This window comes from Aeromonas sp. R10-2, assembly GCF_040908445.1.
Taxonomy (GTDB): domain Bacteria; phylum Pseudomonadota; class Gammaproteobacteria; order Enterobacterales; family Aeromonadaceae; genus Aeromonas; species Aeromonas veronii.
Genome location: NZ_JBFODS010000012.1, coordinates 1 through 57,671, shown reverse-complemented (window position 1 = coordinate 57,671; position 57,671 = coordinate 1). Strand labels below are relative to the sequence as shown.

General features: G+C 60.6%; 43 protein-coding genes, 10 tRNA genes and 1 pseudogene (1 of these 54 running past the window's edge). 17 read left to right on the top strand and 37 right to left on the bottom strand.

All coding sequences use genetic code 11. The features are described 5' to 3' along the window. Together AB5Y97_RS01815 and pbpG are read left to right on the top strand one after the other, a co-directional pair. A protein-coding gene (locus tag AB5Y97_RS01815) for a DedA family protein (protein ID WP_151287123.1) crosses the window boundary here: on the top strand, positions 1-127 show its 3' portion. 539 nt of this gene lie to the left of the window's left edge; only the last 127 of its 666 coding nucleotides appear in the window; its start codon lies beyond the left edge, outside the window; its stop codon occupies positions 125-127. A gap of 159 nt (positions 128-286) precedes the next feature. After that, positions 287-1,114, top strand: a complete 828-nt coding sequence (gene pbpG / locus AB5Y97_RS01810) for a D-alanyl-D-alanine endopeptidase (protein ID WP_005348750.1) — start codon at positions 287-289, stop codon at positions 1,112-1,114. Positions 1,115-1,454: 340 nt separating this feature from the next. Here pbpG and AB5Y97_RS01805 read toward each other — a convergent pair. The 12 genes from AB5Y97_RS01805 to pncC form a co-directional block, all read right to left on the bottom strand. Next, positions 1,455-1,531, bottom strand: a tRNA-Arg gene (locus AB5Y97_RS01805). A gap of 28 nt (positions 1,532-1,559) precedes the next feature. Further along, a tRNA-Arg gene (locus AB5Y97_RS01800) sits at positions 1,560-1,636 on the bottom strand. A 27-nt stretch (positions 1,637-1,663) separates the two neighbouring features. Next, a tRNA-Arg gene (locus AB5Y97_RS01795) sits at positions 1,664-1,740 on the bottom strand. A gap of 25 nt (positions 1,741-1,765) precedes the next feature. After that, a tRNA-Arg gene (locus tag AB5Y97_RS01790) sits at positions 1,766-1,842 on the bottom strand. Positions 1,843-1,942: 100 nt separating this feature from the next. Continuing rightward, positions 1,943-2,019 (bottom strand) — tRNA-Arg (locus tag AB5Y97_RS01785). A 3-nt stretch (positions 2,020-2,022) separates the two neighbouring features. Continuing rightward, positions 2,023-2,115, bottom strand: a tRNA-Ser gene (locus AB5Y97_RS01780). Between the two features lie 213 nt (positions 2,116-2,328). Further along, positions 2,329-2,517 (bottom strand): carbon storage regulator CsrA, encoded by a 189-nt coding sequence (csrA, locus tag AB5Y97_RS01775; RefSeq protein ID WP_005336053.1) that lies wholly within the window; start codon positions 2,515-2,517, stop codon positions 2,329-2,331. Between the two features lie 103 nt (positions 2,518-2,620). Continuing rightward, positions 2,621-3,859: an aspartate kinase gene (locus AB5Y97_RS01770; protein ID WP_005336054.1), complete on the bottom strand. Its 1,239-nt coding sequence runs from the start codon at positions 3,857-3,859 to the stop codon at positions 2,621-2,623. Between the two features lie 16 nt (positions 3,860-3,875). Next, positions 3,876-6,500: an alanine--tRNA ligase gene (gene alaS / locus AB5Y97_RS01765; RefSeq protein WP_201947246.1), complete on the bottom strand. Its 2,625-nt coding sequence runs from the start codon at positions 6,498-6,500 to the stop codon at positions 3,876-3,878. A 295-nt stretch (positions 6,501-6,795) separates the two neighbouring features. Continuing rightward, positions 6,796-7,305, bottom strand: a complete 510-nt coding sequence (locus AB5Y97_RS01760) for a regulatory protein RecX (RefSeq protein WP_368157195.1) — start codon at positions 7,303-7,305, stop codon at positions 6,796-6,798. Between the two features lie 44 nt (positions 7,306-7,349). Then, entirely contained in the window at positions 7,350-8,414 is a 1,065-nt protein-coding gene (recA, locus tag AB5Y97_RS01755) for a recombinase RecA (RefSeq protein ID WP_040068994.1), read from the bottom strand. Between the two features lie 80 nt (positions 8,415-8,494). Further along, positions 8,495-8,986: a nicotinamide-nucleotide amidase gene (gene pncC, locus AB5Y97_RS01750; RefSeq protein WP_139430204.1), complete on the bottom strand. Its 492-nt coding sequence runs from the start codon at positions 8,984-8,986 to the stop codon at positions 8,495-8,497. Positions 8,987-9,308: 322 nt separating this feature from the next. On the opposite strand from pncC, the gene mutS reads away from it, so the two are divergent. Continuing rightward, positions 9,309-11,828: a DNA mismatch repair protein MutS gene (gene mutS, locus AB5Y97_RS01745; protein WP_201947269.1), complete on the top strand. Its 2,520-nt coding sequence runs from the start codon at positions 9,309-9,311 to the stop codon at positions 11,826-11,828. 76 nt (positions 11,829-11,904) lie between these two features. Here the strand turns inward: mutS and AB5Y97_RS01740 are convergent, their stop codons facing one another. The 4 genes from AB5Y97_RS01740 to AB5Y97_RS01725 form a co-directional block, all read right to left on the bottom strand. After that, positions 11,905-12,768 carry a patatin family protein gene (locus tag AB5Y97_RS01740; RefSeq protein ID WP_201947244.1) on the bottom strand — a complete coding sequence of 288 codons (864 nt, stop codon included), beginning with the start codon at positions 12,766-12,768 and terminating at the stop codon, positions 11,905-11,907. Between the two features lie 277 nt (positions 12,769-13,045). Further along, positions 13,046-13,945 carry a hypothetical protein gene (locus AB5Y97_RS01735; RefSeq protein WP_201947242.1) on the bottom strand — a complete coding sequence of 300 codons (900 nt, stop codon included), beginning with the start codon at positions 13,943-13,945 and terminating at the stop codon, positions 13,046-13,048. Positions 13,946-14,019: 74 nt separating this feature from the next. After that, positions 14,020-14,709 (bottom strand): LrgB family protein, encoded by a 690-nt coding sequence (locus AB5Y97_RS01730; RefSeq protein WP_201947240.1) that lies wholly within the window; start codon positions 14,707-14,709, stop codon positions 14,020-14,022. Further along, complete coding sequence (locus AB5Y97_RS01725) at positions 14,702-15,103, bottom strand: CidA/LrgA family protein (RefSeq protein WP_040069042.1); 402 nt, start codon at positions 15,101-15,103, stop codon at positions 14,702-14,704. Before AB5Y97_RS01725 ends, AB5Y97_RS01730 begins: the two co-directional genes overlap by 8 nt. 134 nt (positions 15,104-15,237) lie before the next feature. On the opposite strand from AB5Y97_RS01725, the gene AB5Y97_RS01720 reads away from it, so the two are divergent. Beyond that, a complete protein-coding gene (locus tag AB5Y97_RS01720) occupies positions 15,238-16,122 on the top strand; it encodes a LysR family transcriptional regulator (RefSeq protein WP_064335340.1) in 885 nt (294 codons plus the stop codon). On the opposite strand, the gene AB5Y97_RS01715 is transcribed toward AB5Y97_RS01720, so the two are convergent. Both AB5Y97_RS01715 and ybaK read right to left on the bottom strand, forming a co-directional pair. Continuing rightward, the gene (locus tag AB5Y97_RS01715; RefSeq protein ID WP_201947238.1) at positions 16,116-17,000 is read right to left on the bottom strand and encodes a transporter substrate-binding domain-containing protein; all 885 of its coding nucleotides are present in this window, start codon (positions 16,998-17,000) and stop codon (positions 16,116-16,118) included. The genes AB5Y97_RS01720 and AB5Y97_RS01715 overlap by 7 nt on opposite strands. A gap of 183 nt (positions 17,001-17,183) precedes the next feature. Then, positions 17,184-17,648: a Cys-tRNA(Pro) deacylase gene (gene ybaK / locus AB5Y97_RS01710; protein WP_005336092.1), complete on the bottom strand. Its 465-nt coding sequence runs from the start codon at positions 17,646-17,648 to the stop codon at positions 17,184-17,186. Positions 17,649-17,890: 242 nt separating this feature from the next. On the opposite strand from ybaK, the gene AB5Y97_RS01705 reads away from it, so the two are divergent. Next, complete coding sequence (locus AB5Y97_RS01705; protein WP_201947236.1) at positions 17,891-18,469, top strand: hypothetical protein; 579 nt, start codon at positions 17,891-17,893, stop codon at positions 18,467-18,469. A gap of 367 nt (positions 18,470-18,836) precedes the next feature. On the opposite strand, the gene ppc is transcribed toward AB5Y97_RS01705, so the two are convergent. Next, positions 18,837-21,470: a phosphoenolpyruvate carboxylase gene (gene ppc, locus AB5Y97_RS01700; protein ID WP_115522987.1), complete on the bottom strand. Its 2,634-nt coding sequence runs from the start codon at positions 21,468-21,470 to the stop codon at positions 18,837-18,839. Between the two features lie 231 nt (positions 21,471-21,701). Then, positions 21,702-22,847 carry an acetylornithine deacetylase gene (argE, locus tag AB5Y97_RS01695; protein WP_201947234.1) on the bottom strand — a complete coding sequence of 382 codons (1,146 nt, stop codon included), beginning with the start codon at positions 22,845-22,847 and terminating at the stop codon, positions 21,702-21,704. Positions 22,848-23,118: 271 nt separating this feature from the next. Between argE and argC the strand changes: the two genes are divergently transcribed. The 5 genes from argC to argH all read left to right on the top strand — a co-directional run bounded on the left by argC (position 23,119) and on the right by argH (position 28,765). Then, positions 23,119-24,126 (top strand): N-acetyl-gamma-glutamyl-phosphate reductase, encoded by a 1,008-nt coding sequence (argC, locus tag AB5Y97_RS01690; RefSeq protein WP_201947233.1) that lies wholly within the window; start codon positions 23,119-23,121, stop codon positions 24,124-24,126. A gap of 22 nt (positions 24,127-24,148) precedes the next feature. Beyond that, positions 24,149-24,928, top strand: a complete 780-nt coding sequence (gene argB, locus AB5Y97_RS01685) for an acetylglutamate kinase (protein WP_201947232.1) — start codon at positions 24,149-24,151, stop codon at positions 24,926-24,928. Positions 24,929-24,953: 25 nt separating this feature from the next. After that, complete coding sequence (locus AB5Y97_RS01680; RefSeq protein WP_201947230.1) at positions 24,954-25,865, top strand: ornithine carbamoyltransferase; 912 nt, start codon at positions 24,954-24,956, stop codon at positions 25,863-25,865. Between the two features lie 68 nt (positions 25,866-25,933). Then, positions 25,934-27,169 (top strand): argininosuccinate synthase, encoded by a 1,236-nt coding sequence (locus tag AB5Y97_RS01675; protein WP_368157190.1) that lies wholly within the window; start codon positions 25,934-25,936, stop codon positions 27,167-27,169. A 210-nt stretch (positions 27,170-27,379) separates the two neighbouring features. Next, the gene (gene argH / locus AB5Y97_RS01670) at positions 27,380-28,765 is read left to right on the top strand and encodes an argininosuccinate lyase (protein WP_103252246.1); all 1,386 of its coding nucleotides are present in this window, start codon (positions 27,380-27,382) and stop codon (positions 28,763-28,765) included. Between the two features lie 434 nt (positions 28,766-29,199). On the opposite strand, the gene AB5Y97_RS01665 is transcribed toward argH, so the two are convergent. Beyond that, a complete protein-coding gene (locus AB5Y97_RS01665) occupies positions 29,200-29,655 on the bottom strand; it encodes a hypothetical protein (RefSeq protein WP_103252344.1) in 456 nt (151 codons plus the stop codon). 442 nt (positions 29,656-30,097) lie between these two features. On the opposite strand from AB5Y97_RS01665, the gene AB5Y97_RS01660 reads away from it, so the two are divergent. Then, complete coding sequence (locus tag AB5Y97_RS01660; RefSeq protein ID WP_158113363.1) at positions 30,098-30,790, top strand: B3/4 domain-containing protein; 693 nt, start codon at positions 30,098-30,100, stop codon at positions 30,788-30,790. A 76-nt stretch (positions 30,791-30,866) separates the two neighbouring features. Here the strand turns inward: AB5Y97_RS01660 and AB5Y97_RS01655 are convergent, their stop codons facing one another. The 6 genes from AB5Y97_RS01655 to plsY form a co-directional block, all read right to left on the bottom strand. After that, complete coding sequence (locus AB5Y97_RS01655; RefSeq protein WP_043822000.1) at positions 30,867-32,039, bottom strand: nucleoside recognition domain-containing protein; 1,173 nt, start codon at positions 32,037-32,039, stop codon at positions 30,867-30,869. A gap of 105 nt (positions 32,040-32,144) precedes the next feature. Continuing rightward, positions 32,145-32,220: transfer RNA gene (locus AB5Y97_RS01650), tRNA-Asn, on the bottom strand. Between the two features lie 8 nt (positions 32,221-32,228). Further along, positions 32,229-32,304: transfer RNA gene (locus AB5Y97_RS01645), tRNA-Phe, on the bottom strand. 3 nt (positions 32,305-32,307) lie between these two features. Further along, positions 32,308-32,383: transfer RNA gene (locus AB5Y97_RS01640), tRNA-Thr, on the bottom strand. Positions 32,384-32,435: 52 nt separating this feature from the next. Beyond that, positions 32,436-32,511 (bottom strand) — tRNA-Phe (locus AB5Y97_RS01635). Between the two features lie 47 nt (positions 32,512-32,558). Then, entirely contained in the window at positions 32,559-33,221 is a 663-nt protein-coding gene (plsY, locus tag AB5Y97_RS01630; RefSeq protein ID WP_201947226.1) for a glycerol-3-phosphate 1-O-acyltransferase PlsY, read from the bottom strand. A 157-nt stretch (positions 33,222-33,378) separates the two neighbouring features. On the opposite strand from plsY, the gene folB reads away from it, so the two are divergent. The 3 genes from folB to AB5Y97_RS01615 all read left to right on the top strand — a co-directional run bounded on the left by folB (position 33,379) and on the right by AB5Y97_RS01615 (position 34,874). Then, positions 33,379-33,750 carry a dihydroneopterin aldolase gene (gene folB, locus AB5Y97_RS01625; protein WP_005355064.1) on the top strand — a complete coding sequence of 124 codons (372 nt, stop codon included), beginning with the start codon at positions 33,379-33,381 and terminating at the stop codon, positions 33,748-33,750. Beyond that, positions 33,750-34,259, top strand: coding sequence for a 2-amino-4-hydroxy-6-hydroxymethyldihydropteridine diphosphokinase (gene folK, locus AB5Y97_RS01620; RefSeq protein ID WP_201947224.1), 510 nt, complete (start codon positions 33,750-33,752; stop codon positions 34,257-34,259). The genes folB and folK overlap by 1 nt, the downstream gene beginning before the upstream one ends. Positions 34,260-34,385: 126 nt before the next feature. After that, positions 34,386-34,874 carry a YbaK/EbsC family protein gene (locus tag AB5Y97_RS01615; protein WP_201947222.1) on the top strand — a complete coding sequence of 163 codons (489 nt, stop codon included), beginning with the start codon at positions 34,386-34,388 and terminating at the stop codon, positions 34,872-34,874. Between the two features lie 4 nt (positions 34,875-34,878). Here the strand turns inward: AB5Y97_RS01615 and mdtD are convergent. Both mdtD and AB5Y97_RS01605 read right to left on the bottom strand, forming a co-directional pair. Beyond that, a pseudogene (gene mdtD / locus AB5Y97_RS01610) lies at positions 34,879-36,249 on the bottom strand (multidrug transporter subunit MdtD); the annotation flags it as partial. 11 nt (positions 36,250-36,260) lie between these two features. After that, a complete protein-coding gene (locus tag AB5Y97_RS01605; protein WP_005355070.1) occupies positions 36,261-36,869 on the bottom strand; it encodes a TetR/AcrR family transcriptional regulator in 609 nt (202 codons plus the stop codon). A gap of 90 nt (positions 36,870-36,959) precedes the next feature. Here AB5Y97_RS01605 and AB5Y97_RS01600 point away from each other — a divergent pair, with 90 nt between their 5' ends. Further along, complete coding sequence (locus AB5Y97_RS01600) at positions 36,960-38,060, top strand: efflux RND transporter periplasmic adaptor subunit (RefSeq protein WP_201947220.1); 1,101 nt, start codon at positions 36,960-36,962, stop codon at positions 38,058-38,060. Then, on the top strand, positions 38,057-41,164 hold the full coding sequence (locus AB5Y97_RS01595; RefSeq protein ID WP_368157189.1) for an efflux RND transporter permease subunit: 3,108 nt from the start codon (positions 38,057-38,059) through the stop codon (positions 41,162-41,164). Before AB5Y97_RS01600 ends, AB5Y97_RS01595 begins: the two co-directional genes overlap by 4 nt. Here the strand turns inward: AB5Y97_RS01595 and AB5Y97_RS01590 are convergent. The 5 genes from AB5Y97_RS01590 to AB5Y97_RS01570 form a co-directional block, all read right to left on the bottom strand. Next, entirely contained in the window at positions 41,149-42,276 is a 1,128-nt protein-coding gene (locus tag AB5Y97_RS01590; protein ID WP_201947217.1) for a GTP-binding protein, read from the bottom strand. The genes AB5Y97_RS01595 and AB5Y97_RS01590 overlap by 16 nt on opposite strands. 9 nt (positions 42,277-42,285) lie before the next feature. Then, positions 42,286-43,680, bottom strand: a complete 1,395-nt coding sequence (locus tag AB5Y97_RS01585; RefSeq protein ID WP_201947215.1) for a D-arabinono-1,4-lactone oxidase — start codon at positions 43,678-43,680, stop codon at positions 42,286-42,288. A gap of 162 nt (positions 43,681-43,842) precedes the next feature. Further along, entirely contained in the window at positions 43,843-45,429 is a 1,587-nt protein-coding gene (locus AB5Y97_RS01580; RefSeq protein ID WP_043821992.1) for an EAL domain-containing protein, read from the bottom strand. Between the two features lie 280 nt (positions 45,430-45,709). Further along, positions 45,710-48,307, bottom strand: coding sequence for a bifunctional aconitate hydratase 2/2-methylisocitrate dehydratase (acnB, locus tag AB5Y97_RS01575; protein WP_350235618.1), 2,598 nt, complete (start codon positions 48,305-48,307; stop codon positions 45,710-45,712). 229 nt (positions 48,308-48,536) lie between these two features. Continuing rightward, a complete protein-coding gene (locus AB5Y97_RS01570; protein ID WP_201947267.1) occupies positions 48,537-50,798 on the bottom strand; it encodes a patatin-like phospholipase family protein in 2,262 nt (753 codons plus the stop codon). 234 nt (positions 50,799-51,032) lie between these two features. Here AB5Y97_RS01570 and AB5Y97_RS01565 point away from each other — a divergent pair, with 234 nt between their 5' ends. Next, the gene (locus AB5Y97_RS01565) at positions 51,033-52,943 is read left to right on the top strand and encodes a methyl-accepting chemotaxis protein (protein ID WP_368157194.1); all 1,911 of its coding nucleotides are present in this window, start codon (positions 51,033-51,035) and stop codon (positions 52,941-52,943) included. A gap of 84 nt (positions 52,944-53,027) precedes the next feature. On the opposite strand, the gene AB5Y97_RS01560 is transcribed toward AB5Y97_RS01565, so the two are convergent. The 3 genes from AB5Y97_RS01560 to aceF form a co-directional block, all read right to left on the bottom strand. Next, positions 53,028-53,990: a sensor domain-containing diguanylate cyclase gene (locus tag AB5Y97_RS01560; RefSeq protein ID WP_368157188.1), complete on the bottom strand. Its 963-nt coding sequence runs from the start codon at positions 53,988-53,990 to the stop codon at positions 53,028-53,030. Between the two features lie 124 nt (positions 53,991-54,114). Next, positions 54,115-55,542 carry a dihydrolipoyl dehydrogenase gene (gene lpdA / locus AB5Y97_RS01555; protein WP_005336123.1) on the bottom strand — a complete coding sequence of 476 codons (1,428 nt, stop codon included), beginning with the start codon at positions 55,540-55,542 and terminating at the stop codon, positions 54,115-54,117. 148 nt (positions 55,543-55,690) lie between these two features. Further along, positions 55,691-57,577, bottom strand: a complete 1,887-nt coding sequence (gene aceF, locus AB5Y97_RS01550; RefSeq protein ID WP_201947207.1) for a pyruvate dehydrogenase complex dihydrolipoyllysine-residue acetyltransferase — start codon at positions 57,575-57,577, stop codon at positions 55,691-55,693. Between the last annotated feature and the right edge of the window lie 94 nt (positions 57,578-57,671).

The window sequence follows — 57,671 nt, the reverse complement described above, 5'->3', positions numbered from 1 at the left end:
CGCCGAATACCAGACCCAGTTCTTCAACATCATCATCTATCTGCCGGTGGCCCTGCTGGTGGGTGGCATGGTGGCGCTGGTCTGGCGCTGGATCAGCAAACGCAGGGCTGCGCAGCCGCGGGATTGACCCTTCGCCCAACGCCCGACCCGAAAGCCCTCGCCAGAGGGCTTTTTTGATCGCCAATTTTGCGCAAATAGCAGAAATAGTCCCGCTCGGCCCTTGTAAAGCCGGGGTAAAAATGAGTGAATCTAGCGCCTTTTTTTGGATGGGAATGGAGTCGGTTGTATGTGGTGTCGGATTCGCGCAGCAGCGCTGGTTGTCGGGTTGATGGGAATGCTGGGATTGCCTGCGGTCAGCGCGGCACCCAACCCAGCCAAACTGGAAGTACGCTCGAGCAGCGCCCTGGTCGTGGATGTAAAAACGGGCAAGACTCTCTACCAGAAGAATGCCACCAAGGTGCGTCCCATCGCCTCCCTCACCAAGCTGATGACAGCGCTGGTGGTGCTGGATGCCAAACAGAATCTCAACCAGACCATCACGGTCGACAAGAACGATCTGGATCGGGTCAAACACACCCATTCCCGCATCCGCATGGGCACCAAGGTGACCCGCCGCGACGCCCTGCATCTGGCGCTGATGTCCTCCGAAAACCGGATGGCCTCGGCACTGGCGCGTCACTATCCGGGCGGTCGCAGCGCCTTCGTGCGAGCCATGAACAACAAGGCCAGACAGCTGGGTATGCGTAATACCCACTTCTACGACTCCACCGGCCTCTCCACCCGCAACGTCTCTACCGCCCAGGATCTCGGCAAGCTGGCTGCCGCCGCCTACCGTCAGCCGCTGATCCGTCAGTTCACTCAGGATGAGAACCGGGAGATGCGCTTCAGCGCCCCCGCCTATAGCCTGATGTTCAACAACACCAACCCGCTGGTGAAAAACCCGGATTGGGACGTGCGCCTCTCCAAGACCGGCTTCACTGACGAAGCGGGGCGCTGTCTGGTGATGCGCGCCAAACCGGACAGCCGCGAGCTCGCCATCGTGCTGCTCAACTCGGTGGGCAAACGCACCCCCATCGGCGATGCCAACCGCATTCGCAAATGGTTGAAAAGCTGAGTAAATATCTCGACACAAAAGGATGCTGCGGCATCCTTTTTTATTGCCTACAGAACGCTTCAGCAGGCCTTGCAGGATGTTGATGAGCGAACCTTGAGTGATGAGTGGCCCGGCATCTGCCGTTGCAACAGCAGGCATACAGCACGCGTGTAGATAAGGCAAAGGGTGGCAAGGGGTTGCACCGTTCAGAAGAGCTGTGCGCAGTCACAGAAGGGGGCAGAAATGAGGGCAAGAACAGACAGGAGGGTAACCCGGCCGCTCCAGTGAACGAGGATCCGCACCAAAGAGTGAAATGTCGCCCATAAAAAAACAGCCGCGACCGAAGTCGAGGCTGTCTGTATGGTGCGCCCGAGAGGATTCGAACCTCTGACCACCTGGTTCGTAGCCAGGTACTCTATCCAGCTGAGCTACGGGCGCTCATAAACTTTTGGTACTGCTTGAAATATGGTGCGCCCGAGAGGATTCGAACCTCTGACCACCTGGTTCGTAGCCAGGTACTCTATCCAGCTGAGCTACGGGCGCTCACAAACTTTTGGTACTGCTTGAAAATGGTGCGCCCGAGAGGATTCGAACCTCTGACCACCTGGTTCGTAGCCAGGTACTCTATCCAGCTGAGCTACGGGCGCTCATAAATCGTTGTGTCGTTTTAAATGGTGCGCCCGAGAGGATTCGAACCTCTGACCACCTGGTTCGTAGCCAGGTACTCTATCCAGCTGAGCTACGGGCGCCCTGTTTTAAAACGATAAAAAAAGCTTACTTATCAGTAAGCCTTTTCCAAAGTGTCGACTTGCTGATGGTCAACGCATGACTCTTGCTTGAGTCGTAATATGGTGCGCCCGAGAGGATTCGAACCTCTGACCACCTGGTTCGTAGCCAGGTACTCTATCCAGCTGAGCTACGGGCGCAAATGGCGGAGAAGGGGGGATTCGAACCCCCGATGCGGGTATAAGCCGCATACTCCCTTAGCAGGGGAGCGCCTTCAGCCTCTCGGCCACCTCTCCGTTTGCGGGGCTGATAATACTTCACAGGGATTTTTAGTCAAACACTTTTTTGGAGAAAAAAGTGCGTTCGCTCAGCATTTGGCCAAAGCGTGGAATATTCAAACAATATCGGCACTTATCCCGCAGTTTCGCGCCCTGCAGGGCGATTTCAGGGGGCCGAAAAAACAAAAGGCGACACATAAGGTGTCGCCTTGTCACAGCCATGAAAGTGGCTTAGAAGCCTGGTTGGCCCGGAACTTTCTCGGCCTGGATGCGCTGGTAGATCTCTTCGCGGTGTACGGAGACCTCTTTCGGCGCGTTAACACCGATACGGACCTGGTTGCCTTTAACGCCCAGTACGGTGACAGTCACTTCATCACCAATCATCAGGGTTTCCCCAACACGACGAGTCAAAATAAGCATTCGCTTGCTCCTGTATCCTGTTTTGTTTTTATATCGATATGCGACATTATCTAACAAAGATACCGATATGGTAAATGGTTGAAACTAAATCAATCAGAGATTGTTAGCCCAAGGGCTGCTCTTGCGGTGCCTGATCCAACCCGAAAGCCGCATGCAGGGCTCGCACCGCCAGCTCCAGATACTTCTCGTCAATCACCACAGAGATTTTGATTTCAGAGGTCGAGATCAACTGCATGTTGATCCCCTCCTCGCCCAATACCTTGAACATGGTGCGCGCAACACCGGGATGGTTCCACATGCCGACACCGACAATGGAAACCTTGGCAATCTCGCCATTTCCCTGCACGCAGGAGGCGCCAAGTTCGGTGGCGGTCTCCTCCAGCAGTGCCCGGGCGCGGCGATAGTCGTCACGATTCACCGTGAAGGTGAAGTCGGCGGTGCCATCTCCCAGGGTGTTCTGCACAATCATGTCGACATCAATGTTGGCGTCGCTGATCGGATTCAGGATCTGCGCGGCAACGGTTGGTCTGTCCGGCACGCCCAGAATGGTCAGGCTGGCCTCGTTGCGGTTAAAAGCGATCCCGGATACCAGGGGAGCTTCCATCCTATCACCTCCATATGTGATTAAGGTTCCCTCTCCATCGATAAAGCTCGACAGCACCCGCAGCGGGACGCGGTACTTGCCCGCAAACTCCACCGAGCGTATCTGCAGCACCTTGGCGCCGAGACTTGCCATCTCCAGCATCTCCTCGAAGGTGATGGTGTCGAGACGACGCGCCTTGGGCTCGATGCGCGGATCCGTGGTGTATACCCCATCCACATCGGTAAAGATCTGGCACTCATCGGCCTTGATGGCCGCCGCCACAGCAACCGCCGTGGTATCCGAACCGCCGCGGCCCAGCGTCGTGATGGCGTTATGCTCGTCACGGCCCTGGAAACCGGCGATCACCACCACCTTGCCCGCAGCCAGTTCGGCATGAACCAGCTCGGTGTCGATGTGGGTGATGCGCGCCTTGCCATAGGCGGAATCGGTATGAATCCGCACCTGATCACCGGTCATTGAGACCGCAGGACAACCGCGTTTGTTCAACGCGATCGCCAGCAGCGCTATGGTGACCTGCTCACCGGTGGAGACCAGTACATCCATCTCCCGCCGGTTGGCATCAGGATCCAGCTGCTGGGCCATGCCCAGCAGCCGGTTGGTTTCGCCCGACATGGCGGAGACAACCACCACCACGTCGTGTCCCTGGGCGCGGGTCTGCTCGACCCGCTCAGCTACCGCCTCGATCCGCTCCAGTGTGCCGACCGAGGTGCCGCCGTACTTCTGTACATAGAGTGCCACAGATCACCTCGCCCGATTACAGGCGCTCTTCCAGCCAGGAGTGAACGGATTGCAGCGCTGCCGGCACCGCCTCAGGCTGGGTACCACCCGCCTGTGCCATGTCCGGACGGCCACCGCCCTTGCCACCCACCTGCTGGGCAACCAGATTGACCAGCTCACCGGCCTTGACCTTGCCGGTCAGGTCGTTGGTGACGCCCGCGATCAGGTTGACCTTGCCATCGGCACAGGTGGCCAGCAGCACAACACCGGACTTCATCTGGTTCTTCAGCTCGTCCAGCATGCCGCGCAGGGATTTCGGATCGGCCCCTTCCAGCGCTGCAACCAGCACCTTCTGACCGTTGATCTCGATCACCTGACCCAGCAGATCGTTACCAGCCTGAGCGGCCAGCTTGGCCTTAAGCTGCTCCAGCTCGCGCTCCATCATCTTGGCCTTGTCCAGCATCTGGCGAACCTTGTCGGCGATGCAGAACTGATCACCTTTCACCAGTGCAGCAGCCTCTTCGATCTGCTCGCCAACCTGATGCATGAAGTCGATGGCCGCTTTGCCGGTCACCGCTTCGATACGGCGCACGCCAGCTGCGATACCGCTCTCGGCGATGATCTTGAAGAAGCCGATATCACCGGTGCGCTTGGCGTGAGTACCGCCGCACAGCTCGGTGGAGTAGTCGCCCATGCGCACCACGCGCACGTCATCTTCATATTTCTCACCAAACAGCGCCATGGCACCGGCGGACTTGGCCGCTTCCAGATCCATCAGCTGGGTGGTGATTTCGTGGTTGGCGCGGATCTGGTTGTTGACCAGCTCCTCGACCCGGCGAATGGTCGCCATGGTCAGCCCCTCGAAGTGGGAGAAGTCGAAACGCATGCGCTCGGCTCCAACCAGAGAACCTTTCTGGGTGACGTGCTCGCCCAGAGCCTGACGCAGGGCAGCGTGCAGCAGGTGAGTCACGGAGTGGTTCAGGGCGATGGCCTGACGACGATCGCCATCAACCACGGCTTCCACTTCGGCGCCCTTCTCCAGGGTGCCCAGCTCCATGTAGCCCTTGTGGATGATCGCCTTACCCGCTTTCAGGGTGTCGGTCACGGCAAAGATGCCGTCGTCCACTTTCAGGGTACCGCTGTCGCCGATCTGGCCGCCGGACTCGGCGTAGAAGGGGGTCTCTTCCAGCACGATGACCGCTTCGTCACCGGCGATAAGACCGCTCACCTCTTCCACACCCTTGTAGATACCAACCACGCGGGTACGCTCGGTCAGGGTCTTGTAACCGGTGAAGGGGGTCTCGAAGTCGAGCTTGAGCATTTCGTTGTAGTTCACACCGAAGCTGGAGGCCTCTTTGGCGCGAGCACGCTGCTTCTCCATCTCGGCCTTGAAGCCCTCTTCATCGATGCCGATCTCGCGCTCGCGCACCACGTCGGCAGTCAGGTCGGCCGGGAAGCCGTAAGTGTCATAGAGCTTGAACACCACTTCGCCCGGAATAACCTTGGCATCGCCCAGGTTGGCCAGAGCGTCTTCCAGCAGCAGCAGACCGCGATCCAGAGTGCGGACGAACTGCTCCTCTTCGATACGCAGCACGCGCTCGACCAGCGGCAGCTGGGCGATCAGCTCGGCAGCGACATCCTTCATCTGTACGGCCAGCTCGGCTGCCAGTTTGTAGAAGAAGACGTCGGTCGCGCCCAGCTTGCGACCATGACGCACGGCGCGGCGGATAATGCGACGCAGCACATAGCCACGACCTTCGTTGGACGGCATCACGCCATCTGCCACCAGGAAGGCGCAGGAGCGGATGTGGTCAGCGATGACGCGCAGGGACTGGTTGCTCAGATCGGTGGTGCCGACAATCTCGGCCGCTTTCTTGATCAGCGCCTGGAAGATGTCGATTTCGTAGTTGGAGTGGACACCCTGCATGATGGCGGAGATACGCTCCAGACCCATGCCAGTATCCACGGACGGACGCGGCAGCGGCTCCATGGTGCCGTCAGCCTGACGGTTGAACTGCATGAAGACCACGTTCCAGATCTCGATGAAACGGTCGCCATCCTCTTCCGGTGAGCCGGGACGGCCACCCCAGATTTGATCGCCGTGGTCATAGAAGATCTCGGTGCAGGGACCGCACGGGCCGGTATCGCCCATCGCCCAGAAGTTGTCGGAAGCGTAAGGGGCCCCCTTGTTGTCACCGATGCGCACGATGCGATCGGCCGGGACACCGACCTCTTTTTCCCAGATATCGAAAGCTTCATCGTCAGTCGCGTAGACGGTCACCAGCAGGCGATCTTTCGGCAGCTGCAGCACCTCGGTCAGGAAGCCCCATGCAAACTTGATGGCATCCTGCTTGAAGTAGTCACCGAAGCTGAAGTTGCCCAGCATTTCGAAGAAGGTGTGGTGACGAGCGGTATAGCCGACGTTTTCCAGATCGTTGTGCTTACCACCGGCACGCACGCAACGCTGGGAAGTCGTCGCGCGATTGTAGGCACGCTTGTCTGCGCCAAGGAACACGTCCTTGAACTGGTTCATACCCGCGTTGGTAAACAACAGGGTCGGGTCGTTATGCGGTACCAGCGAGCTGGAGGAGACAACCTGGTGCCCCTGGGAACGGAAATACTCGAGAAACGCAGCGCGAATCTCTGACGTGGACATATACATGGAAAATCCTGCTTGATTCGAATACGGACTTTTAACCGCATTAATGTAAGTTTTCTGCGGGGTAAAGTAAAACGGACAGGGCCGCCAAGGGCGAAAAAGCGCACGTAAACGGGCCAGATAAGAGCGCCGCTGCCCACAGTGGCTTTTTTCACTGTCGAGAGGCAAAAAAGCAGCGCATAAAGAGGGATGAGATGAACAAAAGGCCGCTTTTTCGGGATTGTGCGCGCAAGCTACTGAACGGGCAGGAAAAACCTGCCGCAAGGAGAGGTGAAACGATGTTTGCCACGCAGTGGCGTTACTCCTCCCGCTCCTGAAAGGCCGAGAGGGCGTAACGGGCCTGATCCTGAGTAAAGCCGCGCCCCAGCAGATACTTGAGCCACTTCATCCGCAGCTTGAAATCCGCCAGATCGGCCACCCGGGCGCGCCGTTCGAGCAGGGCAAACGCCAGTTCGAACCAGTCCAGCTCCGGCTGATCGAATGCGGCATCAATCTGCATATCGTCGAGCCCCTTGCGGCGCAGATCGAAGCGGATCTTGATGGGGCCATGGCCCTTGGCGGCACCGGCCCGTACAGCCATACCGCCGTAACGTTCGTCATTGACCCAGTTGTAACCGCGGCAGTAGTCGACCACCGCCTCGATCACCTCTTCATTGAAACCCTGCTGGCGCAGCCGGTTGGCCAGCTCCGACTCGGCACTCTCGCGACGGGCCAGACTGCGCATGGCATAAGCACGGGCAGCGGCCAGCTGCTCGGCAAAGGTCGGTTCGGCAGGCTCGACCGGTTCGGTAACGGATTCATCAACCATCATAAATAACAAGGCCGGGTATCTACCCGGCCTTCCTTTGTTCCTTATTCGAACTCTTGTTCGCTTTCGGCATCGAACTCTTCTGCCTCAACCGGTGCAGCCTTGTCATCGACTGGCACGGCACCGGAGAGCAGCAGCTCGCGCAGGCGGGCTTCCACTTCGCCAGCCATCACCTTGTTCTCGGCGAACAACTTCATGACGTTGGCCTTGCCCTGACCGATCTTCTCACCGTTGTAGCTGTACCAGGCACCGGCCTTGTCGATCAGCTTGTGCTTGACGCCCAGATCCACCAGCTCACCCTCTTTGGAGATACCGGCGCCGTAGAAGATCTGGAATTCAGCCTGCTTGAAGGGCGGAGCAACTTTGTTCTTGACCACTTTGACGCGAGTCTCGTTACCGACCACTTCGTCACCTTCCTTGATGGCGCCGATACGACGGATATCCAGACGCACAGAGGCGTAGAACTTGAGCGCGTTACCACCTGTGGTGGTCTCCGGGCTACCGAACATGACGCCAATCTTCATCCGGATCTGGTTGATGAAGATGCACAGGCAGTTGGCGTTCTTGATGTTGGCAGTCAGCTTGCGCAGTGCCTGGGACATCAAACGTGCCTGCAGGCCAACGTGGGAGTCACCCATCTCCCCTTCGATTTCCGCTTTCGGCGTCAGGGCCGCCACGGAGTCGACGATGATGACGTCAACGGCGTTGGAGCGAACCAGCATGTCGCAGATCTCCAGCGCCTGTTCGCCGGTATCCGGCTGGGAGATCAGCAGGTCGTCGACGTTGACGCCCAGCTTGGCAGCGTAGATAGGGTCGAGGGCGTGTTCCGCATCGACGAAGGCACAGGTTTTGCCTTTCTTCTGGGCTTCCGCGATCACCTGCAGGGTGAGGGTGGTTTTACCGGAAGATTCCGGGCCGTAGATTTCGACGATACGGCCACACGGCAGACCGCCGATCCCCAGCGCCACGTCCAGCGAGAGGGAACCGGTAGAGATGGCTTCGATATCCATGGTCTTGCTGTCGCCCAGACGCATGATGGAACCTTTGCCGAACTGCTTTTCAATCTGACCCAGCGCAGCCGCCAGTGCCTTCTGTTTGTTCTGATCCATGCCAATCTCCGCTGGAAATCGTGAGTAAGAAGTGAAGTTGGGCTAAGTATACTGTCTATTCATACAGTATCAAGCCCAATTTATCTGAGCAGGGCCAACAGACCCGACAAGGCCTGTCTCACCGCCTGCTGGCGTACCTGTCGGCGATCCCCATCGAAGCGGGCCAGCAGGGAGTGGTGACGGCCATTGCGGTCGGCCCAGGCGAACCAGACGGTGCCGACCGGCTTGCCTTCGGTGGCGCCGCCGGGGCCGGCGATGCCACTGATAGCAACGCTGATGGAGGCAGACGAGTGCGCCAGCGCGCCGCGGGCCATCTCCAGCACCACCGCTTCACTCACTGCACCGTGCTGATCCAGGCTCTCGCTGCTCACCCCCAACATCTGCTGCTTGGCTTCGTTGGTGTAAGTAACAAATCCGCGATCAAACCAGCCTGAGCTGCCCGCGATGTCGGTGATGGCGCTGGCCACCCCGCCGCCGGTACAGGATTCGGCGGTCGCCGCCAGCCAGCCCCGCTGACCAAGGGCCCGTCCCAGCTCGATGGCAAGGTGCTCTATCTCTGCATCCAGTTTCATCACGACTCCTTCTGATCCGCTCAAGAGGCACATTATGCGATCCCGCTAGCGCCGCCCGCAACCACGGCAGACCGCCCTTGCCTGCCGCAATGTGAGGTGCTGCACCGGAGCCATGACTTCAATAGTGCAGAACAACTGCGCCCGGAACACCCGCTCCCCCGGCGCGGCGCTTATGTGTAGAATGGCGCCATCAAGCCCAAGGCTCATCACCGCAGACACTGGCCCGCAGAGGCCCCTTCTGGAATAGAACATGACCGCACAACACCAAGCCAGCGGCGCCACAAGCTCCGCTCCCGGCGCCAATCTGAGCGCCCACACGCCCATGATGCAGCAGTACCTTAGCCTCAAGGCCGAGAACCCGGAGATCCTGCTGTTCTACCGGATGGGCGACTTCTACGAGCTGTTCTATGACGATGCCCGCAAGGCCTCCCAGCTGCTCGATATCTCCCTGACCAAGCGCGGCCAGTCGGCTGGCAGCCCCATCCCGATGGCAGGCGTGCCCTATCACGCCATCGAGGGTTATCTGGCCAAGCTGGTGCAGCTCGGCGAGTCGGCCGCCATCTGTGAACAGGTGGGAGATCCCGCCACCAGCAAGGGGCCGGTGGAGCGCAAGGTCATTCGCATCATCACCCCGGGCACCGTCTCCGACGAGGCGCTGCTCAGCGAGCGACAGGACAACCTCATCGCCGCCGTCTATCACGATGGCCGCCGCTTCGGCTATGGCACCATGGACATCGGCTCCGGCCGCTTCTTCATCAACCAGTTCGAGAAAGAAGAGACCCTGCTGGCAGAGCTGCAGCGCACCAATCCGGCGGAGCTGCTCTACCCCGAATCCTTCGCCTTCCTGCACCACGTCGAGGGTCGCCGCGGTCTGCGCCGCCGCCCGGAGTGGGAGTTCGAACTTGGCACCGCCCGCAAGCTGCTCTGCCAACAATTCGGTACCCAGGATCTGGTGGGCTTTGGCGTCGACAAGAGCGAGACCGCCCTGTGCGCCGCTGGCTGCCTGATGCAGTACGTCAAGGATACCCAGCGCACCGCCCTGCCCCACATCCGCAACGTGCGCCTGGAGCAGCCGGATCACGCCGTCATCATGGATGCCGCCACCCGCCGCAATCTGGAGCTGACCCAGAATCTGGCCGGTGGCTACGAAAATACCCTGGCCGAGGTGCTGGATCGTACCGCCACCCCCATGGGCAGCCGCCTGCTCAAGCGCTGGATCCACCAGCCGATCCGCGATCGGGTGATCCTGAAAGGTCGCCAGAGCACCATCAAGGAGCTCATCGAGCAGAACCTCTACGACGAGCTGGGTAACCTGCTGCGTCAGGTGGGGGATGTGGAGCGGGTGCTGGCGCGCCTCGCCCTGCGCTCGGCCCGTCCGCGCGACCTCACTCGGCTGCGTCAGGCCTTCGCCCAGTTGCCCGAGCTACAGCGTCTGCTGGCGGACAACGAGCACGAAGCGGTGCAACAGCTGGCCGAGCGGGCCAGCACCTTCCCCGAGCTGCTCGACCTGCTGGAGCGCGCGGTGATGGAGGTGCCGCCGGTGCTGATCCGCGATGGCGGTGTCATCCGTGACGGCTTCAATCAGGAGCTGGACGAGCTGCGGGATCTCGCCAACGGCGCCACCGCCAGCCTCGCCCGCATCGAGGAGCGGGAGAAGCTGCTGACCGGCATCAACACCCTCAAGGTGGGTTACAACAAGGTGCACGGCTTCTATATCGAGGTGAGCCGCGCCAACAGCCATCTGGTGCCGGCCCACTACATCCGCCGTCAAACCCTCAAGAACAACGAACGCTACATCATCGATGAGCTGAAGAAGTACGAGGACAAGGTACTCACCGCCCAGTCCCAGGCGCTGGCGCTGGAGAAACGGCTCTACGAAGAGCTGCTCGATACTCTGCTGCCCCACCTCGGCGATCTGCAGGATTCCGCCGCCGCACTGGCGGAGCTGGACGTGCTGGCCAATCTGGCCGAGCGGGCCGAGACCCTCGACTATCGCTGCCCGACCCTCATCGACGAAGATCAGATCATCATTGAAGCGGGCCGCCATCCGGTGGTGGAGCAGGTGATGACAGCTCCCTTCATTGCCAACCCCATCCGGCTGGAGCGGGAGCGACGGATGCTGATTATCACGGGTCCCAACATGGGCGGTAAATCCACTTACATGCGCCAGACTGCACTGATCGTGCTGCTGGCCCATATCGGCGCCTTCGTCCCCGCCGACAGCGCCCGCATCGGCCCCATCGACCGTATCTTCACCCGCATCGGGGCATCGGACGATCTCGCCTCCGGCCGCTCCACCTTTATGGTGGAGATGACCGAGACCGCCAATATCCTCAACAACGCCACCGCCCGCAGTCTGGTGCTGATGGACGAGATTGGCCGCGGCACCAGCACCTACGACGGTCTCTCGCTGGCGTGGGCCTGCGCCGAACAGCTGGCGAGCAAGATTGGCGCCTACACCCTGTTCGCCACCCACTACTTCGAGCTGACACGCCTGCCCGAGCTGATGAGCGGGCTGGCCAACGTCCACCTCGATGCGGTGGAGCACGGCGACACCATTGCCTTTATGCACGCGGTGCAGGAAGGGGCGGCCAGCCGCTCCTACGGTCTGCAAGTGGCAGCGTTGGCCGGGGTGCCGAAATCGGTGATCCAGCAGGCCCGTCACAAACTGCATGAGCTGGAGAGCGCCACTCCGGTCGCCGCCGGTGAAAGCCGCCCGGCCCCGGTGGCCCTCGCCCCGCAGCCTCATCCGGTGGTGGAAGAGCTGGAAGCAATGCGCCCGGACGAGCTCACCCCCCGTCAGGCACTGGATCTGCTCTATCGCCTCAAGCAGATGCTGTAATCAGCGACTACCGCACAAGCATGCAAAAGGGGAACCGCGAGGTTCCCCTTTTTATATTCAGCACCCGGCAAACCAGTCAGGCCACCGCCCGCACCTCTCCACGGGCCCGCAACAGACTCTGGCGCCCCTGCCAGTAACCCTGCAGATAGCCGGACTCCAGCTTGACCGGATCCTGGGTAAAACGGGAAACCATGAAATCGGCCGGTGGCGCGATCACCTCGATCTCGCAATCGGCAGGGGGATTGGCAATGAAATCGAGTGCCCGGTTGTAGGCGAGATCCCGCTCCAGCATGGCTTGCGCCAGCGCTGGCTGGGTTTTCAGCAAGGCTTTGACCATCCAGCAGAAACGGGCCGGCTTCTTGCGATAGCCCCAGGGCTCCGACAGCACCACTGTCATCCGCCGCGCCCCTCGCCGATAGGCCTCTATCACCGGAATGGAGTCGCTGATCCCGCCATCGGCCATGGGGCGACCATCGACGCAGGGGGTATCGTGCTGCACCACCGGCAGGGCGCAGGTGGCGGTCAGCACCTCATCCATGTTGTCGGGCCGCACCGGCAGATAGATGGCCTTGCCGCTCGCCACATCGGTCGCCACCGCGTAGAAGGGAATGTCGCGGGCGCAGAAAGTGTCGAGATCGAGCGGGAAGTGATGGCGACTGGCCTGCCACAGCCAGCCGATATCCACCAGATCGCCCCCTTTGACGAAACGCAGGGGATCGAGAAACCGGGAGCTGCAAGCCAGCTCGGTGATGATGTGGTGACTGCGGCGCGGCTGCTCGCTCAGATAAGAGACCAGATTGGTCGCCCCGGCCGAGACGCCTATGACGAAATCGAACGGATAGTGGTGACTTTCGACAAACGCATCGAGCACGCCGCTGGCAAAGATGCCGCGCATCGCGCCCCCTTCGACAATCAGGGCGCAAGAGTGGGAATTAAACATAACAAGGCTCCGTCAGCTGTAATACCTGCCGGGATCGATCCCGGCCCAGTGATGGACGCCTTCATGCAGAACATCAAGACGCCGCAGCAGGACGATTCAGGCTCACTCGCACAAGCCAGAAGCGGGCAGGAGCAAACCTGAACCGTGAAGCGACCCCCAGTATATGCAGCGCACCAACCTTCAAAAAATGAATTTAAATAATAAAAAACATGCCTTTTTGGCATGCTTAAGCACATCGGCAGAGACGGCCCTTTATCCGGGAACAACACCATCAGGATCAAGGCAGCCCGGGTCCGAACGTCCCGTCGACGGGGTTGTAGTGGTAGGCCCGATAATCAAAATCCACCTTATCAAGGCGCGGATTGGCCAACTCGAACAACAGGCGCCTGGGGAGCTGCGCATGCTCGAGGGAAGGTTTGAAGTGGCGCAGCCAGAGCTGTTGCAGCGAGCCATCCCGCCACGCCAGCTTGAGGCCGACCGATAGGCGGCGGATGGCGGCCTGATTATCCTTGTGGGTGTAGAAGAGGTGGAGGAAGGGATAGTGCAGCGCCACTCGCCGATCCACGGTGAGACCGGGCAGATCACTGTGCTGCTCCTGCTCGATAAAGAGCTCGTTGGCCCCGCGGCAGAAGAGGTCGATGCGACCGCGCGCCACCAGCTTGAACAGCCGCTCGTAACCGTCGATTTCCTGCACCTTGAATCCCCCATGACGCAGGATCTCCGCATCCTGCCAGCCACGTCCCTGCCCGTGCAGAAATTGCTGCAGCTCGTTCAGGGTATTGACCCTTGCCACCGCATCGGCCTGCTGCGGACTGACAAAGCAGATGCGATAACCGAGGATGCCCAGCTCCACCGGAAAGCGGACGTAATCCAGCGCTTCGCTCTCTGCGGCCGGGCGCAGACTGTCGGCCACAAACAGATTGGGGTATTGCTGAGTCTGCACAATCTGTCGCATCCGGATACGGTTCATCGGCGGCGCGGTCCGCAGCTCGTAGTCACCGAAGCTGTCGCGGGTCTTCTCCAGCGCCAGCTGCAACAGATCGCGAAAATAGAGGGTACGCAAGTCCCGATCGCTCTCGGGGCTGATATGAGTGATGACGTCGCTCGCCCGTAGGGGAGTGGCAAGGAAGGAAAGGCTGCACAGCAGCAAGCAGGAAGCGAGGCGATGAAAGGTCATACTGCTCATCCCGGAAATACACGCTCACTAGAGTGTAGCGCCGGGACGAGCCGCCTTCTAAAGGGAAGCCAGGCCTACCAGAACATCCGGCCCAGCAGGGGCGCCAGCAGCACGGTCACCATACCGGCGATCATCATCACCATGCTGGAGACCACCCCTTCTTCGTTGCCCATCTGATAGGCCTTGGCGGTACCGGCACCGTGGGCCGAGGCGCCAAAGCCCGCCCCCTTGCCGAGACGGCTGCGAATGGCCAGCACGGTGAGCACGCTCTCCCCCACCGCCATGCCGATGACACCGGTGAGCACCACAAACAGCGCGGTGAGGTCGCTCTGACCGCCGATGGCGCGGGTCGCCTCCACCGCAAACGGCGTGGTGATGGAGCGCATCGCCAGACTGCGTTGCAACATGTCGGAGAGATCCAGCCAGCGAGCCAGCAGCACGGTACTGCCGACCGCCATGATGACGGAAGCAACCACCCCCACCGACAGCGACAACCAGTGGCGACGAATGAGCTGGCGGTTCTCGTAGACCGGCACCGCGAAGGCGACGGTGGCGGGGCCCAGCAGCCAGAGCAGCCAGTGGGATTCCGCCATGTAATCCCGATAGGGGATGTGGAACAGCAGCACCACGGCCACCAGCAGGGTCGGCGCCAGCAGCAGGGGCATCAGCGGCAGAATGCGTTTCTTGCCATAGAGCCATTTGCTGGCGTAGTAGAAGAGCAGGGTGAGGGCGAAACAGATCAGCCCGAGCAGGGTATCAGACATGACGGCGACTCCGGCGGGCCAGTTTCAGTTCGAGGCGGTAGACCCGATCCACCACCAGTGCGGTAGTACCGAGCACCAGCGTGGTGCTCACCAGCAGCACCACCATGATGCGCCACCCCTCCTGCAGCAGCAGATCCTGATAGTTGACCACCGCCACCACGGCGGGCACGAAGAAGAGCAGCATCTCGGCCAGCAGCCAGCGAGCCCCCGCGCTGAACCACTCGGCCTTAACCACCCCGAGCAGGATGCAGGCCAGCAGCAACAGCATGCCGGTGAGGTTGGCGGGCAGCGGCAGATGAAGGGTACGCACCGCGGTATCGGCCAGCAGCCAGATGGCTGCCAGCAACACAATCTGGAAGGGAGTCTGTAACCAGCGCAAGCAGAGGGCTTTCATGATCATCGTCTTTCTGTGAACCGGCTCACAGTATAGAGCTGAGCAAAACCTGCCAGAAATGAATTAAAATTATCAAATTCATGCCGCATAGGCATACTTCATCCCGTACCCGCCAACACGAGTCGAGAGAGTCCATGGATATTCGCGCCCTGCGCTATTTTGTCGAACTGGTGCGGGAAAAAAGCTTCACCCGCGCCTCTGAAAAGCTGTTCGTCACCCAGCCCACCATCAGCAAGATGATCCGCAATATCGAGGAGGAGCTGGGCCAACCTCTGCTCAACCGGGAAGGGCGCCGCTTCACCCTGACCGACAGCGGCCAGGTGCTGTTCAACCGGGCCCAGACCATATTGGCGGAGATGCAGCAGCTGGAGGCTGAACTGGCGGATCTGCAGAGCCTGCAACATGGTCGCCTCACCCTCGGCATTCCCCCCATGGTGGGTCACGTCTATGCGGATCTGATCCGCGCCTACCGCACCCGCTATCCCAAGGTGGAGCTGACCCTGGTGGAGTACGGCGGCCGCCGCATCGAACAGGCGGTGCTGGAGGGGGAGCTGGATCTCGCCATCACCATGCTGCCGACCAAAGAGGGGGGCGCCCTCAGCGCGCTGGAGCTGGATCAATACCCGATCCGGGTAGTGCTGCCTGATCAACCGCGCTGGCATGGCGATGCGCCGCTGCGGCTGGAGTCCCTGCAGGAGGAGCCCTTCCTGCTCTATACCCAGGCATTTACCCTGAGCGAGCGACTGGAGCAGGCGTGTCAGGAGGCGGGTTTTGTGCCACAGGTGGCGGCGCGCAGCAGCCAGTGGGATTTTCTCACCGCCATGGTACGCAGCGGCATGGGGGTCGCCTTCTTGCCGGAGCCGGTCTGCAACCGGCTGACCCCGGATGGTCTGGTGCTGCGGCCGCTGGAGCCCGAATTGAGCTGGCGACTCGGGGTGATCTGGCCGAGCGAGCGCTATCTGTCGCGCACCGCCGAGGCCTGGCTGGCACTCTGCCGCCAGCGGCAGGCACCTCAGTAATCGCCGAAGCGATCGGTTTGCGGATTGTAGAAGTAGGGGCGGTAATCGAAGCTGATCCCGTCGAGGAAGGGATTATCCAGCCGCAACAGTCGGCGCTGGGAGAGCTTGGCAAAGGCGATGGCCGGGACAAAGCTCTTGCGCCACAGCGCCTGTAGCGAGCCATCCTGCCACGCCAGCTGCAACCCCCGCTCGACCCGCTTGAGCGCCTCGCGATTGTTGGGATTGGTGTAGAAAACCCGGGGCAGCGGGTAGTAGATCAACAGCGCGTCATCCACCAGCAGATCCGTCATCTCCTTGTGGGTCAGCTGCTCGCTGCGCAGCTCGCTCACCCCGCGGCAGAAGAGATCGAAGCGGCCCCGCGCCACCATTTTGAACAGCTTTTCGTACCCCTCCACTTCCACCACCTCCATCCCGGCGTAGCGCAGGATATCCACATCCAGCCACCCCTTGCCCTGACCGAAGGTGAACTGGCGCAGCCCCTTGAGGTCGGTCACTTTGCTCACCGCCGCCTTTTGCTGCGGGCTGACAAAACAGATGCGGTAGCTGACGATGCCCAGATGGATGGGAAAACGGACATAGGTGAGCCCCAGATCCTCGCGGGTGCTGCTGTAGCTGTCCATTACAAAGAGGTTGGGATAGCTGTCGAGCTGCATGCTGACCCGCTCGCGCGCCTTGGTCATGGGCGGCGCAGGCTCCAGCAGATAGTCGCCAAACTGGTCGCGGGTCTTGTCGAGGGCGAGCCGCAGCAGCTCCCGATCATAAGTGGTGCGCGGATCCCGCTCGCTCTCCGGGCTGATATGGGTAAACCGGGTGGCCGCCTGTCCGGTCAGCGACAACATGCAGAACAGAGCGACGGCCAGCAGATGCAGGGGGGACATAAACCGCGCCTTGGTTGAAGGGTTACTTTCAGTGTAGCCCTGAGCGTGGGCGCCCCACCTTGGCGCGGCCTGTGCGAGGATAAGCAACACGACAAACAGGGGGACGCGGGCAGATATCCTCACGAGTCACATCGCCTCCGGGCCGCCACAGGCCCGGAGGGCAGGTTCACACCGTGCCCGGCACTACTCTTCGCCGATGGGAGCGGCGATCCACTTCATCAGCGTCAGCATATCCTGCGGCGCCACCCCCACCGAGAGGCCGCGCTTGCCGCCGCTCACCAGGATCTCGTCAAACTGCAGCGCCGACTCGTCGAGCACGGTGGGCAGCAGTTTCTTCTGCGCCAGCGGGCTGATGCCGCCCACCTTGTAACCGGTCAGCTTCTCCGCTTCCGCCGGTTTCATCATCTCCACCTTCTTGAGGCCGGTCGCCTTGGCCAGCTGTTTCAGGCTGCACATGCCGGATGAGGGAACGATGGCCACCACCGCCTGCTTGTCGTGATGGGCGACCAGGGTCTTGAACACCTGCGCCTCCGGCAGCCCGAGCTGGGTCGCGGCATGCTTGCCGAAATCGTCGTGGGCTTCGCATTCGTAGGGGTAGAGCTTGTGGGGGATTTTGAGCTTCTTCAGCAGGTTGATGGCAGGAGTCATGATGGTTGCCTTGAATCGAATCGCATAAAAACAAGGCCAAACAGTCTGCGCCTGCGTGGCGAGGGATGCAAGGCGAGAGGTTTGTTTACTGTCTGCAGACGCGAACCTGGCAATAAATGACAAGTTTAATAAAGCGATCACCAATGTCGTACCGATAGTGACTCCCTCGGAAAAAAACAATTGACAATAATTCTCATTCAATCAATGATTAATTTCCAAATGAATCACGCGAGAAATAATGGATGAAGCTCTGTTTGGCCACAGCGTTATTGCTGTGCAGTATTTCAAGTGCCAATGCCAATACTTGCCCATTGAGTAACTGCAACACACTACACGCTGGTGAACATTACTCTATTAATGCCGATGGAAAGTATTGCATCAATTTCAACAAAGAAAACATCACGGTGGTAAACCTTTCGAGTCGATACATTGAAATAGAAGACAAAAATTCAAATCCAACTGTTATATACCCTGGTGAATTTGTTGATGTCGATACCATATCAACAATCGCAAATTCAACCAAGGTAGTTATCAGCATAGAGCACGATAGCTTTATCGTGATAAGAGATATAAATGAAAGCAAGCGTAATAAGAGAGCGGCACCCGCATTGGTATGGGCAGGCGGCGGGGCCGTTATGGGGGCGATGGGCGTCATTGCCAACAATCCTGATGCCAGCATGAGAGAGATTGCTGCAGGTGCATTTGGTGGTGCCGTTACCGGTAGGTTAAGCCCCATCATGGGAAGTGGTGTCGCAGGCATGATGGCTTCAGGCAGTGCTGGCCTGGCAGCAAGCGGTGCCAGTGCTTCCTGTCACTCGTGATGATAATCGTCATATTGATGGCGGCCGTTGCAGCAACCTTCATTTTAAGCAGCAAGCTGGTCCATCGAATTGCATTGCTGCTAATTTCGAGCGGTTCAATAATATTTAGTTATCTCTCGGGCAATCCCTCAGCTTGGATATACATCACCTTTATTATATTCACCATTATTTTAAAGGTAAAATATCGCTCCACTAAAATTCGTTGTGATGATGTTATACTGGGTTGCTATATAATTTTCTACATCCAGCCATTAGTCTTGAGGCTAATCTGATACACTCTCTTTAAATGCAGTAGACGAGATAAGCTCGCAAAAAAAGAGCGCATATTATGCGCTCTTTTTATTTCAGACCTGTTTGGTAATATTTATCAACCCGTATTACGCATACCTGCGGCAATACCGGCGATGGTGACCATCAGCGCCTTGTCCAGCTCGGGGTGCAGGGTCTCCGGGTGGTTGCGGGAGCGGTTGAGCAGCTCGGCTTGCAGCACGTTGAGCGGGTCTGTGTAGGGGTTGCGCAGCTTGATGGACTCCTTGATCCAGGGCTGATCCTCCAGCAGATCCCCGCGCGGGCTCAGTTTCAGCACCACCTCGATGGATTCGGCGAGCTCCTGACGCAGCTGTTTGCCAAGGCCCCACAGCTCCTGCGGCACCAGACGGGTGTCGTAGTATTCGGCAAGCCAGACGTCCGCCTTGAGGAACACCATCTCCAGCATCTCGAGGCGAGTGCGGAAGAAGGGCCACTGGGCGCTCATCTCTTCCAACACCGCCAGCTTGCCGCCGTCGATGGCCTGCTGCAGCGCCTTGTGGGCACCGAGCCAAGCCGGCAGCATCAGGCGGTTCTGGGTCCAGGCGAAGATCCACGGAATGGCGCGCAGGCTCTCGACGCCGCCGTTAGGCTTGCGTTTGGAGGGACGGGAGCCGAGCGGCAGCTTGCCGAGCTCCATCTCCGGGGTGGCGGCACGGAAGTAAGGGACGAAGTCCGGATGACCGCGCACAATGCTTCGGTAGTGATCGCAGGAGTCGGCGGCCAGCTGTTCCATCACCTCGCGCCAGCACTCTTTCGGCTTGGGCGGCGGCAGCAGGTTCCCTTCCAGCACGGCGCTGGTGTAGAGCTCCAGACTCTTGATCGCCACTTTCGGCAGACCGAACTTGAAGCGGATCATCTCCCCCTGTTCGGTGGTACGCAGACCGCCGCGCAGGGATCCCGGCGGCTGGGAGAGGATGGCCTGATGGGCAGGGGCACCACCACGACCGACGGTACCGCCACGGCCATGGAACAGGGTGAGGCGGATATTGTTGGCTTCGGCCAGACCCACAAGGGATTCCATGGCGGCGTACTGGGCCCAGCCGGCGGCCATCATGCCCGCATCCTTGGCAGAGTCGGAGTAGCCGATCATCACGTACTGACGGCCCTGAATGTAGCCGCGATACCAGTCCACCGAGAGCAGACGCTCCATCACGGCGGTGCCTGCCATCAGGTCATCCTGGGTTTCAAACAGCGGGGCGACCGGCATGCGGAACTTGCAGCCCGCCTCTTTGAGCAGCAGTTGCACCGACAGCACGTCGGACGGCGCACCGGCCATGGAGATGATGTAGATACCGAACGCATCGGGGTCGTGCTCGGCGATAACCTGACAGGTATCCAGCGTCTCGCGCACCTCGGCGCTCGGTTCCCAGTCGTGGGGAATGAGCGGGCGGCGGGAGTTCAGTTCGTTGAGCAGGAAGGCCTGCTTGTCATCTTCGCTCCACTCGGCGTAGTCACCCAGACCCAGATAGCGGGTCAGCTCGGAGAAGACCAGCCCGTGACGCTCGCCATCCTGACGGATATCGAGCTTGACCAGATGGATGCCGAAACAGGCGACCTTGCGCAGCACATCCAGCAGCATGCCATCGGCGATGTTGCCCATGCCGCAGGCGTGCAATGAGTGGTAGCAGAGCTCCAGCGGCTCGCGCAGCTGGGCGGTGGTCTTGACCAGATCCTGGCTCTCGCTCGCCTGGCCCTGCACCTTGGCGGTGAGGTGCTCCTTGGTCTCGCGCAGCGCTTCACGCAGCTCGCGCACCAGCGCACGGTAGGGCTCGGGGTGATCGCCAACGCGAGCGCGCACGGCGTCGGTACAGTCAGACATGGAGAGCTCGGAGGTGAGCTCCTTGATGTCTTTGTAGAACAGGCTCACCGCCATCCAGCGGCCCAGCTCCAGCACTTCGGCAGTCACCTTGGCGGTGACGAAGGGGTTGCCGTCACGGTCACCGCCCATCCAGGAGGTGAACTTGACCGGCGCGGCATCCAGCGGCAGCCGCACACCCAGATGGTGTTGCAGACGCTCGTCCAGATTGCGCATGAATTCGGGAATGGCAGGCCACAGGCTGTTCTCCACCACGGCGAAGCCCCACTTGGCCTCGTCGACCGGGGTCGGGCGCTGTTCGCGGATCTCGTTGGTATGCCACGCCTGATTGATCAGCTGCTCGATGCGATTGAGGATCTTGTCCCGCTCGCGTGGCAGCAGGTCGGAAAGTTCCAGCGCCTCGAGGCAGTCGTTGAGCTGCACGTGCTTGTGGATCAGGGTGCGACGGGTCACCTCGGTGGGGTGAGCGGTCAGCACCAGATCGATATCCAGCTCGCGCACGGCCTGAATGATGGCCTCTTGCGACAGGTTGGAGGCTTTCAGCTTGTCGAACATCTGCTCCAGCGGGTCCGGGGTGCAGACCTGCTCTTCGCAGCGACGGGAGATGGTGTGGAACTGTTCCGCCACGTTGGCCAGATTGAGGAACTGGCTGAAGGCGCGGGCCACCGGCAGCAGTTCGTCATCGCTCAGGGTGCGCAGGGTATCGAGCAGACGTTCCCGGTCTGATTCATTGCCCTTGCGGGAAGACTTGGCCAATTGGCGAATAGTTTCGATCTTGTCGAGAAAGGCCTGACCCTGATGATCCTTGATGGATTTACCCAGCAGCTGACCCAGCATACCTACGTTGGCGCGTAGTGCGGCGTACTTTTCGTTCATTCCACATCCTTATCTTGTTGGTGCCTGACACCCATCCGGGGTGCTAGACGACCTCACTTATTGTTGTGCGATTACAACATATGCTCCGTCATCTTAGGGTGACAATCTACCCAGATTGTCTGCGCAAGGTCAAATAACAGGCCGATTCAGAACATGTATTTCCATCACCACTCCACAACCGGCTTGTTATGTAACTTACTTACAGTTCTTACGCCCCTTTCACCGCCGCCGCTACAGGCAAAAACGTCTGATCAGGTGCTGCAACACCGAGGTGGTCGGCTTGACGAAGGAGAGGTCGAGATACTCATCCGGCTGGTGCGCCTGGGTGATATGACCGGGGCCCATCACTATGGTCTCGCAGCCAAGCTGCTGGATAAACGGCGCCTCGGTGCAGTAGTTGACCGACTCGGCGGCACGGCCGCTCGCCTTCTCAGCTTCGCGCACCAGCACAGAGTCGTCGGCGCAGGCATAGGCGGGAATAGGCTCGTGCAGATGTTGCAGATGCAGACAGCCCGGCTGGTGGATCTCGATGGGCGACAGCGCCTCTTTGAGCATCCCCATCAGCTCATCCGGCCCCACCTGCGGAGTGGGTCGCAGATCGATATGCAGCTCGCAGCAGCCGCAGATGCGGTTCGGGCTGTCGCCCCCCTGAATGTAACCCAGGTTCAGAGTCGGCTGTGGCACGGCAAAACGGTGGTCGGCGTAGCGATCTTTCAGATCCTGCTGCAAGCGCAGCACCTGTCCCATCGCCTTGTGCATGATCTCCATGGCGTTGACGCCGTTGGCGGGATCCGAGCTGTGACCGCTCTTGCCGGTAATACGGATCGCCTCCGACATATGTCCCTTGTGGGCCACCACAGGCACCAGTCCGGTCGGCTCGCCAATCACCGCGTAGTCGGGTTTCAGCTCGGCTGCCGCGGCAATGGCGCGGGCCCCCGCCATGGTGGTCTCTTCGTCGGCAGTGGCGAGGATGCGCAGCGGCTTGTTGAGCGTCTTGAGGTCAATCTCTTTGAGCGCCTCGACGATAAAGGCGAAGAAGCCCTTCATGTCGATGGTGCCGAGGCCATAGAGGCGGTTGCCCTCTTCGGTCACCTTGAAGGGATCCTTGCTCCAGCCCCCCTCATCGAACGGCACAGTATCTGTGTGACCTGCCAGCAACAAGCCGCCCTCCCCCTGACCGATCGTCGCCACCAGATTGAACTTGCCCGGCAGATCGGGGAGTGCCGTTACCTCGCACTGAAAACCGAGCTGACCGAACCAGTCGGCCAGCAGCCGGATCACCGCCTCGTTGCTCTGATCCCACTTGGGATCCGTGCTGCTGATAGAGGGAATCGCAATAATATTCTTATAAAGTGAAAAAAAATCCAGATTGGCCATCAGCTCCTCCTTGCGTCCCCGGAATGTTTCTGTTAGAAAATACAAATGCAAAGTGAGTGCATGAATATTCTGTAATTTTACCTGAATATCTGGCTCATCAACAAAGGCTTCTAGTTGTAAGGGAAAGTTAATGTTCTGTCACCTGATCTATAACCGACGACACACACCCGCCTGAATTGCCCCTCCGCACTTGTGCAAAGGGGCGATCGAACCCCCTTGTGCACTGCAGCGTCATGCTGTGAATCTCGAACTCTGACTTGGAATATTCAACATGCTTAACACCGTTATCGTCGGTGCCAGTGGCTACGCGGGAGCCGAACTGGCCGCACTGGTACAGAACCACCCACAACTCAAACTGTTCGGCCTCTATGTCTCCGCCGGCAGTCAGGATGCCCACAAGCGCTTCTCTTCCCTGCATCCCCAGTGGGTCGGAGCCCTCGATCAGCCGCTGCTGCCGCTGGACGACGACGGCATGACCCGGATCCTGACCCAGGCCGATCTGGTGCTGCTAGCCACCGCCCACGAGGTGAGCGCCGAGCTCGCACCCAAGTTTCTCGCCAAGGGGTTGCCGGTGTTCGATCTCTCCGGCGCATTCCGGGTCAAGGATCAGGGCTTTTACGACAGCTTCTACGGCTTCACCCACGACAGCAAACAGTGGCTGGATCAGGCCGTCTATGGCCTGGCCGAGTGGAACGCTGATGCCATCGCCAGCGCCCAGCTGATTGCCGTGCCCGGCTGCTACCCGACAGCCTCCCTCTGCGCCCTCAAGCCACTGCAGCAGGATGGGCTGATTGCCAAGGGGTGGCAGCCGATCATCAACGCCGTCTCCGGGGTCTCCGGCGCCGGTCGCAAGGCGGCCATCAACACCAGCTTCTGCGAAGTGAGCCTCAACCCTTACGGCACCTTCAACCACAGACACCAGCCGGAGATCAGCCACCACCTCGGCAAGGAGGTGCTGTTCCAGCCCCACCTTGGCAACTATGTGCGCGGCATTCTGGCCACCATCTATGTGCAGCTGGCGGACGGCGTGACGCCGACCCAGGTGGATCAGGCTTTCCTCAAGGCTTACGAAGGCAAGCCGCTGGTGCGCCTCACCGGCCAGATGCCCTCTATTCGCGGTGTGGCAAACACCCCTTACTGCGATATCGCCTGGCAACAGCAGGGCAACATGCTGGTGGTGGTCTCTGCCATCGACAACCTGCTCAAGGGCGCAGCCTCGCAAGCCATGCAGTGCATAAATATCAAATTTGGTTTTGAACCGGCCACCGGCCTGATTTAAGGACTTAGGAAGGATCTCGAACATGGACAAACAGACGTTGGTAATCAAGCTGGGCGGCGCCCTTATCGAGAACGACGAGGCGCTGACCGCCCTGTTCGCCACCCTCAAAACCTTCCTCGACGATCAGCACCGTCCGCTGGTGTTGGTGCACGGCGGTGGCTGTCTGGTGGATGACCTGCTCAAGGGGCTGGGTCTCACCTCCACCAAGAAGAATGGCCTGCGGGTAACCCCGTTCGAGCAGATCCCCTTTATTGCCGGGGCGCTGGCAGGGACCGCCAACAAGCAGATGATGGCCAAGGCGATCGCCACCGGCATTCCGGCGGTGGGGCTCTGTCTGGCAGATGGCGGCCTCTGTCAGGTGACTCAGCTCGACCCGGATCTCGGCGCCGTAGGCGAGTGCAAGCCGGGCAACCCGGCGCTGGTAGCAGGCATCCTCGGTCAGGGCTTCCTGCCGGTGGTGAGCTCCATCGGCATCACAGCCGAGGGGCAGCTGATGAACGTCAACGCGGATCAGGCGGCCACCGCCATTGCCGAGGCGCTCGGCGCCGATCTGGTAATGCTCTCCGACGTGAGCGGCATCCTGGATGGCAAGGGCAAGCTGGTGACCCAGCTCGACAAGCTGACCGCGCTGGATCTGATGGAGAAAGGGGTGATCCGCGACGGTATGGCGGTCAAGGTAGAAGCGGCCCTGCACGCCGCCGAGACCCTCGGCAAGCCGGTCTGTGTCGCCAGCTGGCGTTACCCGGACCAGCTGCTCAAGCTGCTGGCTGGCGGCGCGGTCGGCACCCAAGTGGCCATTTGATCTCCACCGGAACAAGGAACATCCGATGCAACATCTTCTGAAAGACAGTGATCTGAACAAAGCCCAGATCGAGGCGCTGATTGCGCTGGGCAAAGCGGTCAAGGCCGACCCGAAGAAGTACAACCAGGCGCTGGCGGGCAAGAGCGTGGTCACCCTGTTCGAGAAACCCTCCCTGCGCACCCGGGTCACTTTCGACATCGGCATCGCCAAACTGGGCGGCCACAGCGTCTATCTGGATCAGCAGAACGGCGCGCTGGGCAAGCGGGAGTCGGTGAAAGATTTCGCCGCCAACCTGTCCCGCTGGTGTGATGCCATCGTCGCCCGGGTGTTCGATCACCAGACCCTGGTCGAGCTGGCAGCGCACGGCACAGTGCCGGTGGTGAACAGCCTGTGCAACCTCTACCACCCCTGTCAGGGGCTGGCCGACTTTATGACCATTGCCGAGCACTACGACGACCTGTCGAAGGTGAAGCTTGCCTACCTCGGTGATGGCAACAACGTCAGCCACTCTCTGCTGCTGCTGGGGGCGACCCTGGGCACCGACGTCACCCTGATCTGCCCGAAAGGCCACGGCCCGGATACCCAGATCTTCCTGCAGGCGCAGGCACTGGCGGCCAAGTCGGGAGCGACCATCCACATCAGCGATGACGTGGCAGATATCGAAGGGTTCGACGTGGCCTACACAGATACCTGGGTCTCCATGGGTGACAACACCCCGATGGAGCAGGTCAAAGACCTCTTTATGCCTTACCAGATCAACCAGGCCCTGCTCGACCGCACCGGCATCCAGCATGTGCTGCACTGCCAACCGGCGCACCGGGAGCTGGAGATCACTTCGCAGGTGATGGATGGCCCCGCCTCCCTCATCATGGACGAGGCCGAAAACCGGATGCATATCCAGAACGCCGTGTTGCTGACCCTTCTCGGCGGCAAGTAACGCGGCACTCAACCTGAATCACGACCCTTTTATTGAATCATCATCGAATCATCACGGAGAGAAGTAACATGAGCGGAATCAACAAGATCGTACTGGCTTACTCGGGTGGACTGGATACCTCGGCCATCATTCCCTGGCTGAAAGAGCACTATGACGCCGAAATCATTGCCTTCGTGGCCGACGTCGGTCAGGAGCGCGACGATCTGGAAGGGATCGAGCAGAAGGCCATCGCCTCCGGTGCCACCAAGTGCATCATCAAGGATCTGCGGGAAGAGTTCGTCAAAGAGTACGTCTACCCGACCCTGAAGACCGCCGCCGTCTATGAAGGCACCTATCTGCTGGGCACCTCCATGGCCCGTCCGGTGATCGCCAAGGCGATGGTCGAAGCGGCACTGGCGGAAGGGGCCGATGCCATCTCCCACGGCTGCACCGGCAAGGGTAACGATCAGGTGCGTTTCGAAGGTGCGGTCGCCGCGCTGGCGCCCCAGCTGAAAGTGATCGCCCCGTGGCGGATCTGGGATATGCGCTCCCGGGAAGATCTGCTCTCCTATCTGGAGACCCGCAACATCCCCTGCAAGGCGACCTTGAAGAAGATCTACAGCCGCGACGCTAACGCCTGGCACATCTCCACCGAAGGTGGCGAGCTGGAGAGCACCTGGAACGAGCCCTCCGAAGCAGTCTGGCAGTGGACCGTACCGGCCGAACAGGCACCGGATCAGCCGGAGTACGTCAAGCTGACCGTGGCGCAGGGTGAAGTGGTGGCCGTGGATGACCAGCCGCTCAGCCCGCACCAGATCCTGATGACCCTGAACGAGCGTGCCGGCAAGCACGGCGTGGGCCGCATCGACATCACCGAAAACCGGATGGTGGGGATGAAGTCCCGCGGCTGCTACGAAACCCCGGGCGGTACCGTGATGGTCGCCGCGCTGCGCGCCGTGGAAGAGCTGGTACTGGATCGCCCGACCCGCGCCTGGCGGGAGAAGCTGGGTGCCGAGTTCTCCCATCTGGTCTATGACGGCCGCTGGTTCACCCCGCTGTGCAAAGCGATCCTCGCCTCTGCCAACGCCATCGCCGAAGATCTGGATGGTGAAGTGGTGCTGAAGATGTACAAGGGTCAGGTCACCGCTGTGCAGAAGAAGTCGCCGAACAGCCTCTACTCCGAAGATTTCGCCACCTTCGGCGCCGATGAAGTGTATGACCAGAGCCATGCCGAAGGCTTTATCCGTCTCTACACCCTGGCCAGCCGGATCCGCGCCATGAAGGAACAACATCAAGCCATCGGTGGCGACCACACCCACGGTTAAGCAAGCGCGATAACCCGTTGATTCCGTTGAGGGGGCATGGCCCCCTCTTCTATAGGCCGAGGGCATGGCCCCTGAGCCATCATCGGCAGGTGTGACAAGAGCGGCAGCGCCCCGGCCGCTTCTGTGAGATAACAGGCTCGCAGAAAAACAGGGCACGATTTCAAGCTCGGTGGCCAGGGCGCCGCCGACAACGCATTCAAGGAGAGCAGTATGGCACTTTGGGGTGGACGCTTCAGTCAGGGAGCCGATAGCCGGTTCAAGCAGTTCAACGATTCGCTGCGGTTCGATTACCGGCTGGCGGAGCAGGATATTCAGGGCTCCATGGCCTGGGCCAAAGCGCTGGTCAAGGTGGGCGTATTGACCAGTGACGAGCAGGGCAAACTGCAGCAGGCGATGGAGGTACTGCTCGCCTCGGTGCAGCAGGATCCCCAGCAGATCCTCAATTCGGATGCCGAAGATATCCACTCCTGGGTCGAGAGCCAGCTGATTGCCGCCGTCGGCGATCTTGGCAAGAAGCTGCACACCGGCCGCTCGCGCAACGATCAGGTCGCCACCGACCTGAAACTCTGGTGCAAGGCGCAGGGTGAGCTGCTGCTCGGCTCCATCACCGCCCTGCAGCAGGGACTGGTCGCCTCCGCCCGTGCCAATCAGGCCGCGGTGCTGCCCGGTTACACCCACCTGCAGCGGGCCCAACCGGTCACCTTCGCTCACTGGGCGCTGGCCTATGTGGAGATGCTGGAGCGGGACTACTCCCGGCTACAGGATGCCCTCAAGCGGCTCGACACCAGCCCGCTCGGCTGCGGCGCGCTGGCGGGCACTGCCTATGCCATCGACCGCGAAGCGCTGGCGCTCGACATGGGCTTTGGTGGCGCCACCCGCAACAGTCTGGATTCGGTCTCCGATCGGGATCACGTAGTGGAGCTGATGCACGTGGCGTCCCTCTCCATGACCCACCTGTCGCGCTTTGCCGAAGACCTTATCTTCTACAACACCGGCGAGGCGGGCTTTGTCGAGCTCTCCGATGCGGTCACTTCCGGCTCGTCGCTGATGCCGCAGAAGAAGAACCCGGATGCGCTGGAGCTGATCCGTGGCAAGACCGGCCGGGTGGTCGGCGCCCAGATGGGCATGCTGATGAGCCTCAAGGCGCTGCCGCTGGCCTACAACAAGGACATGCAGGAAGACAAGGAGGGGCTGTTCGATGCCCTCGACACCTGGCACGACTGCCTCGATATGGCGGCGCTGGTGCTGATCGATCTGAAGGTCAACGGCGAACGCACCATGGCGGCGGCGCAAGGCGGCTACGCCAACGCCACCGAGCTGGCGGACTATCTGGTTGCCAAGGGGATTCCGTTCCGTGAAGCGCACCATATCGTCGGCGAAACCGTGGTCTTTGCCATCAGCGTGGGCAAACCGCTGGAGGAGCTCTCCATCGGCGAGTTCCAGCGCTTCAGCCCGGTGATCGAGTTCGACGTCTACCCCAATCTGGAGCTGGAAGCGACCCTGGCCAAACGGGTTGCCAAAGGCGGCGTCGCCCGCGAACAGGTTGAGGCAGCCCTCACTGCCGCAGAGCTGTGGCTGGCCAAACGGGCGGGTTGATCTCTGATGTATTTGGAAAATAAGAGGGGGAGCAATCGCTCCCCCTCTTGCTTTATCTTGGCTTTAAGCGCTTTTCAACATAATGGCATTTGCAGGTATTGCCTTATCAATGAATTCACCACTTCCATAAACTGACACGATATATCCACAAGCTGGGCAAGCTGCAGTGTATTCACTCATTACGTTGAAAGAACCCAGCACGAACCCTTTGAAGTGGTTACTGCATTTCTTACATTTCACTGATTTGATTGAAAACATCTTTGATTCTCCACGAATAGAAAGATATGAATTCCTCTCTTCTATGGATATGAAACGGGTGGGCTATTCCTAGGAAATAGCCATAGTCACGCTTTGCATCACATCCACACGAATACGCTACCAGATTATTTATTGACAGGCTCGTCATCTACTGAAGTCGATACTGTTCAGGCATTTCACGCACTGGCATTGAGCAGTTTGCCCACCCCCTCCCCCTTGCCATTGGGCAGGGTCTGTTTAAAGGTGCCGAGCAGCTGGTCGAGGTTGAGATGGCTGGCACCGAGGGAATCCTTGAGGGTATCGAGCTCGCTTTGCAGGGCATCGAGGCGGGTGCTCTGGGTACCATTGGCCAACTGGCTACGGGCGCTATCGATGGCGGCAGGGAGGGATTGGCCGCCATTCTCCTGCCCCAGAGTCTGCATCAGCTCCCCCATAAAGTGGTTGATGGCAGCGCGGTTCTGCTCGCTATTGGCATCCTTGATTCCCAGCCGCTGGAACAAGCTCTGGACGGTAGGGGCGAGGCGATCTTCCTGCACTGTTTGCTGCACAGACTCGGGTTTGGCACTGCTGCCGAGCAGCTGACTGCCCAGCTTGAGGGCGATAGAGGCAAGGGGAAGCTGGTTGCTGATCATGATATCTCTCCGCGACAACGACCCTTGATGGTGTTGCCAAGAGGAATGCATAAGCGGGGCCAGAACGATGAAAAAACGCCAACCATAGCCAACTCATTGAACAACCTAGCAATTTGAGTGACCGCCTCGTGCTTGGGCATTGCAACTGAGGTCATCACAAGAGAGCCGGGCGGCCAGCGGCTGCCGCTGCAGTTCCAGGCGGCAAAGGGGCATTACCGCAGCAAACCGGAGACGGCAGGGCTCCTCTTCGCTATATACCGCTACATGCCCGCCATCCCCTTGATCACGTCATTTTTCATTCATTAAACTTATGGGCATTAAGATCATGTAAATTTTCTTATCTAACATGTTCGCGCATGATGGCTCTCAAACCGGATTTGCCGTTGCCGCTATGCTGGCCGGCAGCCGCCTTCTCCCAGCCTCTTTCGTTTATGGAGTCGCTATGTCCCTGATCACCCCCTATATCTCCCCCGAAGTCAACCAGCTGGCTCCCGGCTTTCGCGCTTTGAGCATCACGGTGCAGGCCGCCGCCGTGGTCGACCCGAACGTGGGGGCGCGCGCCCTTGATGAAGCCTGCACCGCCATGCTGACCGCCGATGTGCCGTGGGCAGAGGCGCATCTCGCCGCCTGGGGCGAGCTGTTCAGAAAATTTGGCGCCAAGCCGCAGCGGACTCCCTGTTCCGCCGAGGCTCTGAGAAAGCGGGTCGCCCGCGATGGCAACCTGCCCGCCATCGATCCCGTAGTCGATCTCTACAACGCCATCAGTATCCGCTACGCCATTCCGGTGGGGGGCGAAAACCTGCTCACCTATGAGGGACTACCGCGACTGGTGGTAGCCGATGGCAGCGAGCAGTTCGATACCATGAAGGGGGGCGAACCCGCACACGAATCTCCGGAACCCGGCGAGGTGGTCTGGCGGGATGACAAGGGGGTCACCTGTCGGCGCTGGAACTGGCGGCAGGGTGTGCGTACCCGACTCAGTGTCGATTCGGGCCAGATGTGGTTCATTCTGGAGAGCCTGACCGAGATGCCGCTGGCTGCGCTGCATGAGGCGGGGGAAAAACTGATCGCCGGGCTGCGGGAGATGATGCCGGAAGCGGTGATCGCACAGAGCCTGCTCGGCTATGTTGAGTAAACCGAAGGACGAGCCAACTCGTCACCGATAGATACAGAGAGGGGCGCCACAGCGCCCCTCTCTCTTTTCACCCTGCTCAGCCCAGCAGCATATAAAGCTGGTGAGCGGCTACCCCGGCGCACAGGCCGCCGATGGTGTGGGCGACGATGGCGCGGGAGGTGAGGTGGCGATAACCGAGAGCATCCAGCATGGCGGTGTGGGTGCTCAGGAAGCCACTCCAGCACATCCCCATGGCGGTAAACACCGCGACCTCGTTACCGGTGATCCACCCCTTGGCGATAAAAGGGGGCACCAGAGACATGGCGGCACCAACCGCACCGAGCGAGGTAGCCGGGAAGGCAACCAGCTCCGGCTGCTGGAAGCCAAACAGCAGGTCAAACAGCCAGCTCACCTTGGCGGCCAGCACTGGCAGCAGGGCAACCCCTTGAAACGCTTCGCCGGTATAGCCCTTGTCGCCCGGGCCGAAGGTCAGCAGCATCACGAAGGTGCTGATGATCAGCACCCCGGGGATCACCGCCATCCCCAGCTCCACGCCAGATTTGCCGCCATCGAGCAGAGAGTTGAGGATCCTCAGCCAGCCGGGAGCCGCCTCTTTGGTCACCCCTACCTTGCGGCCGTCGGACGATACAGCGTCATCGTTCAGCACTTCCCCCACCAGTGGGCGGATCATCCGCTGCATCAGTCGGGTAGAGACCACCGAGCCCACCAGAGCACCGAGCAGCCCGATCAGCGCCGCACTGGCCGTGGATTCACCGCTCGGTAGTTGCAGGGTGGCCATAAAGGTGACCACGATCAGCCCCATGCCGAAGGCGGTGCCGAAATTGGTGAGCGACACCAGCTGCCAGGGGGTGAAGCCTTTACGAAAGCGGCTGTCCTTGGCAAGGCTGATCACCGCCGGGTTGTCGGAGAAGAAGGTCATCAGCGCCGCCAGGGCGGTGCGGCCAGGCAGGCGAAACACCGGCTTCATCAGGGGGGCCAGCAGCACCTCCAGCAGACGGATCACCCCGAACTCGCTCAAGAGTTGGCTCAGGGCACCGGAGAGCACCGTGATCCCCATGATAAAGAGCACGGTATTGAGCAGCAGCTGGTGGGCGGTATTGAACAGGGTGTTGACCATGGCAGAGAGGCCCATCTGGCTGCCGAGGTAACCGAACAGGCTGCCGAGAATAAGCAGCACCAGCACGGGTTCCATCCAGTTTCGAATGGCGGCAAGTCGCCCCTTTGACTCTATAACTACATGATTTTCCATATCTATCCTGCGGTTCATCTGTGCGTGTGTGGTTGTTTTTATGGTTAAAAAATGGCTGCGCCAAATAGAAAAAAGCCCTTGTCTTGCGACAAGGGCTTTTTGAATTGGCTCCTCCTACTGGACTTGAACCAGTGACATACGGATTAACAGTCCGCCGTTCTACCGACTGAACTAAGGAGGAATTGTAATTGGTGCCCAGAGACGGAATCGAACCGCCGACACGGGGATTTTCAATCCCCTGCTCTACCGACTGAGCTATCTGGGCAAATGGTGCCGGCTACCGGAATCGAACTGGTGACCTACTGATTACAAGTCAGTTGCTCTACCTACTGAGCTAAGCCGGCACACTTTAAACCATTGTGCATGAACAAATTTTTTCTTTCATGGCACCAAAATTGGTGCCCAGAGACGGAATCGAACCGCCGACACGGGGATTTTCAATCCCCTGCTCTACCGACTGAGCTATCTGGGCGTGGGCGCTATTAAACGGATTTTAAGGCAGATGGTCAACGGGAAATTTCACTTTTTGTCTCGTTCGTCTCTTTTTTGCGCAACATCGTCCATTTCTGCCACTTCTTCGGTACAGGCCGCGCCTTTTCGCCCCCAGACTCTGGGTTCCTCCCCCTTGAGCAGGCGGGAGATGTTCTCGTGATGGCGGATCAGGATAAGGCAGGAGAGCAGCGAGACTGGCAGGGTGTATTCGGGTTTGAGCAGGTAGGTAAAGAGCGGCGTCAGCAGCACGGTAATGATGGAGGCCAGCGAGGAGTAGCCGCTCACCAGCAACACCAGCAGCCAGGTGCCAATCACGGCGCCCCCCATGGTAAAGCCGATGGGCATCATGGTCCCCAGTGCCGTGGCGACTCCTTTGCCACCACGAAAATGAAAGAAGATGGGGTACATATGGCCGAGGCAGGCGGCGACCCCGATAAAGCCGAGATAGACGGGTTTGATCTGCAGATACCAGGCGAGATAGACGGGCACAGTACCCTTGAGCACATCGAGCAGCAGCACCACCAGCGCCGCCATCCGGCCACCGAGGCGCAGCACATTGGTTGCCCCCGGATTGTGGGAGCCATGATCCCGCGGGTCGGGCAGACCGGTGCAGCGGGAGACCAGCACAGCACTGGATAGTGAACCACCCAGGTAGGCCAGAATAATCATCAAAATCGTCAGGGCCGTCATCTTGGTCGTTTTTACCACGATATGAATGGGGTATGATGCGGGCCACATACGCTGGCATGGGCCCATGCCCACCCAGAGCGCCTCGGCAAGCCTGTTGCCCGGCCAGCATCCCTGCGCTGTCATCACAGCCCATCAAGAGTAAAGAAGAAGTACAGTCATGGACAAGGTGTTTATTCGCGGACTCGAAGTTTTGACCACCATAGGTGTATATGAGTGGGAGAAGGGCATTCGCCAAAAGCTCCGTTTTGACCTCGAGATGGGGTTCGACAACCGCCCCGCGGCAGCAACCGACGACATCAATCTGGCACTGGATTATGCCGACCTCTCCAACAAGATTTGCGAGCATGTCAGCGGCAAGGTGGTCGAGCTGGTCGAGACCATGGCCGAGCAGGTTGCCATGCTGGTGCTCGCCGACGAGCGGGTACAGTGGGTCAAGGTGACCCTCACCAAGCCGGGCGCCGTGCCCAATGCCGCCGGGGTCGGCGTCGAGATCCTGCGCCATCGCACGCCGGCCGCGAGCAGCAACTGATGACCACCATCTATATCAGCCTGGGCTCCAACATCGAGCGGGATCGCCATATCCGTGCCGGACTCGATGCCCTGCACGCCGAATTTGGCCAGCTGCGGGTCTCCCGGGTATTCGAGAGCGAAGCGGTCGGCTTCAACGGCCGCCCCTTCTACAACCTGGTGGCAGCTGCCGAGACCGATCTGCCGCTGGCCACCGTCTGCCAGCGACTGCGGGCCATGGAGTTCGCCCACGGCCGCGAGCCGGATGCCAAGAAGTTCGCCCCGCGCACCCTGGATCTCGATTTGCTGCTCTATGGCGATCTGGTCTGCGACACCCCGCTGGTGCTGCCGCGTGGTGAAGTGCTCACCAACGCCTTCGTGCTCTGGCCGCTGGCCGAGCTGGCCCCCAAACTGCGCCACCCCGTCGATGGCCGCACCATGGGCGAGCTATGGCAAGCCTATGACAAGGCCTCCCAGCAGCTGTGCCCCATTCCCTTTCACTGGGAAGCGTGCGAATTGCAGCATCACTGATCCACAAGGGCGCCTCACGGCGCCCTTGTTGTTTTCACGGACAGGGTTGCTTATTACGGATAAGAAAGTGTCATTGGGCCTGACCCTGCGAGGCTGGCAGGATAGCGCCCACTACAGGAGAACCCCATGCCACTCGATACCATTCACCACTTCAACTGCCAGCTGCTGGCAGAACTGCCCCACCAGCGCTATGAGCATGAACCCATTCTCGACTACGCCACCGATGAAAAGGTCAAGGCCCGCCTCGGCTGGCAGGCGGAGTTCAGCAAGACCCTGTTTCTCAAGTTCAAGGATGGCCGCTTCGCCCTGCTGCTGACCCACAGGGACGGACGGCTCGACAACAAGGCGGTCAAGGCTGCGCTCGGTGCCAAGCCCTCCATCTGCACCGCCGAAGAGATGCAGGCGGAGATTGGCTGCCTGCCGGGGGCGGTCTGCCCCTTCCTGCCCCGTGCCGATATTCCACTATTGGTGGACCAGCAACTGCTCAACCACACCGCCTTCACCTGGACTCCGGGCCACCCGGAGCAGACCTTTCTGCTGGCGACCGAGCATCTGGCCGAAGTGTTGGCGCAGCTTCCCTGCGAGGTAAGCTATCTGCCCGCCCCGACGGCGTAACCCCATCGCGCGCCAGCTGGGCGAAGATCAGCGCCGCCAGCATGGAGAGCAGCCCAACACAGAGGTAGGTAAGGTGGAACCCGGCCAGCCACTGGCCGTTAGCCGCTGAGGTGCCCGCCGAGAAGAGCCCGAGCAGGCTGGCGGCAATCGCCACCCCCAAGCTCATGGAGAGCTGCATCACCACCGAGAGCAGACCGTTGCCACTGCTGGCCAGGGTCGGGCTGAGATCTTGCAGCGTGAGAGTGTTCATGGCGGAGAACTGCAGCGAGTTGATGGCGCCGAAGATCGTCAGCCAGCCCAGCAGGACCCCGTAGGGGAGCTGGTTGTCGATAAAGTAGAAGCTGGCGATCATCGCCCCCAGCAACAGGGTGTTGCCGATCAGAATGCGGCGATAGCCCACCTTCGGAATCAGCTTGTTCACCAGCGTCTTGGTCAGCATGGCGCCAATCACTGTGGGGATCATGGTCATCCCCGCCTTGCTCGGGGAGAAGCCGAGCCCCAGCTGCAGAAACAGCGGGGTGAGGAAAGGCATGGCGCCGCTGCCAAGGCGGGCAAACAGGTTGCCCCAGATGCCGATGGCAAAGGTGGCGGTCTTGAACAGGTTCAGGCTAAAGAGCGGCTGCGGTGCATTGGCGGCATAGAGCCAGTAGCTCGCCATCGCCGCCAAGCCGAAGATCAGTGCAAACAGCGCCCAACCAGTGGAGATGCTGTGCTCCCCCAGCCCCTGCAAGCCGACCGACACCAGCACCATGCCGACGCTGAACAGCACAAAGCCCTGCCAGTCAAACCGGGCGGTCTGCTGCCGCAGCTCCGGCATAAAGTGCCAGCTGGCGATAAAGCCGAGCAGCCCCACCGGCAGGTTGATGAGAAATACCCAGTGCCAGCTCGCCACTTCCACCAGCCAGCCACCGAGTGCCGGCCCCATCAGCGGGCCGAGCAGCCCCGGGATGGTGACAAACGACATCACCCGCAGCAGCTCATGCTTGTCATAGACCCGCAGCACCGCCAACCGTCCCACTGGCATCAGCAGCGCACCACCAATCCCCTGAAGCACACGGGCGGCCACCAGCATGGAGAGCGAATTGGAGGCGGCACAGGCGAGCGAGCCGAGGGTAAAGAGCGAGATGGCGGCCAGATAGATACGGCGGGTGCCGAATCTGTCTGCCAGCCAGCCGGAAGCCGGGATCAGCAGCGCCACCGTCAGCATGTAGGCGATGATCACCGACTGCATCTGCAGCGGGCTCTCTCCCAAGGTCTCGGCCATGCTGGGCAGGGCAGTGTTGAGAATGGTGCCATCCAGCGCCTGCATAAAGAAACCGACCGCCGCCAGCAGGGGCAGCCACTTGCGCTGGGCATCTGTCACTGTGTGGCTCATTGCCACCTCCATTATTTTTGCGGGGGAGCGGCGGCAGTCAGGAAGAGATCGACACAACTCAGGGTCCAGGCATCCTGCTCGGCAGCGCTCTGGGTCAACGGCAGACCCAGCTCACGGAGCATGCGCTCCTTGCCCTGCCACATCAGCAACAGCTGCAAGGCGGCCTGTTCGCTGTCTTGATGGCACAGCAGGCCTTGCTGCTTCTGCTGCTCCAGCCAGTTGGACAGCATCTCGGTCACGTAGAGCGGGCCCGCCTCGAAAAAAAGGGTGGCCAGCTGGGCATCGTTGCAGCTGATGCAGGTGCGAAAGATATTGATGGCATCATCGCTCAGGATCAACTTGCGAAAGCTGCGACCAAAGGCAATCAGGCTCTCCCGCACATTGTTGCCACGCAACAATACCTCCGGCATCAGCTCGCTGCTGACGCACTTGCTGCCCACCGCTTCGGCAAACAGCGACTCCTTGTTGGCAAAATGGCTGTAGACCGTCTGCTTGGAGACGCCCGCTTCACTGGCCACCATGTCCATGCTGACCAGATGCAGACCGTGCTGACAGAAGAGCCGCCCGGCAGCATCGAGGATCGCAGCCCGCTTCTGCTGACTACGGGGTGAGATGTTCATTTTTCCTCCAAAATCAAACTGGACAGTCTAGTTTCGAAAAACTAGACTCACCGGTGTGATTTGATGTTATGTCAACCAGAGGATGATGTCATGACACTTTGCTTAATCCTGCTGGCGCTGTTACTGAGTGGCTGCAGCCCGGTCACAGAGTCAGAAGAAACACCCGCCCTGACCCGGGTGATCGCCCAGCCGCTGCAAGCCAGCGATCACTACCCGGTGCTGCACCGCTTCAATGGCCGGGTGATCGCCCCCGAGCACAGCCAGATAGGCTTCGAGCTGGCAGGGCGGATCGCCACTCTGCACAAGGGACGCGGAGAGCCGGTCGTGGCTGGCGAACTGCTCGCCACACTGGACACCCGGCTGCTGGCAGTGGAAGCCAAAGAGCTGGCCGCCCAGGCCGCCCAGAACGAGGCCGAACTGACCCTTGCCCGGCAGACGCTCGAACGACTCACCGCTCTGCGCCAGCAGCAGTTCAGCTCCCGTCAGGCGCTGGATGAACAGCAAGGCAAAGTCCGCATGCTGGAGGCAAGCGCCAACCAGCTGGCCGCCGCCCTCGAAGCCAACCGGGTCAAACAGGAGAAATCACAGCTGCGCGCGCCCTTCAACGGAATCGTAGTCAGCCGCGAGCAGGCATTGGGGGCTGTGGTAGCCGCAGGACAGCCTCTCTTCTCCCTGACCCGCAGCGGCCAGTGGGAGGCCGATATCGGCGTGCCGGTGAAACAGGCCGAGTCCCTGAGCGTCGGCCAACACTACCCCCTGCAAAGCGGGGCGCAATCACTGGAGGGGCGCCTGCTTAATCTGGGGGTACAAGTAGACGGGCAGACCCACACCCGCACCGCCCGCTTCCAGCTGACCCGGGGCGGCGAACAGCTGGCAGAGGGACAACTAATCACCCTGTTGCATCAGACCCGCGAGCCCACCCGCGCCTACGAAGTGCCGCTCACCGCGCTGACCCAGGGATTGCGCGGCAGCTGGACCCTCTATCTGCTCAACGATGAAACACCACCCCGAGTGGTCAGCCGGGACGTCACCCTGCTGCAGCAAGATGGCGAGCGGGCCTGGATCAGTGGAGCCCTGAATGGACAAGAACAGCTGGTGACCGATGGCCTGCATAAACTGGTGCCGGGCCAGCAGGTCACCCTGACAACCAGCGTGGATCATCAGGCAGGCCATCCGGAGCCACAGTCATGATCCGCCCGTTTATCGAGAATGGCCGCCTGCTGCTGTTGACGGTCGCGCTGCTGATGACGGCCGCCCTTGCGGCATTGCAGACTCTGCCCAGAACCGAAGATCCCCAGCTCACCAGCCGTTTTGCCAGCGTGGTTACCCACTTCCCCGGGGCCAGCGCCGAGCGGGTGGAGGCGCTGGTGAGCGAGCCCATCGAGAACCGGCTGCGGGCCCAGAGCGAGATCAAGCTGATCGAGTCGAGCTCTCGCCCCGGTCTCTCCATCATCAATCTGGAGCTCAAGGATGAGGTCAGCGATGTCGAGCCCGTCTGGTCCAGAGTCCGTGACCGGCTGGCAGATCTTGCCGCCGGACTGCCAGCCGGCGCCAGTGCCCCCAAGCTGGATGACGAGAAGGGCTACCCCTTCACCCGGCTGGTCAATGTGGTCTGGCGCGGGCCGGGCCAGCCGCAGCTGGATCGCCTCGCCCGTTACAGCGCCGAGCTGGAGCGCCGGGCTCGCCAGCTGCCGGGCACCGAATACGTCGAGCGGGTCGGGGCACCGCAGGAGGAGATCGAGGTGCGGTTCGATCCCCTCGCCCTCAGTGCCAGCGGCATGAGTGGCGAACAGCTTGCCCAGGCGCTGAGTGGTGCCGATGCCAAAGTAGCCGCCGGGGAGTTGCAGGGCAGCCACAATCGCTTTCAGGTGGAGATCCGTGGCGCCCTCGATACCCTGGAGCGGATCCGCCAGATCCCGCTGCGTACCGGCGAGCAGGGCCAGACCCTGCGCCTTGGCGATCTGGCCGAGGTACGGCGTACCCTGCACCAGCCGGAAAGCCAACTGGCCTTTGCCAATGGTGAGCGGGCGGTGGTGGTCGGCCTGCGCATGGCACAGGATCACCGCATCGACCTCTGGTCGGCACGGGTCGACTCCATGCTGACCCAGCTGCAACAGGACTTGCCGGATAATATCGGCCTCGTCACCAGCTTCGATCAGCAGCGTTATACCGATCAGCGGCTCGACACCCTGCTCATCAACATTGTGCAGGGCTTCCTCATCATAGTGGCCGTGCTGCTGGTGACCTTGGGAATCAAGGCCGCCATTATCGTGGCCCTGTCGCTGCCGCTTACCGTGGCGTTCTCATTCGCCTGCATGAACCTGATCAATCTGCCCATTCACCAGATGTCGGTCACCGGTATGGTGGTGGCACTCGGGATCATGGTGGACAACGCCATCGTCATGGCGGATCGGGTGCAGTATCAGCGCCGCCACGGCATGGCCATGAGTGCCGCCGCACTGGAAGCCATCGGCCACCTCTGGCTGCCACTGCTGGGCTCCACCCTCACCACCATGCTCGCCTTTATGCCGATCATTCTGATGCCGGGCCCGGCGGGCGAGTTTGTCGGCGGCATCGCCTGGGCGGTGATCTGTTCGCTGCTGGGATCCTACCTCGTCGCCCACACCCTGGTGGCTGGCCTTGCAGCCCGCTGGATTGGCAGTGACCAGGGGGGACGCTGGTATCAGGATGGCTTGCACCTGCCCCGGGTGAGCGCCCGTTTCCAGCAGAGCATCGCCATGGCGCTGGCTCAACCCTGGCGTACCCTGCTGCTGGTCAGTCTGCTGCCCCTGCTCGGTTTCTGGGTGGCGGGCCGCCTCACCGAACAGTTCTTTCCCCCTGCCGACCGGGACATGATCCACATCGAGGCCAGCCTATCCCCACAGGCGAGCCTGGCGCGCACCCGCGAGCTGGCACTGGGAATCTCCGTCGAGCTGGCCAGCCTCCCCGAGCTGGTTCGTCAGGACTGGGTGGTGGGCGACAACGCCCCCAGCTTCTACTACAACCTGGTGCCCAGAAAACAGGGGCGGGCCGATTACGCCCAGGGGATGATCACCCTGCAGGATGCCGATGCTGCCGAGCGGCTCATTCCACAACTGCAGCAGCGGCTCGATGCAAAATTTCCCGAAGCGCAGATCCTGGTGCGCAAGCTGGAACAGGGGCCGCCTTTCAATGCCCCGGTCGAACTGCGGCTGTTTGGCCCCGACCTCGAACAGCTGCACCGTCTGGGAGAGGAGCTGCGCAGTCTGCTCGCCAATACCCCGGCCGTGGTGCAGACCCGCGCCACCTTGCAGGCAGGGGCCCCCAAACTCTGGTTGCAGGTCGATGAGGAGGCCGCCCGACTGGCAGGCATGAGCCTGACCGATGTTGCCTCCCGGCTGGCGGGCGCACTGGATGGCAGGTTGGGCGGCACTGTGCTGGAAGGCACCGAGTCAATCCCGGTTCGGGTGCGACTGGCCGAGCCCTTGCGTCAGGATCCGGATGCGCTGCTCAATGTGCCGCTGTCGCTCACCGGCACCGGCCAGCAAGGGGCAGCCAATCTCACCTTGCGGGCGCTGGCCACTCCCGAGCCGCTGCCAAGCTGGGGGGAGATCAGCCGTCGGGATGGTGAGCGGGTCAATGTGCTGGAGGCCTATCTGGCGGTCGGCGTACTGCCGCAAACCGTGCTGGAGCAGGTAAAAGAGAGGCTGGCCGCCAAGGCGCTGGCATTGCCGCCGGGCTATCGACTGGAGTTTGGCGGAGAAGCCGCCAAGCGGGATGAATCGGTGGGCAATCTGATGGCCCATGTCAGCCTGGTCGCCGTGCTGCTGGTGGCCGTGCTGGTGCTCAGCTTCAACTCGTTCCGGCTGGCAGGCATCGTCACCCTGGTGGCGATCCAGTCGGCTGGGCTCGGGCTGCTGTGGGTCTGGCTGCTGGGCTACCCCTTCGGGTTTACGGTGATCATCGCCCTGCTGGGACTGATGGGGCTGGCCATCAACGCCGCCATCGTCATTCTGGCCGAGCTGAAGGCAGACCCGCTGGCACAACAGGGCAATCTGCCGCAGATCCGCGATCTGGTGGCCGGTTGCAGCCGCCACATCGTCTCGACCACCATCACCACTGTGGGCGGCTTCATCCCGCTATTGCTGGGGGGCGGCGGCTTCTGGCCCCCCTTTGCCATCGCCATCGCCGGTGGCACAGCGCTGGCGACCCTGCTCTCGTTCTACTTTGTGCCGGTGGCGTTCGTGTTGTTCAACCGCCGCCGTCCTGACCCGGTACAGGAGAGCTGCAACGCGCCAAATCAGTTGTCGGGCTGACCCAGCATGGCTTTGAGCCGCTCTTCGAGAGTGGGCTCGGAGGCCTTGAGGGTCGCCATAAAGAGCTGCTCGATACCGGCCTTGTCCTGACTTTTCACGATAAACACCAGTCGGGACTGGGCCTTGCCCTCCGGCCAGTCGCCCAGCGCCTGCAGCGGATAGAGCTGGCCGTGGACGCCGTGGATCACCACCGGCTGGCTCTCCCCTTCCAGCTGCAAGATCCCCTTGAGGCGCAACAGGGCATCGCCATACTGCGCCTGCACCGCATCGATGGCGGCCAGCAGACGAGAGGGCTTGAGCGGCTCGCCGATACGCAGGGAGAAACTCTCGATGTTGCCGTGCTCGAAGTGGGTGGGCGCAGCTGTGCCCACCTTGGCGGCAAACGGTTGCATCTTCGGCTGCATGGGGGACGCCAGCCCCTGCTTGGGGGATTCGGTGCGCAGCCAAGCAAGGAGCTGGCGCACATCGCGCCCCGCCGCTTCGTTGTAGGCGCCGAGCTTCTCCAGCACTGCTGGCGACAGTTCGCCATTGGTCACCTGCTGGATGGGGGCCGCAGGATTGAGTGCCGCCAGCTGGGCTTCGACCCGTGCCAGCTGTTCGCCATCCACCAGATCCCCCTTGCTCACCACCAGCAGATCCGCCAGCGCCACCTGTTTCACCGCTTCATATTGAGTCGCCAACTGCTGCTCGATATGGCCGGCATCCACCACGGTGACGGTGCCATCGAAGCGGTAGCGCTGGGCGATAAAGCCCTCTTCGCGCAGGGTAAAGAGCACGGGGGCCGGATCGGCGAGGCCAGTGGTCTCGATAATCAGCCGCTTGAACGGTTTGATCTTGCGCTGGATGGCCTTCATAAACAGCCCCTGCAGCGCCTCCACCAGAGAGCCCTGCACCGAGCAGCAGATGCAGCCGGAGTCGAGCAGCATCACCTGCTCATCCACCTGTTGCACCAGATGGTGATCCAGCCCCACCGAGCCGAACTCGTTGATCAGCACGGCGCACTCGCCAAGCTCCGGCTGCTTGACCCAGTGGTTGAGCAGCGTTGTCTTGCCGCTGCCGAGAAAGCCGGTCAGCAGGGTCACTGGGATACGGGTATCTTGCATATCGGTCATGTCAGATCCTTACCGGTTGGCAAACAGGTCGCTGAGCCAGCGGTTTTCAAAGCGGCCATGGGGGTCGAGCTCGGCTTTCAACGCCACGAAGTCGTTCCAGCGCGGCAGCAGGGCCGGGAAGTCGTAGAGATCCATCGCCAGATGTTTGCCGAAATGGGGAATGCCGCCAAGCGGCACCAGCAGTTGCTGCAGCTCGCGCATCTGCTCCATGGAGCCGTTGACGAAGGTGCCGTCCGCCGCCAGATAGACCAGAAAACCGATCCAGCAGACCGGCTGGCCGTAAGCGGCGCTGAGCCAGGCCTCGGAGGGGCCGGTGCAGCGCAGGATAAAGGGGTAGTGCAGCACGCCAGGGTTGGCCTGCTGCCAGTCCTGCAGGGTCTCCAGCGCCTCGTTCATCCGATGCAGCGGTACCGCCACCTCGCAGTTGATCTGGGGGGCCGGGATCCCCTTGCAGAGAATTTGGTAGACGTTGCCCACCAGATCGGAGGCATCCTTGAAGCGGCGCACCGTCTCGAAGTGCTCGCCAGCCAGCGCCTCATCCTTGGTGTCTTTGGCCATCTTCTGCAAGGTGGCATCTATGGTGGCATTCATGCGGGCGTCGATATCGCCATCCAGCAGCAGCGGCTCGCTGCCACCGGCACGATAGCGGGCCACCTCCTCATCAGAGGCAGGGTCCACCAGCCAGATGTGGCTCTCGCCGGTCCAGGCAAACCACCAGCTCTTCACAAAGCCGTGCTCGCGGTTGAGCCGCTCGTTGTGCTCCAAGAGGAAGGGGTAATCGGTGGTGAACTTGGTGCAGCGCATAATGCGGTTGGGCACGGTACGCAAGGTGACGTCGAGCAGGATGCCGAGCATCCCCATCCCCATCACGAAGGCGCCGAAGCGCGGGTCACTGCGATCCACCCGGATGATGTCGCTATTGGCCAGCATCACCGTCATCGCCTCCACCGCATCGCAGAGGGCGGACTGGTGCAGCCCCTGGCCGTGGGTGCCGGTGCTGAGGGCGCCGCCCAGGGTCTGGATACCGATAACGCCCGGGGATGCGGGCAACATCCGCTCCATGGCGATCAGCTCGGCATAAACGGTATCAAGGGGCGTCCCCGCCTGATAGGTCACTGTATCGGCGGTTTTCGCCAACTGGCCGCGCAGGTGGTGCAAGTCCACCAGCAGCGCCTGACTGCCCTCGGCATAGACGCTGTGGATGGGTTCAAAAGAGAGGCCGGAGCCGATAAGGCGCAGCTTGCGCTCGGGATGTTCCCGCAGCAGCGCTTGCAGCTCGTCGCGGCTTTTCGGGCGCCACACCTGATCCAGCGCCCCGAGGGGATTGGTTCTCGACCAGTTGAACAGCACCTCCCGATTACCGATCGCCTTGATGCTGTGAAATGCCTGGAACTGAACCGTCATACCGCGCCTCATCTTTTACTGACGTCAAAATGAGCGCCGATTCTACCGAAAAGCGAGCCACAAGGCATGGAAAACAAGCCCCTGCACTCGAGGGGGGATAGGGAGATAGCACTTCCCTACCCTGCCAGACAGGAGCGTGTCCGCCCGTCTGTCACCGATAGATCAGGTGGCGTTCGGGATGCCTCGTACCCCATCTGGCTGCCGGGTCTGTGCCTCTTCCGGCAGCAGCTCCTCGCAGAACTGGCGCAGCGGCATGGGGCGGGCAAACAGATACCCCTGCAGATAGTCGACCCCCTTGGCCCTGAGGTAGTCAGCCTGACGCTCGCTCTCCACCCCTTCTGCCACCAGCGCCAGACCGAGCCGGGTCGCCAGATCGATCACGTTGTCCACGATATGTTCCGAGAGCGACTCGGTACCGATGCGGGCGATAAAGGATTTGTCGATCTTGAGGTAATCCACATGGAACTGCTGCAGGTAAGCCAGGCTGGAGTGGCCGGTACCAAAATCGTCGATGGCGAGTTTGACCCCCATCTCGTCCAGCTGCCGGAACAGGGAGAGGGTCTGGGGATCGGACATCAACAGCTCCCGCTCGGTCAGCTCCAGCACCAGTACCACCTTGCCGGGGAGGAAGTGGCCGAGGAAGGCGCGGCACTCGGCCAGCAGGGCAAAATCGTGGCAATGGGCGGCGCTGATGTTGAAGCTGATATGAAACCCATCGGGCAACTGCTCCTGAGAGCGGTTCAACCTTGTCGCCACCTGCTTCATGATATGGGTGGTCATGGGGACGATCAGTCCCGACTCCTCCGCTTGCGGAATAAAGAGATCGGGCCGGATCACCCCTTCATTGACATGCTCCCAGCGCATCAGCACCTCGGCGCCCATCATCTTGCCGTCGTGGCTGGCAATCAGCGGCTGCAAGTAGGGAACAAACTCCCTGGCTCGCAGGGCGCGTCGCAATTCATCTGTTGGCGAGCCGGGACGCCCCAGCACCCACCACACCAGCCAGGCCAGCAAAAGCGAGGAAACAGTCAGCCACGACAGCGCCACGTGCCGCGCGGCCCACAGCGACTTCCAGTAGACCGGCATGGCATAACCGGCATGGATGGTGAAAGGATAATGGGATGAGGTGAGGGCCTGGCTGATCCCGCGATGGAGAGTGGGCGCCTCGCTCAGATAGCGGCCAGACTCATTGAGCCAGGCCGATCCCACCTGCAGATAGAGCGCACTGGATTTTCCGCTCATGGAGAGCATGAAACTGAGCTGGGTACTGTCGATGGCACTCAAGGCGGCATCCTTACCCTGCTCGGTGCGCACCACCAGCAGCGGGTGATTTTGCCGCACCCGGTTGCCACTCATCAGCAACAGCTTGCGGCCGGTGTAAATGGAGCCGTCATCGGCATCATTGGCCTCACCAAACAGCGAGGTGCAATTGATGATGCCGTTTCGCACCAGATTGACCGAACGCAGGAAGGGCTCGATGGCGACCTTCTTGCGCAGCACCAGCAGGTTGTCGCGACAGGGAGCATTCACCAGAGGCAGCACGGAGCGATTAGCCTGCTCCGCATGATCCAGCATCGACTCCATCAGGGTTCTGGCCTTGTGGGCCGAGGCACTGGATTCCGCTTTCAGCTCCTGCACATAATTGCTGTGGATGAGCCAAGCTCCCACCAGCAGCGGCAGGGTAAAGACCAGCAAGGCACCGCCGAAGCGTAACCCGGTTCGGGAGAGATCGATCCTGAACAGAAACATAAAGAACCACGCCGCAATTCGTCAGGCCTGCCAACGCAAGCACCCAGTGAACAGATATCCACTTTCCCTCGATAACGATGCCTCATCATTACCGCACATAACCGAACAACATAACCCAAAGCGTTTATAAAACGAACCACCAAACAGGTGGTTGGATCTCTCTAGCAAGGATCGTGCAAACAATCTTCAAAAAAGACGGTGAATAACACACAAATAAATAATGCCGCGTAAATACGCGGCATTATTAGCTTCTTATCGCGCAAATCGCGCAAGAACTCCGTTAAACGGCTTGCTGCAGGATCACCGCATCAGCCTTCTTGGTGTAGGAGGCGATCTCGTTGAAGTTGAGGTAGCGGTAAGTATCTGCCGCAGTGGCATCAAGCGCCTTGGCGTACTGCAGGTACTCCGCCACGGTCGGGATCTTGCCGAGGATGGCGGCAACGGCGGCCAGCTCCGCAGAGGCCAGGTAGACGTTGGCACCTTTACCCAGACGGTTCGGGAAGTTACGGGTGGAGGTGGAAACCACAGAGGCTCCTTCCGCTACCCGCGCCTGGTTGCCCATGCACAGGGAACAGCCCGGGATCTCGATGCGGGCACCGACGCGACCAAAAATGCCGTAGTAGCCCTCTTCGGTCAGCTGATCCTTGTCCATCTTGGTGGGCGGCGCGATCCACATGCGGGTCGGTAGCTCGCCCTGATACTTCTCGAGCAGTTTGCCGGCGGCACGGAAGTGACCGATGTTGGTCATGCAGGAACCGATGAACACTTCGTCGATCTTGTCGCCAGCCACGTCGCTCAGCAGACGGGCATCGTCCGGATCGTTCGGCGCACACAGGATCGGCTCCTTGATGGTGGCCAGATCGATCTCGATGATCTCGGCGTACTCGGCATCCTTGTCCGCTTCCATCAGGGTCGGGTTGGCCAGCCACTCTTCCATCCCCTTGATGCGACGGGTGATGGTGCGCACGTCGCCGTAGCCTTCGGAGAGCATCCATTTCAGCATCACGATGTTGGACTTCAGATACTCGATGATCGGCTCTTTATCCAGCTTGATGGTGCAACCGGCAGCGGAACGCTCGGCGCTGGCATCTGCCAGCTCGAACGCTTGCTCTACTTTCAGGGTCGGCAGACCTTCGATCTCGAGGATGCGGCCGGAGAAGATGTTCTTCTTGCCCGCTTTCTCGACGGTCAGCAGCCCTTTCTGGATGGCGGCGTAGGGGATAGCATGAACCAAATCACGCAGGGTGATGCCCGGTTGCAGCTCGCCCTTGAAGCGCACCAGCACGGACTCCGGCATGTCCAGTGGCATCACGCCGGTAGCAGCGGCGAAAGCCACCAGACCGGAACCCGCCGGGAAGGAGATCCCGATGGGGAAACGGGTGTGGGAGTCACCACCGGTACCCACGGTATCCGGCAGCAGCATGCGGTTCAGCCAGGAGTGGATGACGCCGTCACCCGGACGCAGAGAGACACCGCCGCGGTTCATGATGAAGTCCGGCAGGGTGTGGTGGGTCTGTACGTCGATGGGCTTGGGATAAGCTGCGGTGTGGCAGAAGGACTGCATGGTCAGATCGGCGGAGAAGCCGAGGCAGGCCAGATCTTTGAGCTCGTCGCGGGTCATCGGGCCCGTGGTGTCCTGAGAGCCGACCGTGGTCATCTTGGGCTCGCAGTAGGTGCCGGGGCGAATGCCCTTCACGCCGCACGCCTTGCCCACCATCTTCTGGGCCAAGGTGAAGCCTTTGCCAGTATCAGCCACCGGCTGCGGACGGCGGAACACGGTGGAAAACGGCAGCCCCAGCGCTTCGCGGGCCTTGTCAGTCAGACCGCGACCGATGATTAGCGGAATACGGCCACCGGCGCGCACTTCGTCGATCAGCACGTCGGTTTTCAGTTCAAACTGCGCCAGCACCTGTTCGGTGCCGTGTTTGCAGATCTTGCCGGCATAGGGGTAGATGTCGATCACATCGCCCATTTCCAGCTTGGAGACGTCCACTTCGATGGGCAGAGCGCCGGCATCTTCCATGGTGTTGAAGAAGATCGGGGCAATCTTGCCACCCAGACAGACACCGCCAGCGCGCTTGTTCGGCACGAACGGAATGTCGTCGCCCATAAACCAGAGCACCGAGTTGGTGGCGGATTTACGGGAAGAACCGGTACCGACCACGTCACCCACATAGGCCAGCGGGAAGCCTTTCTCTTTCAGGGCATCGATGGTCTTGATGGGGCCGACGGCGCCGTCCTTGTCCGGGGTAATGCCGGGACGAGCGTTTTTCAGCATCGCCAGCGCGTGCAGCGGAATGTCCGGGCGGGACCAGGCGTCCGGTGCCGGCGAGAGGTCGTCGGTGTTGGTTTCGCCGGTCACCTTGAACACGGTGACAGTGATCTTCTCGGCCAGCTCCGGGCGGGAGAGGAACCACTCGGCATCAGCCCAGGATTGCATCACTTGCTTGGCGTGAGCATTGCCCGCCTTGGCCTTCTCCTCCACGTCGTGGAAGGAGTCGAACATCAGCAGGGTGTGGGAGAGCCCCTTGGCGGCAAGCGGCGCCAGAGTGGCGTGATCTAGCAGGTCGATCAGCGGTTGAATGTTGTAACCACCCTGCATGGTGCCCAGCAGCTCAACGGCTTCGGCGGCAGTCAGGATGGGAGAGTGGGCTTCGCCCTTGGCGACGGCGGTGAGGAAACCGGCTTTGACATAGGCCGCTTCATCAACACCGGGGGGAATACGGGAGGACAACAGCTCTTTCAGAAAGTCTTCTTCGCCAGCGGGCGGGTTCTTGAGAAGCGTTACTAGGGCGGCGACCTGCTCTGCATCCAGAGGTTTGGCAACCACGCCCTCGGCGGCACGTTCTGCGACGTGTTTACGGTATGTTTCAAGCACGACTAATTCCTCTTTGGTCTTTTTTTGGGGTTCGCCCACGCTCGCGGCGATCGTCCTTGCGGGACACCCCGTAGGGTGCTCCCCACTATATAAGTTTTAACGACTAATTAAAATCCAAACCCTGTTTACTTATTCACCACAAAATCGTAACCAATTAAACGGATTGGTGTTTTTTGAAAATTAATTGAACGCCCTCAACCAGAGTTAACAAATTGGCATCATTTCGGCATTATTCGAACGTACTGCCCAATTGCAGATAGAAGACGTCATTGCCCCCCTCCGCCATGCCATAGCCGAGGAACACAGGGCCGAGGAAGCTCTCCACCCCGACATAAAGCGAACCGGCGGTGAAGGAGCTCTCCAGACTGATATCCTCACCCTTGTTCCAGACCCCGCCCTGCTCCAGAGATCCACCCAGATAGAGCGGCATCTTGAGGGCACCGAAGTCATTGTCTGCCACCCGATAGATGTAGCGCAGGCCGCCAAACAGGCTGTAGCGACCGCTCAACTGGTAGCGCTGGAAACCCGAGAGGCGGAACAGCCCGCCCAGATCCTGAATATGCAGCGGCACCACCTCTTCACTGCCCGAGCCACCCCCTTCGAGGATCAGGTTGAGGCTGTGCCTGTCCCATGACCAGGGCTTGATCATCGAGAGCTGATAATTCCAGCCTTCACTGCGCCCATCTGCCGACTCGAGCCCATCCACACTGACGTGGGAGTGGCCCAGTTTCATGTCCCATTTCATCCCCTGATAGGGGAAATAGAGGCTATCCAGATTGTCGTGTTCAAAGCGGACATAGGGGCCCCACGCCGTGGCATCCATCTCCAGCCCCTTGAAGTTCTTCACATCAATCGTGCCCAGTTGTCCCTCCAGCCCCATCGACAACCGGCTCCAGGGCTGGCGGTTCCAGCCCACCGCCAGATCACCGCTGAAGAAGGAGTATTCGGAGTCGAGAAAGCTTATCGAAACCATCTCGGGATCCGGATTGGGGAAAAACAGGCGGCGCAGGGTCTGGTCATAGGCCAGGCTCGCCTCACCATAGAAGGTCTGGGAGGGTTCGAGCGGGGTATAGAAGTCGGTCTTGATATGTTTGGCCGTGCCCAGCGACGCCTCGGTCAGCCACTCGGCACCCCACTCGTTGACGTTGGTGAGGGTATAGGACATGCCGACGTTGTAGTTGGAGGTGTTCTCGAAGTCATCGGTGAAACCGAACTGGAAGTTGAGGTAGCCCGGCCCCCAGTTCTTCTCGCTGGCGTCCACCAGCAGCACATTCTCCCCGTCACGCTCCTCCACCTCGTAGGTGATGCGATCGAACGACTCAAGGGCATAGAGGCGGCGAATGCCCGCTTCCAGACTCTCGTTGGTCTGTACCTTGTCCGGCCGCACTTTCAGCATGGCGCGCACCGTCTCATCCGAGAGGCGCGACTTGTTGATGATCTCCACCTTGTCGATGAAGTAGGCGGGCTGACCGCTACGCTCGGCACGACGGCTCAGCTTCTGGTTGCGATAGGCGTTGTACTGCGCCTTGGTGAGCGACAGCTTATCGAGTTGCAACGACACCTTGTCAGCCGCCGTCTCACCGACCTTGATCCCCTCCGGCATCCGGGCAAAGTCGGCGATCCCCATATCGCCAAACTCGGGGGCAATCAAAATATCCTTCGGTCCCATCAGCGCCTTCTGCTTGTCGGTGCCCACCTGGGTCATGTAGGTGGTGAGCTGGTCGATCATGGCCAACCCTGACTTGAGGGACTCCCGGGTACGCAGCTTGGCACCGATATCCACCGCGATCACCACATCGGCCCCCATCGCCTTGGCGACATCCACCGGCATGTTGTTGACGCTGCCGCCGTCCGCCAGGATGTGCCCCTCCCACTCCACCGGCTTGAGGGCACCGGGAATGGACATGGAGGCCTGCATCGCCTTGGCAAGGCTGCCGTGATCCAGCACAAAGGGGGTGACCGTCTCCATGTCGGTCGCCATGGCGCGATAGGGAATGGGGAGATCATCGAAGCTCTCCTGCACCGGCAGGTTGGAGGTGGCCCCCCGCAGCAGGCTGGCCATGGATTGGCCCTGGAAGAAACCGTCCGGCAGCTGGGTGGTGTCGCCATTCACCCCGATGTCGGTGCGCAGCTGATACTGCTCGTTCTGCTGCTTTTTGCGCAACGACAGTTCGTCGCGGCCCACCTTGTCCTGATACCCCTTGTTCCAGTCGATGGCCAAAGTGGTGCGCTCCACCTCCTCGGCACTGAGCCCCATGGCATACATCCCCGCCACATAAGAGCCCATACTGGTACCGACTATGATGTCGACCGGAATCCGTTTCTGCTCCAGCACCTTGAGGATGCCGATATGGGCAGAACCCTTGGCGCCGCCGCCACTGAGCACCACCGCAATCTTCGGGCGCTCCCCCTGTGCCGCCACAGCCAGCAGCGGGCAGGCCGCCAGCATCACCAAAAGCAGACGGGTCCATCCCGCACCTAAGCTGCGCATCATATTTTCCATATTATTCAGAGGGTCAGTCACCAAGGATGGCCTCTACTATAAGGGGCCCGGCAGTTAGCGCAACCGTCAATCCGCATCCCGCCTGTGCTGCATGGCGAAGGGGCGTGTCGCCGCCCCTGTGAGCGCAAACGTAATCCGCAAATAAAGGGCTGCAAGCCTCATGGGTAGCGCCGCGCTGCCGCTAATATGAGCGTCGTCAATATCAACCTTTTGAGCACCTTTATGCTGGCAACCCTCACTCTTAAACAGAAAATACTGGCCACGGTTACCCTGGCCGTGGTCGTCTCCTGCCTGCTGGTAGGCTACTTCAGCCAACGCTCGGCCCAGCAACTGATCGAAAACCGGATGTTCGAGCAGGAGCTCCCCAACCTGACCCAGCGGATCAGCAAGGAGATTGAACAGGATCTCCACGGCATCGCCCAGGCCGCCCACCAACTGGCCACCGACCGCTTTATCCTCGACTGGGTGGATCGGGGCATGCCCAAAGAGCAGGAGCCAATCCTCATCAACCAGCTCAAGGATGTGGCCAACCAGTATGGTCTGGTGACCGCCTCCTTCGCCGATCGCCAGACAGCCGCCTACTACAACCAGGATGGCTTTCTGCGCAACCTGACCCCGACACAGGACGCCTGGTTCTATGACTACACCAAGAGCCAGAAGGAGATGACCCTCAGCATCTTCCGCGAGAGCAACGGCGAGGTGAAGCTGTTCGTCAACTTCCAGCAGCTCAACGGGCGCGGGCTGGCCGGCTTTGCCAAATCCCTCGATACCATGGTGACCATGGTCTCCAACTTCCGGCTGGAAGAGAGCGGCATCGTCTTTATGGTCGATGGCAGCGGCAAGGTGAAGCTGCACCCCGAGGCCAACCGCATCGAGCGTGACACACTTGGCAACATTGCCAGCGGTGATACCGGCAGCCTGCTGGCCAAACGCCCCTTTGCCGTCATCAACGCCGACGTCAATGGCGAGCCCATGGTACTGGCCAGCAGCTATATCCCGCTGCTCGACTGGTATCTGGTGGCCCAGGTGCCAGAAGCCGAGATCTATGCCGAGCTGGATCAGACCCGCAACGAGATCCTGATGATCTCGCTGGTGATTGCGCTGGCCATGGGGCTGATGGGGATGCTGTTGGCAGGCTCGGTCAGCCGCCCGCTCAACGAGTTGGCCCGCCTGTTCAAGGAGCTGGGCAGCGGCGATGGGGATCTTACCCAGCGCCTGAAAGTGAAAGGACGCGACGAGCTGAGTCAGGTCGCCACCGGCTTCAACAACTTCGTCGCCAAGATCCACGGCTCCATCGAGCAGGTGGCGGAGAACTCCCGCCAGCTCGCGGCCACCGCCAACGAGGTGGCTAACAAGGCGCAGCTGACCCAGCACAACTGTACTGCCCAGCGTGACCGTACTGTGCAGGTGGCCACCGCCATCCACGAAATGGGGGCCACGGTGAGCGAGATCGCCGGTAACGCTTCGCTGGCAGCCGAAGTAGCCAGACAGGCCAACGATCAGGCCGATGCAGGGGCAGTAGTGGTAGCGCAGGCGCGCCACGGCATCGTCGACCTCTCCGGCGAGATTGAGCAGGTGGCTGGGGTTATCGAGTCGCTGGCGAGCCAGACCGACTCCATCGGCAGCATCCTCGAAACCATCCGCAGCATCTCGGAGCAGACCAACCTGCTGGCACTGAACGCCGCCATCGAGGCCGCTCGCGCCGGTGAACAGGGTCGCGGTTTCGCCGTGGTGGCAGATGAAGTGCGTAACCTCGCCAACCGCTCCGCCGCCTCGACCGCCGAGATCCAGGGAATGATCAACCGCTTGCAGGAGCAGAGTGCCCGCGCGGTCAGCGCCATGGCGCAGGGGCGCAACCAGAGTCTGGAGGTGGTGAGCCAGGCCGATGAGGCCAACGCAGCCCTCGGACAGATCACCGCCCACATCACCCAGATCAACGACATGAACATCCAGGTCGCCACCGCCACCGAGGAGCAGTCGAGCGTGGTCGGCGAGATCAACCGCAACGTGGAAGATATCAACCAGCTCACCATGGAGACCGCCAATATCGCCCATCAGCTGACCGAATCGAGCCGCAGCCTGCAGCAGCTCTCCGGTCAGCTGGACAAGCTGGTTGGCAATTTCCGGCTCTGACCCCAACCTTGACCTGAGTCCTCAACAACAGAGAGCGCCGTGGCGCTCTCTGTTGTTTTGGTGGCGGCTAATCCGGCATAGCAGTCAGCCCTTGCCATCCCGTTTGCGATGATACATCAGCTCATCCGCGCGGGTGAGCAGCTCGGCCAGGGAGACACAGCCGTGCCCGTCATAGCAGACAATCCCGGTGCTGCAGGTCAGTGCATAACCGCAACCACTGTGCTGATTGTGCTCGGCCAACATGGCATTGAAACGCTCATAAGCCAGTTGCGCCTGCGCCTCTACCACATTGGGCAACAGGACTGCGAACTCATCGCCGCCCATGCGGGCAAACACGTCGGCGCCACGAAAAGCCTGCTTGAGCAGAGTGGCAAAGGCGATCAGGGCGCGATCCCCTTCCGCATGTCCCCACCGATCATTGATCCCCTTGAAGCCATTGAGATCCAGATAGAGCAGTGCCAGTGGCATCTGCAAGCGACTGGCCAACGAGAGGCTCTTCTCCGCCAGCATCACGAACCCGCGCCGATTGGAGATCAGGGTCAACTCATCAATGGTGGCCAGCTGCACCGCTTCGAGCTCCCGCACCACCATCGCCGCCAGATCCTTGAGCAGCCCCACATCCTCATCGCTCAATTCCCGCGGCACCGTATCGATGATGCAGAGCGTCCCCAGTTTGCAGCCGTTGGCGATCCGCAGTGGCTGTCCGGCATAGAAGCGGATGCCGGGCCCACCCACCACCAGCGGATTGTCGGCAAAGCGGGGATCCTGCGAAGCATCCGGCACGATGAAGGTCTCATTACCCATGATGGCGTGGCCACAGAACGAAATGTCCCGGGCGGTCTCACGGACCTCCAGTCCGATACAGGATTTGAACCACTGGCGATCTTCATCCACCAGACTCACCAGCGCGATGGGGACATTGAACACCCGTCGGGCCATGCGGGTCAGCCGATCAAACCGCTCCTCGGCCTCGGAATCCAGCAAAGAGAGCCGCCGCAGGGTCTCCAACCGCAATGCCTCATCGGGTGGAATGGGTGCTTCTAGCATTATGCCTCTCTCATCAGTGCCAAAACCTATCTTTAGCATATTGGGCTTTGTCGAAGTCGGGGCAGCAAGGAGAAAACAAAAAGCCGCTCATTCGAGCGGCTTTTTAGACAAGCGGGGAAGAAAATTACTTTTTCTTCTTGGCCTTGGCGTTCGGCAGGTCGGTGATGGAGCCTTCGAACACTTCGGCAGCCAGACCCACGGACTCGTGCAGAGTCGGGTGAGCGTGGATGGTCAGCGCGATATCTTCGGCGTCAGCACCCATCTCGATGGCCAGACCGATTTCACCCAGCAGTTCACCACCGTTGGTACCCACGATGGCACCACCGATGACGCGGCCGCTCTCCTTGTCGAAGATCAGCTTGGTCATACCGTCGGAACAATCGGACGCGATGGCGCGACCGGAAGCAGCCCACGGGAAGGTGGCAACTTCGAAGTTCAGGCCCTGTTGCTTGGCTTCCTTCTCGGTCAGACCAACCCATGCCATCTCTGGCTCGGTGTAGGCGATGGACGGGATCACTTTCGGGTCGAAGTAGTGCTTCTTGCCAGCGATCACTTCGGCGGCAACGTGACCTTCGTGAACACCTTTGTGCGCCAGCATCGGCTGACCCACGATGTCACCGATGGCGTGGATGTGGGCCACGTTGGTACGCAGCTGCTTGTCCACCTCGATGAAACCGCGCTCGGTCACGGCAACGCCTGCCTTCTCGGCATCCAGCATCTTGCCGTTCGGCACACGGCCTACGGCAACCAGCACGTTGTCGTAACGAACCGGCTCGGCCGGGGCGTGTTTGCCTTCGTAGGAGACGTACAGGCCGTCTTCGCGCGCTTCAACTGCGGTGACCTTGGTCTCCAGCATGATGTTGAATTTCTTGGCGACGCGCTTGGTGTAAATCTTGACGATATCTTTGTCGGCAGCCGGAACCAGCTGGTCGGCAAATTCCACCACGTCGATCTCGGAACCCAGAGAGGAGTAAACGGTACCCATCTCCAGACCGATGATGCCGCCACCGATAACCAGCAGTTTGCCGGGAACGGTTTTCAGCTCCAGCGCATCGGTAGAGTCCCATACGCGCGGGTCATCGTGCGGGATGAACGGCAGCTTCACCGGACGGGAACCGGCCGCGATGATGGCGTTGTCGAAGGTCACGGTAGTCTTGCCGTCGGCACCTTCCACTTCGAGGGTGTTCGGGCCGGTAAATTTACCCAAGCCGTTAACAACCTGAACTTTACGCATCTTGGCCATGCCAGCCAAACCGCCGGTCAGCTGGTTGATAACCTTCTCTTTCCACAGACGGATCTTGTCGATGTCGGTCTGCGGGGCACCGAAGACGATGCCGTGCTCGGCCAGCGCCTTGGCTTCTTCAATCACTTTGGCAACGTGCAGCAGCGCCTTGGAGGGGATGCAACCCACGTTCAGGCAGACGCCACCCAGGGTGGAGTAACGCTCGACGATAATAGTATCCAGACCCAGATCGGCTGCACGGAAAGCAGCGGAATAACCGGCAGGGCCAGCACCCAGTACTACGACCTGGGTTTTGATTTCTTTACTCATCATGACCTCTTTGTCGTTCTTATATCCCCGGACAGCGCAGTCTTATACCGAAACGGGTGGCTGCAGCCGTGAAAAAAACGGGGCAAGTTTACGATCATGTTAATGAAATGAGAAGTAAAAAGGGCAGGCTCTGGGCCCGCCCTCTCACTTACAGGACCAGTCGACGAATGTCGGACAGCACGCCGTTCATGGTGGTGATGAAGCGAGCCCCATCGGCACCATCGATCACGCGGTGGTCGTAGCTCAGAGCCAGCGGCAGCATCAGGCGCGGCGCAAACTCTTTGCCATTCCACTTCGGCTTCATCTCGGACTTGGAGACACCGAGGATGGCCACTTCCGGCGCGTTGACGATCGGGGTAAAGCTGGTACCGCCGATGCCACCCAGGCTAGAGATGGTGAAGCAACCGCCCTGCATGTCGGCAGCGGTCAGCTTGCCGGCACGGGCCTTCTTGGAGATCTCGGCCAGATCGCGAGACAGCTCCATGATGCCCTTCTTGTTAACATCGCGCACCACAGGCACAACCAGACCGTTGGGGGTATCTACCGCCACACCGATGTGGATGTACTTCTTCATGATCAGCTTGCTGCCATCTTCGGACAGGGAGCTACAGAAGCGCGGGTGAGCTTCCAGCGCCTTGGCGGCGGCTTTCAGGATGAACACCAGCGGGGTGATCTTCACGTCTGCCTTCTGCTTCTCGAGCATCGCATTCTGCTCTTTGCGGAACGCTTCCAGCTCGGTGGTATCGGCTTCGTCGAACTGGGTGACATGAGGGATCATGACCCAGTTGCGGTGCAGGTTCGGACCGGAGATCTTCTGGATGCGGGTCAGCTCGACCTCTTCCACATCACCGAACTTGCTGAAGTCTACTTTCGGCCACGGCAGAACACCCAGACCGTTGCCACCGGCTACGCCGGCAGAGGCAGGAGCGGACTCGGCACGCTTGATGGCATCCTTCACGTAGGCTTGCACGTCTTCTTTGACGATGCGGCCCTTGCGACCGGAGGCTTTTACCTTGGCCAGGTTGACACCGAACTCGCGCGCCAGACGGCGTACCGCCGGAGAGGCGTGTACATAAGCGTCGTTGGCAACGAAATCGGTCGCAGCGGCAGCAGCCTGGGCAACCGGAGCAGGAGCAGCAACGGGGGCAGCGGCGACCGGAGCGACAGCTTGAGCAACCGGCGCGGCGGCAGGGGCTGCGCCAGCCACTTCGAATACCATGATCAGGGAACCGGTGGAGACCTTGTCACCCGCCTTCACCTTGATCTCTTTGACCACACCGGCGAACGGCGCAGGCACTTCCATGGAGGCCTTGTCACCTTCCACCGCGATCAGGGACTGGTCTGCTTCAACCTTGTCACCCACCGCAACCATGATCTCGGTGACTTCCACTTCGTCGCCACCGATATCCGGTACGTTGACCTCTTTGGCAGCAGCGGCAACCGGGGCAGCAGCCACGGGCGCGGCGGCTTGAGCCGGAGCAGCAACGGCAGCAGGCGCAGCGCCAGCCACTTCAAATACCATCACCAGAGAGCCGGTAGAGACCTTGGCACCAGCGGCAACCTTGATCTCGACTACGCGGCCTGCGAACGGTGCCGGTACTTCCATGGAGGCCTTGTCACCTTCCACGGCAATGATGGACTGGTCAGCTTCTACCATGTCGCCCACGGCAACCATGATTTCAGTCACGTCCACTTCGTCGTCACCGATGTCCGGCACGTGCACATCTTTGCGCACGGCAGCGGCAGGTGCGGCGGCCGGAGCAGCAGCAACCGGTGCAGCCACTTCTGCAGGGGCGGCAGCGCCTTCGGCTTCGAAGATCATGATCTGGGAACCGGTGGCAACCTTGTCGCCCACCTTGATCAGGATCTCTTTGACGATACCGGCGGACGGGGCCGGAACTTCCATGGAGGCCTTGTCGCCTTCTACCGCGATGATGGACTGGTCCAGCTCGACCTTGTCACCCACGGCCACCATGATCTCGGTGACTTCAACTTCATCGGCGCCGATATCCGGCACCATAATCTGTTTGGACATTGTGCTTTATCCTCTTGCGTCGATCCGCGTGGCTGGCTGATGCCGCCACGCACATCTCGCGTTAACCGTTTTAAATCCTGGCAGGGTCGCGCCG

Excerpts from the sequence above, each read along its gene's own strand:
- AB5Y97_RS01605 (WP_005355070.1), bottom strand. The coding sequence starts at position 36,869 with ATGAACATCTCACCCCGTAGTCAGCAGAAGCGGGCTGCGATCCTCGAT.
- plsY (WP_201947226.1), bottom strand. The coding sequence starts at position 33,221 with ATGACGGCCCTGACGATTTTGATGATTATTCTGGCCTACCTGGGTGGT.
- AB5Y97_RS01560 (WP_368157188.1), bottom strand. The coding sequence starts at position 53,990 with ATGCTAGAAGCACCCATTCCACCCGATGAGGCATTGCGGTTGGAGACC.
- AB5Y97_RS01595 (WP_368157189.1), top strand. The coding sequence starts at position 38,057 with ATGATCCGCCCGTTTATCGAGAATGGCCGCCTGCTGCTGTTGACGGTC.
- AB5Y97_RS01730 (WP_201947240.1), bottom strand. The coding sequence starts at position 14,709 with ATGTCTGATACCCTGCTCGGGCTGATCTGTTTCGCCCTCACCCTGCTC.
- AB5Y97_RS01725 (WP_040069042.1), bottom strand. The coding sequence starts at position 15,103 with ATGAAAGCCCTCTGCTTGCGCTGGTTACAGACTCCCTTCCAGATTGTG.
- AB5Y97_RS01585 (WP_201947215.1), bottom strand. The coding sequence starts at position 43,680 with ATGACGGTTCAGTTCCAGGCATTTCACAGCATCAAGGCGATCGGTAAT.
- AB5Y97_RS01735 (WP_201947242.1), bottom strand. The coding sequence starts at position 13,945 with ATGACCTTTCATCGCCTCGCTTCCTGCTTGCTGCTGTGCAGCCTTTCC.
- folK (WP_201947224.1), top strand. The coding sequence starts at position 33,750 with ATGACCACCATCTATATCAGCCTGGGCTCCAACATCGAGCGGGATCGC.
- AB5Y97_RS01740 (WP_201947244.1), bottom strand. The coding sequence starts at position 12,768 with ATGTTTAATTCCCACTCTTGCGCCCTGATTGTCGAAGGGGGCGCGATG.
- AB5Y97_RS01615 (WP_201947222.1), top strand. The coding sequence starts at position 34,386 with ATGCCACTCGATACCATTCACCACTTCAACTGCCAGCTGCTGGCAGAA.
- pncC (WP_139430204.1), bottom strand. The coding sequence starts at position 8,986 with ATGAAACTGGATGCAGAGATAGAGCACCTTGCCATCGAGCTGGGACGG.
- argE (WP_201947234.1), bottom strand. The coding sequence starts at position 22,847 with ATGGCCAATCTGGATTTTTTTTCACTTTATAAGAATATTATTGCGATT.
- recA (WP_040068994.1), bottom strand. The coding sequence starts at position 8,414 with ATGGATCAGAACAAACAGAAGGCACTGGCGGCTGCGCTGGGTCAGATT.
- AB5Y97_RS01565 (WP_368157194.1), top strand. The coding sequence starts at position 51,033 with ATGCTGGCAACCCTCACTCTTAAACAGAAAATACTGGCCACGGTTACC.
- folB (WP_005355064.1), top strand. The coding sequence starts at position 33,379 with ATGGACAAGGTGTTTATTCGCGGACTCGAAGTTTTGACCACCATAGGT.
- AB5Y97_RS01680 (WP_201947230.1), top strand. The coding sequence starts at position 24,954 with ATGCAACATCTTCTGAAAGACAGTGATCTGAACAAAGCCCAGATCGAG.
- mutS (WP_201947269.1), top strand. The coding sequence starts at position 9,309 with ATGATGCAGCAGTACCTTAGCCTCAAGGCCGAGAACCCGGAGATCCTG.
- ppc (WP_115522987.1), bottom strand. The coding sequence starts at position 21,470 with ATGAACGAAAAGTACGCCGCACTACGCGCCAACGTAGGTATGCTGGGT.
- argC (WP_201947233.1), top strand. The coding sequence starts at position 23,119 with ATGCTTAACACCGTTATCGTCGGTGCCAGTGGCTACGCGGGAGCCGAA.
- AB5Y97_RS01720 (WP_064335340.1), top strand. The coding sequence starts at position 15,238 with ATGGATATTCGCGCCCTGCGCTATTTTGTCGAACTGGTGCGGGAAAAA.
- AB5Y97_RS01715 (WP_201947238.1), bottom strand. The coding sequence starts at position 17,000 with ATGTCCCCCCTGCATCTGCTGGCCGTCGCTCTGTTCTGCATGTTGTCG.
- AB5Y97_RS01570 (WP_201947267.1), bottom strand. The coding sequence starts at position 50,798 with ATGCGCAGCTTAGGTGCGGGATGGACCCGTCTGCTTTTGGTGATGCTG.
- pbpG (WP_005348750.1), top strand. The coding sequence starts at position 287 with ATGTGGTGTCGGATTCGCGCAGCAGCGCTGGTTGTCGGGTTGATGGGA.
- AB5Y97_RS01760 (WP_368157195.1), bottom strand. The coding sequence starts at position 7,305 with ATGGTTGATGAATCCGTTACCGAACCGGTCGAGCCTGCCGAACCGACC.
- AB5Y97_RS01590 (WP_201947217.1), bottom strand. The coding sequence starts at position 42,276 with ATGACCGATATGCAAGATACCCGTATCCCAGTGACCCTGCTGACCGGC.
- ybaK (WP_005336092.1), bottom strand. The coding sequence starts at position 17,648 with ATGACTCCTGCCATCAACCTGCTGAAGAAGCTCAAAATCCCCCACAAG.
- AB5Y97_RS01600 (WP_201947220.1), top strand. The coding sequence starts at position 36,960 with ATGACACTTTGCTTAATCCTGCTGGCGCTGTTACTGAGTGGCTGCAGC.
- alaS (WP_201947246.1), bottom strand. The coding sequence starts at position 6,500 with ATGTATATGTCCACGTCAGAGATTCGCGCTGCGTTTCTCGAGTATTTC.
- AB5Y97_RS01660 (WP_158113363.1), top strand. The coding sequence starts at position 30,098 with ATGTCCCTGATCACCCCCTATATCTCCCCCGAAGTCAACCAGCTGGCT.
- aceF (WP_201947207.1), bottom strand. The coding sequence starts at position 57,577 with ATGTCCAAACAGATTATGGTGCCGGATATCGGCGCCGATGAAGTTGAA.
- AB5Y97_RS01655 (WP_043822000.1), bottom strand. The coding sequence starts at position 32,039 with ATGGAAAATCATGTAGTTATAGAGTCAAAGGGGCGACTTGCCGCCATT.
- AB5Y97_RS01675 (WP_368157190.1), top strand. The coding sequence starts at position 25,934 with ATGAGCGGAATCAACAAGATCGTACTGGCTTACTCGGGTGGACTGGAT.
- argH (WP_103252246.1), top strand. The coding sequence starts at position 27,380 with ATGGCACTTTGGGGTGGACGCTTCAGTCAGGGAGCCGATAGCCGGTTC.
- csrA (WP_005336053.1), bottom strand. The coding sequence starts at position 2,517 with ATGCTTATTTTGACTCGTCGTGTTGGGGAAACCCTGATGATTGGTGAT.
- AB5Y97_RS01705 (WP_201947236.1), top strand. The coding sequence starts at position 17,891 with ATGAAGCTCTGTTTGGCCACAGCGTTATTGCTGTGCAGTATTTCAAGT.
- lpdA (WP_005336123.1), bottom strand. The coding sequence starts at position 55,542 with ATGAGTAAAGAAATCAAAACCCAGGTCGTAGTACTGGGTGCTGGCCCT.
- AB5Y97_RS01580 (WP_043821992.1), bottom strand. The coding sequence starts at position 45,429 with ATGTTTCTGTTCAGGATCGATCTCTCCCGAACCGGGTTACGCTTCGGC.
- AB5Y97_RS01665 (WP_103252344.1), bottom strand. The coding sequence starts at position 29,655 with ATGATCAGCAACCAGCTTCCCCTTGCCTCTATCGCCCTCAAGCTGGGC.
- argB (WP_201947232.1), top strand. The coding sequence starts at position 24,149 with ATGGACAAACAGACGTTGGTAATCAAGCTGGGCGGCGCCCTTATCGAG.